This is a genomic window from Wolbachia endosymbiont (group A) of Epagoge grotiana (assembly GCF_947251775.1).
GTDB lineage: Bacteria > Pseudomonadota > Alphaproteobacteria > Rickettsiales > Anaplasmataceae > Wolbachia > Wolbachia pipientis.
On the sequence record NZ_OX366387.1, the window covers coordinates 1211100 to 1268770 of the forward strand.

A 57671-nucleotide genomic window follows, 5' to 3' on the forward strand; every position below is an offset into this window, starting at 1 on the left:
GAAAAAATTGGGTCAGAAAATACCTTGATAACATCAGCGAAGATAAGGATGAAATTTACAGTAAAATATTAGCCTTTAATGAAAAATATGGCTATTTGTTTGACTTGGAAGGCAAATCAGAGATTACACTGAGTGGAACAATTGATGGCAAGTCAGTATTAGTACGACTAGATAGGCTATGCATAACACAAGATAAAGCAATCATAATTGACTACAAATCACACCGTAACGTTTCTGTTTCCTTATTAAATGAAATAAAAAAACAGATGTTAATCTATAAAACCTTAGTACAAGAAATATATCCAAACAAGCAAGTAGAGTGCGTGGTTATTTGGGTGGAAGATTTAACCATTCAATCTGACTTTTAACGAAACTTGATTGCAAGAAATAGCTACTACGTCATACCACCGCGAACCGTCATACCGCCACTCCTTTCTCGTCATCCCGCTACGTGTTAGCGCTTACTATTACCCACAAATAAAAACATAGTATTGTATTTACTCAAATAATTTAATTTTATTAACCTGAAAGCTTATTAGATTAAAATTATTAAACTAAGAGTTATAATTTTAGCAACTAAAAGCTGTAAATTGCACCATATAAACAGTTATTTCAAGCAAAAGTTATGCCATTAAGAGCTATGCAACAAACATTTATATTTGTGGGTAATAGTAAGGTTTTGAAGCTTACTATTACCCATAAGTATATAAATAGTAAAAAAGCTGATATTTTACTAATTCAACTTTCTATTATAAATGGATCTATGGTCTAAAAATGGAATATATGATGAAAAGAACTATAAATACTTCAACTGGCGAATGGGCAGAAAGTGAATTTGGAATTGTTAATTTTGGTGATATAAGATTAAGTAAAAGGCTTCTAAAAATAGTTAATAGTTTTGCTGAATCGCCTGAGCGTTCAATAAATCAAGCTTGTGAAGATTGGCATCAAAGTAAAGCAGCTTATAGATTTTTCCAAAACGATGCCATTTCTGAGAGAAAGATATTAGAAAGTCATATAATTAAAACTGTTGAAAGAGCTAAAGAATACTCAACTATCTTAGCTATCCAAGACACGAGTTATATCTCATATAAAAATCATAAAAAGACCGAAGGATTAGGGATTATAGCAGCAAGATTAACATCTAAAACAACTAATTTTAAAACACATGGATTAGTGATGCATACAACGTTTGCAGTTACAACAGAAGGACTGCCTATAGGATTATTGGATCAAAAAATTAGTACTAGACCCTCCTTAGCTGAAGACCTAAAAGAGTTGAAAAGAAGAAGCCATAATACTGCTGTTCCCATAGAAGAGAAAGAAAGCATACGGTGGATAGAATCACTTAAATATTCTACTAATCATCCTGGATTAAAGGATATCAAGGTAGTTACCGTCTGTGACAGAGAAGCAGATATGTATGATTTATTTGAAGTTGCTTCCACTAATCAATCTCTTTTTGTAGTAAGAGGAAATCAAAACAGAACAATAAATAAGAAGTCGACTTATTCTGAAAAAGGTGGTGAAAGGTTGTGGGATCTGATGAATCGCATGTCTTGTCAAGGAGAAATACAAGTGAATATTCCTGCTCGCAATGATAAACCTCAAAGAACAACAGTTTTAGAAGTAAAGTTTAGCAACTTTGTGATGAATGCATCAAAAAATAACGCTAGACGTAAAACCCAAAAACTTCCTAATTTAAGTTTAAATGCTGTCTATGCTATAGAAAAATACCCCCCATTTGGCGAAGAGCCTGTGAACTGGATTTTGTTGACAAATATAAATATTAATAATTTTGAAGAAGCAGTAGAAAAAATACAATGGTATTGCTTAAGATGGAGAATAGAGGTTTTTCATAAAATTTTGAAATCTGGTCTTAAAGTTGAAGAATGTAGGCTCCAAGCAGCAGATAGATTAATCCGCTTTCTTACAATAATGAGTATAATTGCATGGAGAATATTTTTTATCACACTAGTAGCTAGAACAAATCCAAATCTTTCTTGCACTTTCATACTGACTGACGACGAATGGAAGGTTTTATATACCAAAATGCTTAAGACAAAAAACTATCCTGAGACACCACCACCTATAAGAGAAATTGTGAGGTGGGTGGCCAAGTTAGGAGGGTTTTTAGCTCGCAAAAATGACTTAGAACCAGGCCCTATAGCTTTGTGGAAGGGATGGAAACGTCTCTTTGATTTAGCAGAAGGATGGAAACTTGCTCATGAATTTTATACTTGTGGGTAATAGTAAGGTGTTAGCGGGATCTCAGCATAGCTATCTTAAAGCTAAGTAATATAAGTCAACCCAGCTAGGATTCTTTTGATTGATCAAATTAATTTTCCACTGCCTTGGCCATTCTTTCAGGCGCCTTTCTCTTGCAATAGCTAAACTTATATCTTCAAACTCTTCAAAATATACAAGTTTATTTACATTATATCTTGATGTAAAACCTGAAACAATTTTGTTTTTGTGTTCCCAAATCCTCTTGATCAAATTTGCAGTTACACCAATATATAATGTGCTATTAGCTTTATTTGTAAGTATATAGATATATGATAACTTCATCTTAATCGTTTATAGCTAAAGTAACTGAGGTTTATCAACATTATACTACACCATCATGCCACAATAAATCTTACCGTCATACCACCGCGGATAGATCCCGCTAACACGTAGCGGGATGACGAGTTACTATACCGCGGCGGTATCTCAGCCGCTAACAAGCAGCGGGATGACAGCAATCTACGTCATACCGCGATTCATTCACGGTATCTCTTAGCCGCTAACACGTAGCGGAATGACGATTGTCGGTAAATCTAAGTTACTGTAGCTATAAAGGCTTTCACAACAACCTATTTTCCTTGAAACTAAAATAGCTACTGAATGTAATAATAATGTGGTCTATTAATTCTATTCCTATACTTTGGCAAGCTTCTGCTAGTTGTCTAGTGAGAGATATATCGCTATTTGAAGGTTGTGTATCTCCGCTTGGATGATTGTGAGATATTACAATGGATGTTGAACCAATCAAAAGTGCGCGCTTGATGATCTCTCTGACATAAAGAGGAGTTTGATCTACTGTACCAATATTTTGCAGGTCTTCCGCTATTAGACGATACTTTTTATTCATATAGATGACACGAAAATTTTCCTTATTGAGGCTTCCTATACTTATTCTTAAATAATCAAGCAATTTTTCCCAGTTATCGATTACCATACGCGTCAAGTTAAGAGATTGTGAGCAAATTTAGAGAGGTTAAAGTGGATACTCTAGCCCTTCTACGTTTGTCTTTTAATGAAAATCGCGACCAAGTTATAGTGAGTTTTTTAAGAAATGCTTTTAAACTATTAATTTTGGTTAATACTAAAAATAACTCTCTAACCCGCCTTTTTAGCTCAATAAATGCCTTTGTTAAGCTAAGTTCTGTATTCTTTTTCACTTCTGTGCAACCAACTATGCCGTGAAATATAAGAATTGCGCACAATTTAGCATATAGTTCACATAATACTCTGCATGGCTTTCCTTTTAGCTTATCAAGCCTGATATGGCTTTTATACAATTTAAATAATAACTCAATTTGCCACCTTACTCTGTAAATCGTTAATACTTGCTCAGCACTAATTTTATTTTCTGGAACATTAGTTATAAATATTGACCAGTTCAACAATTTTTGATTTCTTTTAGAGGATGTATATCCCTGCGATCTTGCTAATCTATTAGCTTTCCTTCTTCTGGCCATAGACTGTTCTTCAGTTAGTTTCTGACATATAATTCTTACTCTAATTTTTGCTTCTTTTCCTAACAATACCTCGTTTTCTAAAAATAACTTATCCTCTAAACATTCTAATAACTCCATTTTTTGATTTGTTTCTACATCATATATGTTGGTATCGGATTTATAACGACTTATGAAATAAGCTCCTATTTCATTGATTTGTTTAAAAGAACTTGGCACAAAATAACCGAGATCAGATATTAGCAAATCATTGCTTAATATATTACTTAAATGTTTCCTATATCCCTGGTCTGATCTTACCCCCTCCGTTAAATTAAGTTGGTCTATTATCTGATTCATGTAGTCGAAAACTAATTGTAACTTTATTCCAGACTTAGTATTGCTTTCATAGCCACTGTAGCTAGTACCATAACCTTTATACATCTCTTCCATACTGTTAGGTAGAGTAATATAGCTACTGTCCAATAATTTAACACTATTAAATTGCTGTAAGATTTTGCAATCAACTTGCAAGATATTTTTAAAGAGAATCACAGATTCATTATACATCCTTTTCATAAATTCCACTGCTTCTTCAGTAAATCTAAAATCCAAACCTTGTTTTGTTATATCTATCGAGTCCTCGTTTAGTAATTGACACATTGTTTCTACGCTACAATTATCAACTCCTATATTACCCAAGACCATGGCTTTTACGAATGATGAACCTTTTAGCTTTCTCTTTCTTTTTATAAACCTTGTTGTAATTGAGATTTTCTCTGCTTTTTCATTAAAAATTTCTTTGAGCTTTTTTGATAAGCAAGTTATTTTATTCATTGGTTCTCTCACTAAAAGTATATCTGGGAGAACTTATACCTTATTATTCTATCTCTTTCATACCTTTATTTCCTTAACTTGACGCGTATGCTACCGCCATCATGCTTATCATATATTCAAGCCCATTTTCACCGATAAAATGATGACTCAGAAGCTCCGAAAGCTTTCCCCATACTTCTCTACTTCCAGTATCTCCTTCAAATACTCGGTAGTCTATTGACCAACTTTCACGGCTTTTTCCCCATGCTACAACTTCTACTTCTAAACGATCTTTTTGGACATCAACACCTGCTGTGAGAACTACTTCGCCTTTTGGTACTGTGCCAATCTGAAAAAATTCTCTCCTGTTAAATAATTGCTTCCAATCAGGTACTTCTCCTTTATCTACCCAAGTTTCTCCAAGCGTAGTATTTATCCAAACTTTCAGTAATTGTTCACTTTCCTTTGCATGCAGAAAATCCTCTACTGCTTGTTGCCAACTATACCACCCAACTGGGCTATAAAGACTTGAAAGATGAAATCCTTTTTTCTCCCCTTCTTTTGCCCCTGTAGCTCTCCATTCTCCACGGTCTAGCATCTCTGTCTTTTGATGATTTTCTATCTTTTCACCACATTCTATACACATATAGTGTGCTGTATTTGGATTTTTATCTTCCCATTTTATTTGTGACCACTTTAAAATTTGGTAATAATTACAATGCGGACATGGTACAAAAAAATATCTCTTGTCTGTAGCTTCAAATTCCTTCTCAATTCTGCTTATTCCATGAATCGTTGGCGTTGATACTAAAAAAATCTTTCGCCGTGCAAATGTATTAGTACGGGCTATGCTGAGTAAAACTGGATCTCCTTCACCTCCCGAATCTCCTGGATAGGCATCTATTTCATCAAGAAAGAGGTATTTTACTGGCATAGATCTTAGTCCTACACTGCTATTTGCTCCGGTTATTACTACTATTCCACCTGGAAATTCCTTACTTTGTACAGTATTCCCTGAATCTCTTGATCTTGGGTCTTTTACTTTACTTTTTAAACATGGTGTACTTTCAATCAGTGGCGCAAATCTTCCTTTTGACCAACGTTTTCCCATTTCAACTGTTGGCTGTACTACTAGCATTGGACCTGGTGTTTGATCTATGATATAGCCAATCCAATTATTTCCTGCTTCTGTTCCTCCAATCTGCGCTCCTTTCATGAATACTATTTTTTCAGCCGGTGAAGAAGGAGAAAGTGAATCCATTATTTCTTTTAAATAAGGAGTTCTTTCTGTTCTCCATTTCCCTGGCTCTGATGCTGCAGTTGGTGCTAGAACTCGATACTCATTTGCCCACTCTGATACTTTAAGCTCTGGATCTGGTCTTAAACCTTCAGAAAAAGCTCTAGCGTATATCATTGTCTGCATCTACTCATAATTGACTCTATCTCAACATCATTAACAGTAGAACTACACTCTTCCAGTTCCATAAACATCTTTTTCTGAAATTCCTTTTCTATGTATCTTTTGCTCATCTCACTTATCATTATTGCTATAATAAGCGCAAGTATTCCTGTTGTTGTTGCAAAAATGATTGTACTGCTTATTGTTGTTGCTGTTAAACCTATATATGCTGCCATTGCTACTGCGCTAACTGTAATACAGATGCAGATAATATTATTATGTTTTTTCATCCTTTTATCTGCTATTTCTCTCTGTGCTATATATTTATTATGAAGGGTTGGAAAATTAACAACGGTATCTCTGCAGAGTAACGCTCCATTTTTTTCAGTAAATAAAACTTTAAGTAACTCTAAATTATTTGACTTGATTGCTAAGTGCAAAACAGGTGTATAGTTTGCTCCTTTTTTCAGTAGTAATTTTACTACATGTAAATGTCCTTTTTCTGCAGCAAGGTAAATAGGTGATAAACCTTTATTATTTACAATATCAATATCAATTTCTTCCTTTAAGATTGCATCTACAATCTCAATTTCTCCTCTTTGTGCAGCTAAATGGAGTAGACTATTCTTTTCAGAACCATACTTATTGCTCATCAAAGTCTTCTTTATCTCAGGTTTAGCGTAATCAAATGGTGTTTTACCGCTATCGTCTTTTACCAGAGGGTCTATATCTTCTCGCGTTAGTAAAACTTCTATTGTTTTTAGTCTTTCAGCATAATGTAGTGGTGTTTTATTTTCGTAGTCTTGCAAATTTACTTGAGCATTAGGCTCCTTTATTAAGGATTTGAGGATATCAAGACATAAGTCTCTTTCATCGTAATTAGTATTACTTACAGCTATATGAACAGGTGATAATTTCATCGAGTTTTGTCCTACACGTGCGCTATTTACATCTGCTCCTAGCTTTAGCAGTAACTTTACTATCTCCAACTTTTTGTTATTAACTGCATAGTGCATCGGTGTCTGATTTCGTGCATCAAAAACCTCGATTTCAGCTTTTCCTTCTCTTATCAAAATCTTTACAACTTCTGCATGTCCTATTCCTGCTGCTAGATGTAATGGCGTATGATGCAAAGCATTTCGTACATTAACGTCAATACCTTTTCCTATCAAATATCTAACTGCATTAACTTCACCTATCATTGCAGCTAAATGAAGTAAGCTATCTTGTTCTGACCCGTACTTGTTATTAATTAGCGCTTGTAATATTTCTGCTTTTTTCCCTTCTTTGGCGTAATCAAGAGATGTTTTACCATCATTATCTTCTACAAAAGGATTAATGTTCTTTTTCGTGAGTAACAGATCTACCATACTTAATTCATCAAACTCTATAGCGCAATGTAGTGGGGTTTTTCCGTTTGATCCTCTAATGTTTATATCTACCCCTGGTTGATTAATGAGGCACTTTATTAACTCCAAACTTAGGTTATCAGCCATTTTATATTCAAAATCTTTTTACATTTGAAATTTAGTGTTAGATAATTCTTCAAGTGAGTTTGTAATTTCCTCAGTCAATGTTCCATGAATCTTTTCAGTGTCACTCAGTGATGCAAGCAGCGCTGAAACTCTATTTGGAATATTAAGCAAATTATTACGGACAACTCTTGCTACATTAAATGCTTCGCGCTTTACTTCCTCTACTGCTACAAGTTCACCAATCTCAGCTTTTGCCTTTGCCTCAAGCAGTTTACCTCGTTCCATTTCATTTTTTATTCTAGTTTTTAGCAACATCGTGGAAAGATTACTTGTATTTTCTGGATTTTTCCTCCTCAGTGGCTGACTTGGATCTCTTATTGCCGCTACTGCTTCATTTGCTTGTTCTCGGTCGATCAAACCATCCTCCAACTTAACTATTCCTTTTTTTACTAAATAACAGACATATTGCTTTGAAAATCCTTGTTCTTTTGCCCATTCTGTTTGCGTTATCTTTTCCACTTTTTTCTTACTGTTTTTCTTCTTGAATTTGTGAAAAGGTTTTACCAGTACCGGCTAAAATTGCCTCCCTACCTGTGTATACTTGCCAACGTTTTATCGTTACATCTACAAATTTTGAATCTAGCTCTATTGTTCTGCAAATTCTTCCTGTTCTCTCACATGCAATCAGTGTGCTGCCAGAACCGCTAAATGGATCAAGTACTATGTCTCCTGATCTGCTGCTGTTTACTATTGCTCTCTCCATTAGCTCTACTGGCTTCATCGTTGGATGTAATGAGTTATGTGTTGGCTTATCATAAAACCACAGATCACTTTGATTTCTACCTCCATGCCACTCACGTTTATTGCCGCTTTTCCATCCATAGAGCATTGCTTCGTATTGTCTTTGATAATCAGACCTGCCTAGCGTAAAATGATTCTTTGCCCAAATGATAAATGTTGACCATTTTCCTCCTGCCTCCTCAAATACTTTTTGCAACGTTGAAAACTCTGATGATGATATGCAGATGTAAATTGCACCTTTCGTATATGCTAAAATGTGGGAACAGATATCGTAGAGAAAAAGTTCGTACTTTTCACCTTGATTATCGTTTAATATTTTTTTATCTTGGCTACCACCATAATCAACGTTATATGGAGGATCACAAACAGTAATGTCTGCCATTTTATCATCTAACAGCGCTTTATATGATTCAACTACAGAGCTATCACCACAATAGATTCGATGATCACCTAAAATCCAAAGATCACCTGGTTTTGTTATTTCTACCCTTTTTTCATCACCAACCAAGTCAGAAAAATCTTCTTTTTCACTATCTAAATCATCAAGGAAATGTTGAACTTTTTCTAATTCAAATCCTGTCATTTTAAGGTCAAACTGCAAATCTTCTAATTCTTGAATTTCCACCTTCAAAAGATCATCGTCCCACTTCGCCCAGTTAGCTGATTGATTTGCCAGTAACCGAAAATTTAGTTTGTGGTTCATTTAAATTATCACTTAAGACCACTGGAATACTCTCCATACCAAGTTTTCTTGCTGCTTTAAGTCTTAAATGACCATCAACCACAGTTCCATCGCTTTTTGCAACTATTGGTATACGAAAGCCAAATTCCCTGATTGAAGCACACATTCTATTTACTACATCATCATTTTTACGAGGATTACGCTTATATTCGACGAGGTTTTCAACAGGATAGTAGTGGATTGCTAAATTCATATAATTTAAATCCTTAATAATTAAAAAGTTAATATTCAAAATATCTCTGACGCTAAAGAAGGCCTGGGGTTGAACCCACCAAATCCGCCATTCTGGCTGAAAGGACCCACTTTTTATGGATTTTTCGTCTTATTAATATCTTTACTAATATAGAACATTAATGCCAAAGCATCGGCCTCATTATCATCTCTAGGTGAAAAACTTTTTTCACGTATCGCTTCAATAACTTCACTCTTACTTGCATTGCCTTTGCCTGCTATAAAGCGTTTTATAGTTTTAACATTAACACCTTGGTAGGGAATATTGTTCTCTTCACACCAAGCAGACAGCACTGCAAGAAACCCACCGTAGCAATGGGCTGCATCAGTTCCTAAATGTCTTCTCACCTCCTCAAAGTACACTGCAGAAATGTCTTTCAAAGAATTGAGCCAATTGCAAAAGTTTAAGAAACACATTCCACCTCCACTGAAACGGCTACCATGAAAGCTTTTGCTTCCACTTTCAATTACTCCATCTGTAAGAATTGCCCAGCCGGTTTGCTTGCCGAGATCTAGCGTTAAGATTGACGTACAAAAACTCCTTTGTGTAATTAAAGTTCAATGCCCTGTATAATATATATGTACGATGACTCGCAAATTCGTCCGCAATTTTGAAAAAAAATTAAAAAAAATTTCATATCCTGCCATTTGAGTTTTTACTTATCTTAATAACTATTTTACATAACTTATATTACGCCAATATTTATATTATTATATATTATATTTTACCTGTATTTAAATATATATATAATATATATAAGACTTCAGTAATCCGTAAATCCTCTTCACTGGCCGATTTTAGCCACTTAACTTTAGAAACGGCTTTTAGGAATAGAACATAAAAAAGACAATATTATCAATAACTTAACGATTACTGCTTTCTGAAATACTAATTAGTAATTCAGAAATTAGGTACGAAATTGGTAGTTTTTTACCTATGAAAAAGTAGCTTCAGTAGTGTATCAAAACGTTTAAATCTTATTTTAATTTTTAAAGATTTTATTCTTTTAGATAAAAAAATTATTACTACTTTTTTATAATAAATTAGTCATATAAGGTCTTGGTAAAAATCTCTATTCATGAAACTTTTGGAGTTTTTATGAAGAATTCTTATCAAGGAATCGATTCTACAATTGTTAAACATGTAAGATTTCAAGCTTCACGTCTTAAATCTAAAAGCTGTTTTATTAACGAAAGTCTCGAAGATATAGAGCAGGAGCTTTTTTGTCAGGTTTGGCAATATCTTAACCAGCACGATGAGAAAAGAAGTAGTTTTAGTACTTTCGTTGCTAGATTAGCTAATTATTGTGCTCGCAATATGTTACGCAATCAGTTGTGTCTAAAACGTAATATAATTTTTGATGATATAAACGACAATATTCCAGATCATAGGAACTCGGAAATCGAAGCGATAATTCGCACTGATATAAATAATATAATTTCAACTTTATCTGAAAAAGATAGTAATTTATGTCAATTACTTAAGGTATTTACTATTACTGAAGTTTCTGTAATAACCAAAATACCAAAGACAACTATCTATCGCACACTAGAACGAATACGCGATAAATTCTCAGTTTTAGAGAAGTTATAAGCTCTTGATTATATTTGCTCAAATTTTTTTTTTGCAAATTGCGGACGAATTGCCTAGGTCATCGTACATATATATTTAGGTACTGGGAGAAAAATGAAAATAATGAACAGCAATGAACGGCTAAAAGTTCAAACAGGTATAAAAATGGTCATCTTTGGTCCTTATGGTATAGGTAAAACTAGTCTCTTAAAGACCATAAATGAACCAACACTTTGTCTTGATTTTGAGGCAGGTTTACTTGCTGTTCAAGATTGGCAAGGGGATTCTGTAAGTATTCGTACTTGGAATGAGGCAAGAGATATTGCATGTCTCATAGGTGGTCCTAATCCTGCGTTAAAATCTGACTCAGCATATAGCCAAAGACACTATGAGCATGTATCCAGTAAATACAGAGAGCTTGCTTCGGAGTTTCTCAAGTATCGCTGTATTTTTATCGATAGTATTACAGTAGCCTCGCGTTTATGTCTATTATGGGCAAAAATGCAACCTGAAGCCTTTTCTGAAAGATCAGGAAAACAAGATATGAGAGCTGCTTACGGGTTACTTGCTCAAGAAATGATGGCTTGGCTCAATCAGTTTCAACATATTCCAAATAAAGACATCATTACAGTTGGAACTCTTGGGCAATACCTTGATGATTTCAATCGCTCGACTTGGCTACCTCAGTGTGAAGGTGCTAAAACCGCAAGTGAAATTCCTGGGATAGTTGACGAAGTAATCAGTATGGTTGGAATCAAGAAAGATGATGGTACAGAAATTCGTTCATTTGTCTGTCAGACGATTAATTCTTGGGGATATCCTGCTAAAGATCGAAGTGGTTGCCTTAATATGGTTGAAGAACCGCATCTAGGAAAACTTCTTACAAAAATTAAAACTAAAGCTTTTGCAATTCAACCTGTCACGCCCAACATATAGGAGGTTATTATATGCTACAAAACTTTTTAACTATTGGTCAAAAAATTCCTTTTTTCAGTGTGAAAGAATACTTGGACGATCGATCGCCAATACCAGAGGATATAATCTCACCAAGAATTTTAACAAAAAGAGGCTTATTGATACTGGGTGGCCCACCTAAAATCGGCAAAAGCGACTTTTTGATTTCATGGCTCGTCCATATGGCTGCAGGTGTTTCTTTTCTTGGTATGGATTCAAATAGACCTTTGAAAATTTTCTACATGCAAACTGAAATTGAATATGAATATATGAAAGAACGGTTGCAACAACTTGATAATGAACTTTTGAATGTAGCTGCTAACAACTTAATCATTACGCCAAAAGTGCACTATCATTTAATCATGATGAAATAAGTGAAATTAAGGAAATTGTGAATGAACGCTTTAAACCTGATGTTTTGGCCATAGATCCATTGCGTAACATCTTTAGCAGCGAGTATGGCAATGAAAATGATAATAGTGCTATGCTGTTCTTTCTGCAAAAGACTCTTGAGAAGTTACGCAGTGCTGTCAATCCAGATGCTTGTATTGTACTTACTCATCATACAAAAAAATTATCAAAAAAGATGCTCGAAGAAGATCCATTTCAAGGCCTAAGTGGTGCTGGATCTTTACGTGGATTTTACAGTACTGGTATGGTGATGTTTGCTCATGATGAAGAAAGCAGTGTACGCCAGATAGTATTTGAGCTTCGTAATGGTGAACGCGTGCCAAACAAACTTGTCGATAAGATAAATGGTCATTGGCAGCTAATGGAATAGCTAATTTTTCACTTTAAAATCAACTTATAGGAGAGCGTATGCTACAAGATTTTTTAACTGATTTTAATAACGCAAAACTGCAAAGCAGTTTAATACCGAAAGGTACAATAGTCAAGGTAAAAATGGCAATAAAGCCTGGAGGTTATGAAAATTGGTTCACTAAAAACTACACTACTGGCAGTATCTATTTAAATGCAGAATTTACCGTCACTGAAGGCCCATATGCAAAACGCAAGATTTTTCAGATTATAGGTATCAAAAATGGCAAAGCAGAAGGTGAAGAAGACATCTGGGGAGAATCTGGACGTTCTATGCTGCGTAGTATTTTGGAATCATCCAGAAATATTCATGCAAATGACACTTCAGAGAAAGCAGTTACTGCTAGAAGAATCAACTCTATAGCTGATTTCAACGATTTAGAGTTTACAGCAAAAGTAGGCGTTGAAACTAATAATACGTACGGAGATAGGAATAGGATTACTACAGTTATTACTCCAGAATTACAAAAAAGTTTTCAAGATGATTGGTTGCCATTTTGAAGTACGACGAAGGAAAGTTGTGGGCTGCTGTTATTACTAGAGCTATTCAGGATGCAGCAGGAAAAAACCCTAAACTTAAAAAAGAGGCTTGTCAATGGATTCGCTCACGATCTTTTGAAACTGTTTGTGAGCTGGCTAATCTTGACTGTAAACGTCTAAAAAATATGTTGAACAAATTTGGAATAAACAAGGAGAATTTTATGGATTTTTCATCTAAAAATGCTTTGAAAATAAAATCATTATTAATTAATAACATCAAAGATTGTTTATCTTATTTGTTGCCTGATGGCAAATCTTACCAAGATAAATTCTATATTGGCAGTAGAAATGGAAGTAAGATAATAGTTGAAATGGAAGGAGAAAATGCAGGAAATTGGTACAACCTGATCGAAGAAAAGAAAGGAAATATAATATACCTTTGGACTTTAGTTAAAGGTAATATAGATTCTGCTGAGACATGGTTGAACGGTAAAGATGAAAGAAGTTCCGTACTGCAAGAAAAACAAAACTCGGAAAAAGCATTTTCTGTAAACCATTACTTAAACGACAAATCACCAATGCCACAAGATATAATAGGCCCAAGAATTTTGACACCAGGTGGTCTTTTGGTCATAGGTGGTACTCCAAAGATTGGCAAAAGTCATTTTCTTCTTTCTCTATTGGTACATCTGGCAGCAGGAAGATCATTTCTTGGCATGAAACCTACAAGACCGCTAAAAATATTCTATCTACAAAATGAAATGGAATATGACTATATTAGAGAACGTATACAACAACTCAACAAACTTCCTCATTTAGCAACAGAAAACTTAATTGTGACGAACAAGATGAATTTGACCTTAAATGAAGAAGGTATAGAAAAAATAAAAAATATGGTAGAGGAAAAGTTTGATTTAGTTGTGATTGATTCTCCTTATAATTACGTTAACTATGGTCTGCAGCATGCAATAGAAAAACTACGTTCCAAGATTAATCCTATGGCTGGAATAATCATCACAAATCACACCAAAAAAGTATCTACCTCTATATTGGAAAAGAATCCATTTCAAGCTCTCGTTGGTGCTAACGCTTTAAGAAGTTTTTATACATCTGGAATAGTAATATTTCAACCCAATAAACGTACAAATATCTTGCAAGTAGTATATGAACTTAGAAACGGTAGATCTATACCAACAAAATTCATCAACAAGATTAATGGATGTTGGAAAACTGCTAATGTTATAGCTAGAGCATAAAAATTCTTCAGGTAGGTATGGATATTTATTGTTCACAAAGAAATGGACATTATAAATTATTAGGGAAGAAAGAACAATTAAGAACTCAACTCCTATCAAATATAAGGTCATGTCTTTCTTATTTACTGCCAAGAGGAATTTTTCGTGGTGATAAGTTCTATGTAGGTGATCTACAAGGCAATAAAGGACAAAGTATGATAGTGGAGTTAACTGGCAGTAAAGCCGGATTATGGCATGATTTTTCTACCGAAGAAGGAGGAGATATTTTTGATCTTTGGGCTGCTGTTACTGGAAAAAATCAATTTACTGATACGATAGAAGATATTGCTAAGTGGATTGGTTATTCGGAAAAAAATAACACTCTGGGGCAACCAACGGCATCATGGAACTATTACGATGAAAGTGATCAAGTGATTGTTACAGTTTATCGTTATAACACTGATTCAGGAAAAAGATATCTTCCTTTTGATGTAAAAAGGTCTAGTTTTACTCTACCAGAGACCAGGCCTTTATATAATATTCCAGGTATCGTGAAATCTGATAAGGTGATTTTAGTTGAAGGTGAAAAGTTTGCAGATGCTCTGATAGAGCAAGGTATGACTGCCACAACTGCAATGTTAGGAGCAAATGCACCAATAGAAAAAACAGACTGGTCACCACTTAAGGGCAAGCATGTTATTATTTGGCCAGACAATGATGAACCAGGTAAACAATATGCTGAGAAAGTTGTGAAAAAGCTTACTTTTCTTGGTGTTTTATCACTTACTCTTCTTGAAATACCGGAGAATAAACCAAAGGGATGGGATGCAGCAGATAGCGTACAAACAAATATAGATATTTCTGAATTCATTGAAAGTAACTCGAGAAAAGTAATTGTTAAGCAATTGCTTAATATTCAAGAATGGAGCGTAGAACGTTTTATAGGTCCAGTACCAGAGCAAAAGTTTCTTGTTGAAGGGTTATTTCCTTTAGGAGTGACATCTATTCTAGCTGCAATGGGAGATACTGGTAAAGGTATGCTTCTGCTTGATTTAGCACTGAAAGTTGCGAGTAGAAAAGATCAGCCATGTGGTTTTGGTCCTTTAGTTACTGAACATGGATCTGTTGTAATTTTCTCAGCAGAAGATGATATGAGTGAAATACATCGTCGTTTAGAGCGTCTTGATTCGCAATGCGAAAGATTAAAATATAAAGATAGGCTCTTTATTGTACCATTACCCAATGTTAGTGGATCACTTACGATAATAAAGAGTATTTCGAGTAAAATTATAGAGATTTCTCCTGAATTTGAATCTATAACAAAACAACTTCATAAGATAAAAGACTTAAAATTAATCGTATTTGATCCACTTGCTTCATTTGTGCACGCTGACTTAAATACTGACCCAGCCGTAGGCGATTATTTGATGTCTTTATTATCTGATTTAGCAGGTAGCACTGGAGCATCAATAATTACTGCCCACCATATGAGAAAGCCAAAAAGTGAAAAACCTATATCGACTGTTGAGCAAGCACGAGATGCCATTAGAGGTACATCTGCTCTTGTTAATGGTGTTAGGTGTTCATACGCTTTTTGGTCTGTGGAAGATGCAGCTAAACCGACAATTTTTAAATCAATAGGAGAATCTGTAAGACAGAACGCATTATTTTATGGAGCAATTGTTAAAGCAAACGGTTTGGCTGATCGCACTTTACGCACTTATTTAAGAAATGAAGAAACAGGATTGTTAGAAGACATAACTGAAAGATTAAAAATAAAAAATATGAACGAAAAAGATTCAAAGCAGCATCTTATAACTGCAATTACACGAGCAGCAATTTCTGGACATCCATTTACCCATACAGGAAGTACAGGAGTGTATAAACAGCGGCATAGACTACCTGAGGAGTTTCACAGTATAGGGAGAGATAGAATGGAGCGTATAGTTCAAGAGCTGTTACAAGCACGGAAGCTGGTTAAGGGAATGGCTACTGGTTCAAAAGAAGATAAATGGCTTGACATTCCTAGCGGACCATTTGCTCGTGGTGTTGGAAAATTTAGCTGTGGAGCTGAGCTATTCTCCTAAAAATTTTTTCTGATATAAAAAAAATATTTTGATTTTTGCGGACGAATTTTGAAGTCATCGTACATATATATAATATAGGGAGAAAAATGTCAATACTCACACAATCAGGAAGAGCAGCAATAGCAGCCAGCATAAAAGAGCAACCTCTACATCTTGCCTGGAGCAGTGGTGATGCAAATTGGGAAAGTAGCCATCAGGTCGAAAAAGTTTTTGTTGAGGGTGAAATAGCCCTAGATCACCATCCCATTAAAGACGTAAAAGTTTTTATCGGACAAACAACTTATCAGCCAAGTGTTGACTATACAGTTGATAGTAGTACTGGTCTAATAAAACGTACGGAAAATAGCTCTATTCCAGTAAGTGATAAAGTTACTGTACAGCATACTGAAAGCACACCACCTGAACCTATAAATTCTATAAAGCTCTTGAATGAACTTGGCAGACGTACTGCAGATGAAGTGCTATTCTGCACAGGTGATGAAAATGGCGAACTTATAACTCCTTCTGGAAGGTTTAGGCCCTTAAATGTACCAACTAATAACTTGTACCTTAAATTTACTTTCGATTTCACGGACGCAGCAAATCAAGTTATACGGGAATTAGGGGTTATGGTTGGTACTAAAATAAAAGAAGGATTACCTGAAGGACAGAGATATTTCGAGCCAAAAGACGTGGAAAATCCTGGAATTTTATTAGTTTTAGAACATACCGTACCACTTATCAGAACATCTGCAACTCGGGAAACTTTTTCATTTGTTGTAACTTTTTGAAACAAAATGACCTTAAATAGTTATTATAACCGCTTTAATCCTGACAAAGAGTACGAAAAAAGTTTGTTCCTTGCAGGAAGAGGTCTACAGTCTGCAGAATTAAATGAGACTCAGGAGTATGCTCTTTCTAAGCTTAAAGGCATAGGTGATGCAATATTTCGTGATGGTGATGTTATAACGGGAAGCAATTGTATTATAGATAGAGAAACTGGTAAAGTTACACTTGAAGGAGGAAAAATCTATCTGCGTGGTGCAGTTAGAAAAGTCGAAAAAGAAGAGTTTGTTGTTCCTCTTAATACTATAGTTCGTATCGGTGTTTATTACGTAGAATCTACGATTACAGAACTTGAGGATGAAAATCTTCGTGATCCTGCAGTTGGTACAAGAAACTATCAGGAAGTAGGAGCTGCAAGGCTTAAAGTTTCCACCATTTGGGGTTATCAAGCAGAAGGTCTTTCTCCACGTTTTTCTGAAGGAGAGTTTTATCCAATCTATAACATTGAAAATGGAGTATTAATAGAACATTCACCACCTCCACAAGCAAACATAGTAACTACTGCTCTTGCTCGTTATGACAAAGAAGCAAATGGTTCCTACGTCGTAAATGGTCTTGAAGTAATGTTCCTGCAAAAGGAAGAGGGGGAAGGAGGAAAAAAAATATTTGTAATTAATGAGGGCAAAGCTCATGTTGATGGCTATGAGATTGAACTTCCTCACAGTATTCGTGTTTCTTTTGATGAAGATCCGGATATAAAATCAGTTGAATCAGAACCACATACTTTTCAGCCAAATAGCCAAAGAGTAATGGAACTTAAAGTTAATGATTTTCCAATAAGTGAAATTAAAAAAGTAGATATCACTGTTCAAAAAACCATTACCATTACTCATGGTTCATATTCTGGAGCTATTGATCCGATACCTGACTCTGCAGTACTTGAGATTATTCAAGTTAAACAAGGCAATGTTATTTATGAAAATAGTATAGACTATAAGTTAAATGCAGGAAATGTTGATTGGTCATTACCAGGTAAAGAACCAGCTCCTGGAAGTAGTTACCTAATAACCTATCGCTGTCGCACTCATGTAAGCCCTGAAGATATAAGTGAACAGGGATGCAAAGTAAAAAGAGCAGTTGATAACAGCTTGGTTCTGATTGATTACACCTGGAAAATGCCCCGCTATGATTTAATTACTATCGATAGCAAAGGAGTGGTAAGAAGAATAAAAGGAATTTCTCACCCTTGGCGACCATCAATGCCTAGAGCGCCTAGTGGACAACTTTTGCTCTGCTACATTCATCAGACGTGGAAAAAAGGCGAAGGGGTAAAAATAGTGAATAATGCTATTCATGCTGTACCGATGAATGAGCTTGAAGCAATGAAAAAAGGAATAAATGATCTTTATGCACTTGTTGCACAGGAGCGTTTACGCAATGATGCAAATTCAAGAGAACCTACCACCAAAAAAGGAGTATTTGTTGATTCGTTCTTTGATGATGATATGCGTGATCAAGGAATTTTGCAGTCTGCAGCAATAGTAAATAAGGAACTAATTTTACCAATAGATGTAACGATTGCTGATATTGATGGAGGAGAAAAAACTTATTTGTTGCCATATGAACTTGAACCGGTACTGGAGCAGCTTTTACAGACCAAAGGAGAAAAGATCAATCCATATCAAGCTTTTGACCCAGTCCCGGCAAAAGTTACCATGAACAAAAATATAGATCACTGGACGGAGGTTACTACGAATTGGAAAAGTCCAGTAACCAGAGTGTTTAATGTTAAAGAAACAACAGAGCTGCTGTCAAGTACCTCATACGAAACTGAATTTATGCGAGAAGCAACTCAAAATTTTGAGATTGAAGGTTTTGCAACTGGTGAAAAGCTTAAGGAAGTAAAATTTGATGGCCTAAGCATTCAACCCATACCATAGAGGAAAAAAGTGGAAAATCAAGGACGAATAAGTGGAAAGATAAAAATCCCAGCAAACATTCCAGCAGGTACTAAATTAGTACAGTTTTATGGGGATAAAGGAAGCTATGGAGAGGCAACTTATACTGGTAAAAAAACTATTACCATAGAAGAAAGAAGAAGAGTGATCGCAGCAAGACGAGTTGATCCTTTAGCCCAAACATTTACGCTAAATGAGAGCAGACACATAGGAGGCGTGGAGCTATGGTTTGTAAATAAAGGCAAAAAACGTGTTGTTGTGCAGATTAGAGAAACAGCAGTGGGAATGCCCTCGCAGACTGTCATTGCTGAAAGCTATATTGAGCCAAAAGATATAAAGATAGATGGCACAGCAACACGTATAACTTGGTCTCCTGTCTGGTGTGAATCTAGCAGAGAATATGCAATAGTTTTGCTAACCGATGATGCAGATACAGCAGTAAAAATAGCAGAGCTTGGCAAATATGATGTAGTAAATAGCCGCTGGGTAACGAGTCAGCCATATCAAGTAGGAGTATTACTATCATCAAGTAATGCAAGTACCTGGACTCCGCATCAAAATTTAGATTTAACGTTTCGACTACTAGCTGCAAAATTTAGTGAAAATTCTCATGTTATTGATCTTGGTAAAGTCACTGCAAACAACGTATCAGATTTAATAGTTTTAACAAATGTTGAAAAAGTAGCATTTGATACCAATGTAGAATTTATCTTAACAGATGAAGAAGGGAAAGAAAACTTTTTGTCTGATAATTTGCCGCTCGCGCTGCGTGAAAGACTATCTGGAGAGTTAACAGTAAAGGCAAATTTAAAAGGTGCAAAAGAAAAAAGTCCTGTTCTCTATCCTGGGTTACAGCTAGTTCTAGGTAATCTTTCAGAGTCCGGAGATTATGTTACAAGGAGCATTACAGCAGGAGCTAACACTAAGATAACAATTACCTATGATGCGCTAATACCTGGCACTGCAGATGTTAAAGCATATGTGGAACAAAGCGTCAAAGGATGGCAATTAGTAAATTTAACATCAGGAAAACCTATTGGGGAAAATTGGGTGGAGAGAACTCATGTACTAACAAACTTTAATAGCAATGAAACAAGGGTAAAATTGGTTTTAAGTGGAACGGTTATTTATCGGCCAAAGGTAAAAAACTTGCGGGTTGTTATAACGTAAGAAAATGCCAAATGATGAAACGAGGCGCGGATATCCTTTGCCACACCCAGAGAATATTGCAGTGGAAGATGTTGTTCGTATCCGTACCACAATTAAGAAAATAGATGAAGATATTACCGAAAGAGAAGATGAGCATAATCAACTTAAGAGTAATTTTGAGCGGTTTAATTTTGAGACTTTTTTAAATTTTTGGAAATGAAAGAAGCAATATACCAAAGGATAAAGGATTTAGCAGCAAACAGCACACCTGATCAACTGGCATATCTTGCAAAATCGCTGGAATTGATAGCAGATAAAAAAGCTATTTCTGATATTGCGCAAATGACTAAAGTAAAAGAAATAATTGATGCACTACAAAAGAGGCTTAAGGATTTAGCAGAAAACAGTACACCAGATCAATTAGCATATCTTGCTAAAGCATTGGAATCAATAATCGACAAAAGTGCAGTTTCTGAAATTGTACAGATGACAGATGGTAAGTTAAAAGAACTTCTAAACGCTGCAAGATCACATTTGAATGACATAAATACCAATAAGGAAAATTCAATATCGGCAATAACTGTAGCAAAGACAAAGTCTGTAAATGAGATCAATACGCTAAAAACTAATACCTTGGATACTTTAAAAGCATCATCAGATTCACATATATCGCTACTTGATACGAGAAAGAATGCCAACATTGCAGCAATAAATAGTGTTGGCAATGATCATAAAGATGGTCTAAAAGGTTTAGTGAATAACTTCCGTACTGTTAATGATGTGCCAAGTGGTTCATCGATTATGAGGGAGATAAGGAGCAGAGAACCAACCAAGCTTAACTCCATAAATGATGTACCAAGTGGCTCATCAATCATGAAAGAAGTAAGAAATCGTCATATGATTGAACCTGGAGCATTACCTTTTTTATTTGGTGTACTAAGTAGAAAAAATAATTACTTTGGCCACGGAACTTTTACAACTGAGCTTGGTCAGTGGAGTAGTGATGTAACAAAAACAGACTATATGCTACAACTACTAGCAGGTACTCACACATATGATACAAGCTATGTTAGTTTTTATCGGCCAAGACAACTCAGTTTTTTAGAGGGAAGCAAAGGTACATTTATCTATGGAGAATCATACCCAAGATTTATGTATGATGGATTTTCTGAGCAATTCAATATGCTGAAATACCCTTATGCTGCATTGGGAGTAATATTCGTAAAAAACACAAGCAATGTAGATATAAGTAAAACTCTAAACTTTGTTGGATCTGCAATGTGGTACAAAGATGAAGTTAATTATGGAGGAGCAGGATTATTTATAGGTACACCTGATAAAACTAACACAAGGAAGTCAGATATTTCGAGAATTACTTGGACACGTATTTACCAGCATGAAATTAGCAGTCCTGAATTTATTGCATCAGGTAACATAATCATTCCAGCAGGAAAAACTGTTACAGTGTTACTTTATACGTCATCCAATCTTCACTCAGAAGGTGAAAGAGTTGGTGAGACACCTGAGTTCTTTGCAAGTGAGCACACGTATAGCACAATCTATGGTCAATTTATCCAGTGGGGAATATATAATTTTCGCAGCAATTTTTTAACCAAAGGGCTTGAGATAGATGTAGAAAGGACATTAAGAGCGTGGCAATGTCCTGGGTTAGATGCAACATATAAGCTTTGGCAGTAAAAGAGGAAGAAAATACGCTTACAAATAAGTTGAAATAACAATACTTGAAAACAAGCTAGAGAGGATTTTTATTGATAATCGTTTAACAGAAGGGGGAGAAATTGCCAAGAGGAGTAAAGAAGATATTGAGTTGGAGTTATTGCAAAATGAGAAATTTTCTATACTTTCTAGTTTTTGTCTTTATTTTAATAAATATACTAAATCTTAAAAAGTAGTAATCAGAAGATTTGGAACAAGAAGAAAATTAGGGAAATCAAAGAGTTACAGAGTTTTTTAACAATTTTAAAGAGCAAGTTTTAGCAAACTTATAACGCAACTATATGACAGAACAATTTTTACATGGTGTAAATGTTATTGAGGTAACCTCAGGGGCAAGATCAGTACGTACAGCTAAATCATCAGTGATAGGTGTAATTGGTACTGCACCTGAAGCAGATGAGCAAAAATTTCCGCTAAATAAACCAGTGTTAGTTGCAGGAAGCTTAAAGGAAGCAGCAAAGCTCGGAAAGAGTGGCAGTTTACCTTCTGCAGTAAATGGAATATTTTCCCAAATTGGTGCAACAGTAGTGGTTATTCGAGTTAAAGAAAGTGATAACAGTGATCCAAAGCTCAAAGAAAGTGAAACTATTCAAAATATAATTGGTGGAGTTGATAAAGAAACCGGAGAATATCAGGGAATTGAGGCATTTCTCAGCAGTGAAAGCATAGTTCATGTTGCGCCAAGAATATTAATTGCACCTCAGTTTACTCACCAACTCCCAGAAGATGCAGTGGTTGCAGCATTAATTCCTATAGCAGAAAAGCTGAGAAGCATAATAGTAGCAGATGGACCAAATACCAATGATGAAGAAGCAATCAAGTGGAGAAAAAGTGTAGGCAGCTCAAGAGTTTATGTTGTTGATCCGTGGGTTAAGGTACTTATTGAAGGAAAAGAAGAAATTTTGCCAGCAAGCCCATTTGTAGCTGGTTTAATAGCGAAAGTAGATAGCGAACAAGGATTCTGGCACTCACCTTCAAATAAAGAAATAAACGGTATTGTTGGAACAAGCAGGCCTATTGATTTTACGCTCGGTAATACAAATTGTAGAGCAAACAATTTAAATGAAAATGAAGTAACAACGATAATTCATCAAAATGGCTATAGGCTTTGGGGAAATAGAACATGTTCAAACGATTCGAAATGGGCTTTTCTGTCAGTGAGAAGGACTGCAGATTTAATCAACGATAGTCTGCTGCGAGCTCATCTATGGGCAGTTGATCGCAATATTACCAAAACTTACATAGATGATGTAATTGAGGGGGTGAATTCTTATTTGGCCAATTTAAAAGCGCAAGGAGCTATTATCAGTGGAAAATGTTATGCAACACCAGAGCTCAATACACCAACAAATATTGCAAGTGGAAAAGTATATTTTGACTTTGAGTTTACACCACCATATCCGGCAGAACAGATTACTTTCAGGTCACATCTTGTGAGTGGTACAATATTATAAAAAGGGGAGAAAGAGGAAAAAATGTTACCAAAGATTTTAAAGAATTTTAATGTATTTGTTGATGGTCGTGGTTATGCAGGAAAAATAGATGAAATTACCCTACCAAAACTTACCATAAAAACAGAAGAGTATCGTGCTGGTGGTATGGATATTCCAGTAAATATTGATATGGGCATGGAAAAGATTGAAGCAGATTTCACTTTTTCTGAATACGATACAGAGCTCTTTCGGCTATTTGGGTTGATAAATGGAAATTCGGTATCTTTGACGCTCAGAGGTGGAATGCAAGGAAGTGGAAGTAATGATATTGAAGGAGTAATTATCAACCTTAGGGGTATATTCAAAGAATTTGATTTTGGTAGCTGGAAACCTGCTGAAAAAGCCACTCTAAAATGCACTGTAGCTGCTCATTATTATAAACTTACGATAGGTGGCAATGAACTGATAGAGATCGATGCTGAAAATATGATTAGAAAGATAAATGGTGTTGATCAGATGGCCTTGCTGCAAACGGTTTTAGGCATATAAAAACTTATTTGAAATTTTATTTTTAAGGAGGCAATAATGCACACTATAACACTTAATAACCCCATTACAGTTGATGGAATTTCTGTTTCAGAGTTATCGATGCGTGAACCTAAAGTAAGAGATTTACTTGCTATAGAACGCATAGAAGGCGAAGCTTTGAAAGAAGTAGCTTTAATTGCTAATCTAGCGTCTGTGCCAAAAGAAGTAGTTGAAGATTTATGTATTAAAGATTATGTAGAAATACAGAAGGTACTAAAAGATTTTTTGTCGCCGCTGGAACAGAGGAGTTAAGATTCAATATTTTAAAACTTAGCTCAACAACAGGAAGTGGAATTGAGCAAATTATTAATATGAGTATAAAAGAGTTTCTAAAGTGGTTAGAAGTAAGTGAAGGAGTGACAAAAAAATGTCAATGCTTTCAATAAAGATCGGTGCAACGTTAGATGGCAGTTTTAATAGTGCAATGACAGGTAGTGCAGCAAAGCTTTCTAAGTTGGGTGATAGTATAAAGCAGCTTGATTCGTCAATGAAATCTGTTTCTAAATTTAAGCAATTAAATCATGATGCCCTTGAAGCCATGAAGAATTGGAAGAAAGCAGAGAAAAAAGCAAAAAAATCAGCCGCAGCAATTGCTAAAGAGAAGAAGGAAAAAAAAGAACCAAGCAAAGCACTGAGAAATGAATTCGAAAAATTGAAAGCATCGGCATCAAAGGCAAAAGAGGCTTATATCAAAAAGAGAGATGCACTTCACACATTAAATGAAGAAATAAGGAAAAGTGGAAAGGATATTAAATCTTTAGTGAGGGATCAAACTAAACTTGGTTCATCTGTTGAAGTACTCAAAGGGAAATACAGTAAATTAGGATCTGTAATACAAAAACAGCAAAATGCTTTGGCAAAAAAAGCGCATTATAGGTCACAAGTAATGGAGACTATAGGACTAGGTCTTTCACTTGCAGCACCAATTAAAGTTGCGATTGACTTTGAAAGTGCTATGGCTGATGTTAAAAAGGTAGTAAATTTCAAGGATGGAACAAATGAAGCCGAAGAATTTGCTCAAAAATTGAAGAAATTATCCCGTGAAATACCATTATCAGCTGCAGAGTTAGCACAAATAGCTGCAAGTGGTGGTCAGCTTGGTATCGACAAAGATAAGCTACTTGAATTTACCACAACAGTAGCTAAAATGGCCACAGCATTTGACATGTCTGCTGAACAAGCTGGTGATTCTATTGCCAAACTCGCTAACATTTATGGAATCGCAGTAGAGAAGATGGAAGAAGTTGGTGATGTTATAAATTACCTATCAGATAATACTGCAGCTAAGGCGAACGATATGATTGAAGCACTCGCTAGAGGGGGTGGTAATGCAAAACAATTTGGTTTAGATATTAATCAGACAAGTAGTTTAGTAAATGCCTTCGTTAGTTTAGGTAAACAACCTGAAAAAGCAGCAACTGCAATAAACGCTCTACTTAGTAAACTTCAGACTGCTGAAGGACAGGGAAAAGAGTTCAGAGCAGCATTGGAATCCATAGGTATCACTGCAGAGGAAATGTCACAAAAGGTTGCTGAAAACGGGCAAAACGCTCTACTTCATTTTTTTGAAATTTTAGAAAAAGTAGATAGACAGGAACGTTCTCAAATTCTTCTCAACCTCTTCGGTCAAGAATATCAAGATGATATTGCATTGATAGTTGGGAGTTTGGAAGAATATAAAAAAGCAATAGGTTTTGTGACCGATAAAGAAAAGTATAATAAATCTATGCAAAAGGAATTTAATAACCGTGCAAGTACTACAGCAAATAACTTGCAGCTACTCAAAAATACAATAGCAGAGCTAGGAATGAACTTAGGGTCAGTTATGCTACCTCCTTTAAATTGGATAAGTAAGATTTTGAGGTCAATATCTACAGGTATAGCTTGGTTCGCAGAGAAGTGTCCAATTTTAACTACAGGAGTTATGAGCATAATTTCAGCTCTTATTATTGGCAAGATTGCAGTGGTAGGTTTTGGTTATGCATTTGCATTGGCTGGAGGTGGAATACTAACTTTTAAGGCTATTTTGCAGGGAACACTTTTGCCAGTATTAACTTCGTTATCAGCGCGAGTAATTCCAGCAGTAATCATGGGACTGAAAGCTTTAACGCTAACCAATCCTATAGGAGCTGCTATTGCTGGACTATCAGTTGGTACAGCGCTTGTAATTGCTAATTGGCAAAAGGTAAAGGACTTTTTTTCAAGTCTCTGGAAATCAATTACAAAATCTATAGAAAATTGGACTGGTATAGGAAAATTTTTTAATGATAGTCCAATAAAAGCATTAGAGAAACCAGTAGAAGCAAAAATAGGCAGTGCAACTAGTGAAAATAATGTTTTTAGTAAAGGAAATCCTTTATTGAATAATAATGCTTTTAGTAGAATTTCGAATAGTAGAACGAATATTGAAAGTGTGATTACAGAAAAAAGTTCTGTAGCAGATAATTCAGAGAAAGTTTTAAAAGACTGTGAAAAGTGTGAACAAAAAATTTTCAATCAAACTTTTACATTTAATATAAGTATAAAAGCAGAACCTAACCAAGATGTACGTAGTCTTGCTGATGCAGTAATAAAAAGAATAAGGGAAAAATCTCGTGATGTTTTATTTGATTCAATAGAACCAATTTACTAATGCTATCACTTGGTCAACATAAGCTTTCTCCAACAAGTGTAAGGTATAGTAAAGAAAATCGTTGGAGTACAATTGAGTGCATTGGTAAAATACCTTCATTACAAAATATTGGTCAAGGTGCAGAAAATATAGACTTAGAAGGAGTAATTTATTTCCATAATCTGAATGATTTAAATCAATTAAAAAGTATGAAAGAAACTGAGAAAAATCATGAACCAAGTATCTTAGTAGACAATTTAGGGAATGTTTTGGGAAGATTTGTTATTGTGCGGTTAGAAGAAAAGCAAACGTCGTATTTTCCCTGTGGATTACCAAAAAAGGTTGAATTTAGCTTAAGTTTAAGGAGTTATGTATGACAGTACATTATATAACCCGAGAAAATGAAATGTTAGATTACATATGTTTTAAGCACTATGGATATAGCTCTGGAGCAGTAGAAATAGTATTGGAGGCTAATCCTGGTCTTGCAGAGTATGGAAGTTTTTTGCCTACAGGATTAAAGATCAGGTTACCTAGAATACAAGAGCAATTAAAAAAATCGAAGTTAAAAGTGTGGGAATAAATGAAACCTGAATTTAGCATTGAAGGAATAAAAGATCATGTAATATCGGTGCATCTTACTGATGAATCTGGTACTATAGATGATGTTGCAGAGGTATGCGTTGATTATGGCAATGAAAATGTGGAAGTTCCAAATGAATTGAACATAGCACTAGGTTATAAGGAATTTGGAATCTTTCCAATGGGTATATATACAGTCAACGAAGTGACTATACAGGGTCCACCTAAGACTCTACTAATCAAAGCTCATGCAACAAATTTAAGAATATCTTTAAAAGCAAAGGTATCAAAAGAATGGCATCAAATTACCATAGAAAACTTAGTGAAAGAAATAGCCCAAAAACATGGATATGGACATAAAGTTGCTGAGGAATTTAAGAATGTATTGATACCCCATATTAATCAGGCAGATGAAAGTGATATAAGTCTGTTAACAAAGATCGCAACAGAGCGTGAAGCAATGGCAAAATTAGCTGGTGGGTATATATTATTTATTTCAAAAAACATGGCAAAATCAGCCACAGGAAAAGCTTTAGGAACAACGACTATTAGACCTCAAGACACAATTAATTGGAAAGTGCATTTTACCGTACGCGATAAATACAATTCAGTAGTAGCAAAATGGCACAGCTATGAAAAGGGCGAAACTATTAAAGAAACAGTTGGTAGTAGCGAGCCAAGTTATATTATGCTGGAACTTTACTCTAATGCAGAGTCAGCGCTGAGTGCAGCAAATGCCAAGTTGAAACAATTGAAGCGTAACAATGAAACTTTAGATATAACTATGCCTGGTAATCCAGAGTTATTTGCAGAAGCTAAACTTAATCTTATAGGTTTTAATCAAGCGGTAGATGGTGAATGGATAGTTAACAGAGCGGAGCATACTTTAAATAGCTCGGGTTACCTTACTATGTTGTCAGCATCTTTGAGTAAGTAATGTTAAGAAAAAAATGAGTAATGATCTATTTAATATGAAGAAACTGTGTGCGAAATATGAAAAAAATAAAGTCTAATGAAAAATATAAGTTACATTTCGCATGGTTCGCACTATTAATAGTATGTCTTGTTATTACATATTGCTATCAAAAATCTAAAGCTACAGATAATTACAAAACAATCTTACGCATTGCTTCTGAAAATTGTAATCTAGATGTAGTAAAGTTTTCAGTAAAGAACCTATTGAGCATTAACACACAAATTCCTAGATTAACGGCGCTACATTGTGCAGCAGAAGGAAAATGTCTAGAATTAGTAAAATTTCTAGTGAATGAAGGAGTTGATATAAATGATACAGGTAGATATAAAGGATGGACAGTATTACATTCTGCCGCATACGGAGGCAATTTAGAGATAGTTAAGTTCTTATTAGAAAGAGGTGCTAATCCTAATACTAGAGATACAGATGGAAAAAACCCTCGGGATGTAGCTGTAATAGAATCAAGGCACAACAAAGATAAACCTTACAGAGAAATTATTAAGCTACTTGCAAATGCAGAGGAACAGCATAAATCAAAATAGTAGTTACTAAAGTAGCTATCCATAATAAATTCATACTTTAAATCATTATGCAAAATCAAAAAATCCCAATTACATTAATTATCACGTTATTAATCCAAACCGTAGCATTGATATGGTGGTTATCCAAGTTAGACTCAAGGGTACAATTTCACGATAAACTTATTGAATATGGTTTAATGGAAAAAGTGTTAGTACTTGAGGAAAGGGTGAAAAATCTTTCTGAGGAATTAGATGAATTCAAAGATAACTTAAAGTCTGGTGTATAATGCTTAGACTGCGATTGGCGATTTTTCCAATTTTTGACGTATTGTTCAACTAGTGGAGAATCTCCTGTTATGATCAGTAGGTTTTCAGCATTTCTTTGCTGAGCGGCATCTGAAAAGTTAAATGATCCGGTTATGATTTTTTGCTCATCAATAATAATTACCTTGCTATGAGCAATAGCGGGTTTAAAGTCAATCCATATCGGGATTTTGTGCTCAAATAATTCGTTAATTACACTATGTTTTGAACTAGTTTGTGATTCATCTAGAATAACCTTAATATCAACTCCACGCTTTTTAGCTTGAACCAAGGATTCAGCAATAGGCTTTGAGGTAAATTGGTATGCCTGAACCAACAAGGATTTTTTAGCATGACCCACGGAATCAATTATTAGGTTGGTGCAATTTTCTCCAGGCGTGAAGCAGACTGTGGCTTTTGGGCAGGAAACACATCCCGATAAAAGCGAACAAGTTAATAAAATCAATAAATACCTAACCATGGCAAAATACATCCTTTCAATTGACGGCGGAGGCATAAGAGGCATCATACCAGCCATTATTCTAGCAGAAATAGAAAAAAGAACAAGAAGAACTATAGCTGAAATCTTTGATCTAATGGCTGGTACTTCAACCGGTGGGATTGTTGTGGCAGGATTATGTAAAAAAGATAAACCTCAATATTCTGCTAATGATTTAGTCGAGTTCTATCGGGAATATGGACCATATATTTTTAAGTCTTCATTTTTGAGAAGATCAATATTATCTTGGTTTAACTGTACACAATACCCACATAAAAATATTGAGTATGTACTTCATAAATATTTTGGCGATGATGTCTTTAAAAACACTTTAAGTAATGTGTTGATTACGAGTTACGATATTCACAATAACTGCCCATTTTTCTTCAAAAGCTGGAAAGAGGATAGGAATTTTATTAAATTAAGGGATGTATTAAGAGCAGCAACTGCAGCACCTACTTACTTTGCACCTAAATATCTTAAAATTAACCAAAAGGAAATGGTATTAGTGGATGGAGGGGTTTTTGCCAATAATCCAGCGGCTTGTGCATATGCAAGTAGTAAAAGGTTATTTCCAAATGATGATATTGTACTGTTATCGATAGGTACTGGAAGAACAGATAGAAGCATAGCCAATTCAAAGAGATTTGGAAAAATAGGCTGGGTAAAACCACTACTACATGTGATGTTTGCCTCAAGTTTAGATGCAGTAAATTACCAACTTGATCAAGTTATAGCTGATAAATATATACGCATACAATTGCAATTGAAAATAGCATCACCTGACATGGATAATATTACATCAAAAAATATCAAATCTCTTCAGCAAGAGGCAAAGGCAATGATAGAGAATAATCAAAAAGTAGTCGATAAATTTTGTAACATTGTGTCTTAATTTACATCAAGTAAAATATAAAGCTTTCATTGAGCCAGAAAAGTAAAATAAGCAAATTTGCCTTGTTGAGAAATCTTATTATCTTTGTGTACTACTTTCTTTTTCACTACTAAAAAATCCACGTAAATGGTTAAAAACCTTTTCAATAAAAAGCTCGCTTTCCTCTCCTGTAAAAGCTTCTTTTATTTCATGCAAACTACTTGTTACCTTATTGCTATTTTTTATGACTGAGTAGCTTTCAATAGCTTGGCAAGCAGACAAAATAGTTATTGCCCCTATTATAGTTGAAACAATTATGGCAATTAAAGGTGCTATTGTTGTAAGTACTGCTGCAATTAATGAGATGCCAACACAAAACGCAATAGCTGAAATGCAAAATGCTACTGTATGTTTCTTTTCATGACTAACCATACACACCTTCTTAATAAATCTGTTAAAAGGATAACTTATTTTTTTAGTACCGTCAATATTTTTAGAAAAATTGGCATACTCAAGATAATCATTTGTGATACCAATGAATTACATTAAGCAAATTCTAATTTAGTTAATTCACTTCAATCTATTTGAACATTATATATTAAACACAGAAGCACAAGAATTTCATTCAGTAATTTAGATATATTAAATATACAATTATTTTTATTGATATTTTAATGTATTATTTATGAGTAAGTAAACTACTGAAATCTTTAATCCAGGTTAAGTTTTGAAAGCATGATTTTCAATCTCCTCAATAGAAATGTCCAGCATAAGTAGATTATTTGCAACCTTTATCTATATTAAGTATATAACTACTTTTACTTATATCTTTAACACAATTCAATTTTCACACTCATCAGTAGTTAGGCCACTTGCTCGCACAATAATATCAATAGCAACACCTGCCTTTGCTAGATTTTTCGCAACTTTGATCTTTTCTATTTTTTTAACTTTTTTCTTGCCATTTTTCATACTTTCAGATAGAGATTTGACTAGTGATTCTTGTTCTCCGTACTCATCCATTAAACTCAATAGCTTTTTGCTTTCTCTTGTTTTAGGTAGCAGAACTTTAATATTCACTGATAATGCATCTGATATTTCATATAATTTATCAAATGTTATAGCAGTATACCCTCTTTCATAGTCGTGTATTTCCTTGAGTGTTAAACCAACTTTATCCGCCAAATCTTTTTGAGTGTATCTCCTTATCAATCTCCATTCTCTTATTCTTTGCCCTACTCTGTAGTATATAGAATCAGTGCAGACTTCTTTCTCTGTATTATCATACTCGTAAATAGATAAGCCGGTTGCTTGGGAAATTATGTCAACTGAAACTCCTTCTTTAACTAGATTTTTTGCTACTTCTAATCTTGCCTCCTCTTGATTGATTTTCTCGCTAATATGAACAAACCTGATTAATGAAGGTACTATTTTGCCTAACTTTTGATTCTCATATATTTTTGTTAGATAGAGTATTTCTTCGTCTTCATCTTCATACTCTCTTACTGTTATTGGTTTAGGTAATAGATCTACAACATTAACTGACAGTACTCTTGCTATTACATATAGTACTTCAATCGTAATAGGAATATACCCATTTTCATAATTGGTTACTTCTTTATATGCTAATCCGATTTTACTTGCTAACTCTGCTTGAGTACACCTTTGCATTAATCTACAATCTTCTATTTTTTGCCCTATTTTATAACTTATAGAACTAATATCTCTTACAGAAACAAACATATATACCTTACTTAGAAATAAATTTTCATGCAATTTGATCAGTGGATAAACCAACTATTTGCAAAATAATATCAATAGAAATTCCCCCTTTTACTAAATCCTTTGCAACTTTAATCCTTTCTATCTCTCTCACTTTCTCCTCACAAATACGTATTCCCTCAAACAGAGATTTTATTAGTGCATTACGTAGTTCTTGGCTCTCAATTTCTTTGTATTCTTTAATCAAATCAGGTAGCTCATTTTTCACTTTACTCCCTTCCTCTATTAGTAGATCCATAATATTAATCGATAATGCTTCTGCCATTTCATATAATTTATCAAGTGGAACAGCAGTCCTTCCTTGCTCATAGTTACTTATTTCATCACGTGTTGTAGTCATTTTCTCTGCTAAATCCTTTTGAGTGCACTCTCTTACCAGTCTCCATTCCTTTATCTTTTTGCCTATTTGGTAGTAGATAGAACCAACTTTTTCTTCAACACATTCATCAGCAGACAGACCAATTGTTTTTGCAACAATATCAACAGAAACTCCTGCTTTAACCAGACTCTTTGCAATTTTTATTTTTTCCGATTTTCTACTACTTTTCTCACTAATTTGGACAAATTTGGTTAGCAAACAAAACATCTTACGTAACTCCTGATCGTTAATCTTTTTATATTCTCTTACTAGATTTAATATTTCTTCTTCATCTTCAAGACAGCTTTTTGATACAGGAATAAGATCCGTAATACTGATTGATAGTGCCTCAGTTATAGCATACAACCTTTCAATTGGAACTCTACGATTCCCTTTCTCATATTGCAATATCACCCAGTATTTTACACCAATTTTCTCTGCTAAATCTTTCTGAGTGTACCCTCGCTCTAACCTCCAGCTTTTTAATTTTTGCCCTACTTTATAATCTAGACTTTTTTCCACAAAAAGAACCTTGCATATAATATTTTCTATTATAGCTCAAAGGCTCCAGATATAATAGCCAGACTCTGGAACCTTTAAATTAAAGTGCCCTACAAGTTTCTTTACTATTTTCACGTACTTTGTCTGCCCATGAAAACAATTTTTCACTTGGGCTATCAACCTCCTTCATAAGCTGCTTGCTATTCCATATGCCACACCTCATAAAACTTCCCTTTTCTACTGCTTCTTGAAGTTTCACTCCTCCAAAAAGGCAGTTTTTTCCTATTTCTTCGCCTCTTTTTTGTAATTCAGCCCACATTTCCTTGTTTTCTACTCTGACTTGTACTTGATCATATTTTTTTACATCGTGGTACAATATAATATTTAGCTTACCAATGCTTGTAGGAAATTCTAACATGATAGAGCTTTCATCTGACATATCGATATAGTTTCTTATACCTCCCTTCTCACTTTTAACCTCAACTGCATCATTGCCAATTTTTAAAATATTAATTCCTAACTCTCTCAGTATTTTGGCTACCTCTACCTTGCTATCCCCAGAAAATTCTATATACGATGTTGTATTATCTATCTCAACATCTATTAATTCTCCTTCTTGCATAGCATTTTCGCCAGCTTTCTCTAGTTCTTCTAGTCTCTCATCTATCTGTGGCTGAACTTCTGGCTGTAGCTCATTATAGATTTCACCTATTAGTTTATTCTGCAATAAAGTATCATGAAAATCTGCACCACTTAGCATTAATTTACGCATTATCTTTTTTCGATCAGTCTTATCAAATTTATGAAAATGTGTACCCAATACTACATACTCTGCAATGCTCCATTCCCCATCGTTATATGCATTTATTCTTGCTCCAGAGGCTAGTACTTGGTCTATAGTTTTGTGCAATTCATTTACGTTTTTTGCCTCTACCACTTCACTTTTAAACCAGCTCAACTTTTCGCTTTCGCTTATACTTGGCTTTATTTTTTGCAAAGCTGAAGCAAATGGATTTAACCCTTCTGGATAATCTGCTTGATTACTCAAAGGTTTTGTGCCATAAATATAGTCAAATCCTTTCCCATAGTTGATTTGGTTTTCGCGAACTTCTCTACAAGGGAAAGGTACTACTTCCTTATCTCCAAGCTTTTTAGCATTATTAATTTTGCTTACAAAGGTGGATTGCTCCTTAGTACGACCAATTCCTACAATAGCATTTAACATCTCACCTTTTGATAATCTATCAAGATCAACGTTTAACTCGTAAACACCCCCCTCTTTATCACTAAAAGGTACAATTATTTTATTATTCATATTAGCCTCCGCTATTAAATATACTTTCTAAGTGTATAGTTATTATACACTGTATTACTTATTATAAATTATAGTGAGTAGATTTGCAAATACTTTCTGCTATAACAATCCGTTTTCTCTAAAGCTAAAATAGCCACCACTTGTGATGATAATGTGATCAAATAACCTAACGCTTACAGTACTACATGCTGCTGCTAAGCTCTTCGTTACTTCTTGATCTTCTTCTGATGGTTCTAAGCGTCCCCCAGGATGGTTGTGTGACATTATTACTAATGTTGCATTCTTTATTAATGCTTTTCTTATAATTTCCTTTATGTATACTGGTGCTTTTTCCATTTCACCAATATAGGATTCTTCTCCAATTAGTTGACGCCTTTTATTCAAGTACAGTATTTTTACACATTCCCTCTCTGCATGACCTATACTTACGTTTAAGTACTCTACTAGCTCTTGTAAGTCCATTATTGGCTCACTCTTAAGCTTTTCTTTCAGTACCCTTTCTAGTGTTTCCTTAACACACATAATCATTGCTACTGCAGAATCAGTTACTCCTTCTATAACTTTCAGGTCATCCATTTCTCGGCCTAAAATCCTTCCTACTCCCGTATAAGTGTTCACCAGATTTTTAGCAATTTCTTGAGCTTGTGGTCTTTCATGTACTGCACTTAAAAACGTTTCCATTATTTCACGATCAAGTAGTGCTTTGCCTTTGCTTTCTAATATTCTGAATTCGATTTCTTCTTTACTTTTATTCATATAATTTACCCTTCACTAACAACAAACTTTTTTTAAATATTTACTGCTGTTTTTTTATCAGCATTGGCATAGAGCCATAGCTTTCGAGTGAAGTCAAATCAATTTTTCAATCTTTTTTACTTATTTTTTCATTAAGAAGTAAAAATATTAATATATAATGATTTTTTATTTTAAATTTGTTGAATTTCGTTCAAAGAGATGCCTACCGCTTGCAAAATAATATCAACAGAAATTCCTTCTTTTACTAAATCTTTTGCAATTTTGATTCTTTCTTCTTCTCTAATTTTCTCCTCACAAATTTGTATGCTTTCAAACAGAGATTTTATTAGCGCATAGCGTAATTCTTGACTCTCAATTTTTTTGTATTCTTTTATTAAATCAGGTAGCTCACTTTCTACTATCTCATCTTCCTCTATGAGCAGATCTGTAATGCTAATTGATAATGTTTCTGCTATTGCATATAATTTTTCCAGTGGAATGGCCACACGTCCTTGCTCATAGTTGCTTATTTCATCACGTGTTGTATCCATTTTCTCAGCCAAATCCTTTTGAGTATACTCCCGTACTGCCCTCCACTCCTTTATCTTTTTTCCTATTTGGTAGTAGATAGAACCAACTTTTTCTTCAACACATTCATCAGCAGACAGACCAATTGTTTTTGAAACAGTATCAACAGAAACTCCTGCTTTAATAAGACCTTTTGCAATTTTTATTCTCTCCGTTTTTTTACTATTTTTCTCACTAACTTGAACAAATTTGGTTAGTAAACAAAACATTCTACGTAATTCCTGATCATTAATCTTTTTATATTTTCTTACTAGATTTAATATTTCCTCTCCCTCATCTTCAAAACAGATTTTTTCATTTGATACAGGAATTAGGTCTATAATACCAATCGACAATATCTCTGCTATAGCATACAACTTTTCAATCGAAATTTTACGTGTTCCTTTTTCATATTGTAGTACTACTTGATACGTTACACTGACTTTCTTCGCTAAATCTTTTTGAGTATATCCTCGCTTTAACCTCCAGTTCCTTACTTTTTGTGCTATCTGATACCTTATTGAGATGTTTGCCATAAATATTATACATGTTAATACTACCAAACAAAGATATACAAAAACTTCTATGTTTGCATTTTAGTTGAATATTTCTTCAGAATTGTGTATAATTATTAATGCTTTTTAGGTACTCTTGCTATGGCTCTCTCGAAGTTTCTCGATCCCAAGAATGATGTCGCATTTCGCCGTATCTTTGGCACTGAAAAGAATAAAGACATCCTCATTCACTTTCTCAATGATATTCTGGGTTTTACTGGCAAAAATGAAATAAAGGATATAGAGTTTTTAAGTACTATTCAAGACCCTGATATTGCCTCTAAAAAGCAAAGCATTGTTGATGTATTATGTAGAGATTCCACGGGGGTGCAATGGATTATTGAAATGCAGGTCGCTAAAACCAAAGGCTTCGAGAAACGTGCCCAATACTATGCTGCTAAAGCCTATTCAAGACAAGCCGATAAAGGTGATCAATACCAGGACCTTAAGGAAATTATCTTTATTGCTATAGCAGATTGTATTTTATTTCCTGATAAGTCTGAGTACAAATCAAAGCATACTATTCGTGATGAAGATACTAATGAACATGATCTAAAAGATTTTTACTTTATATTTATTGAGTTACCTAAATTTACAAAAACCAAGGAAGATCAGCTTTCAAGTATAGTCGAGAAATGGATCTACTTCTTTAGATATGCAGACGAAACTAGTGAAGAAGAGCTAGAGAGAATAATAGGAAGTGATCTAATAATTAAAAGAGCTTATGAAGAACTAAATAGATTCAACTGGTCAGAAAAAGAATTTATTGCCTATGAACAAGAGATCAAACGTATTCGTGATGAACAGGCTGTCCTTGCTCAAAAACTCGATGATGCTAAACATGAAGGTAGACAAGAAGGTAGACAAGAAGGTAGACAAGAAGGTAGACAAGAAGGCATCCAAATCGGCCATCAAAAAGGTAAAGTTGAAGGTAAAATTGAAGGTAAAATTGAAGTTGCAAAAAACTCACTCAAGGCCGGTGTCTCTATTGATGTTATTGCTGAAATCACTGGCCTTTCTTTCGATGAGATCAAACAGTTACAGGCAGAAAAGACCACATAGTCCCCTCAATTTATCGCTCTGCTTATTCCTTGAACCACTGATGTTCCATTTAAGAATGTATCCGGCTTTTTAGATAACTGTACTTTCCTTGAAACTTCCTGACTCAAGTCTTTATAAGGCTTTTCTACTTTCTGCTGTAGTATCATAGTTTCTTCCTTAGCTAAAACTTCTTCTAAGTTACTCTTTAAATTATCTAGAAACTTATCAGTTTGTTTAAACTCTGGACACGCTTCTTTTGCAAATGAATATAGGGTTTTTGCTATTTCAGAAAATTTTCCATTTATTATTTTTTCAATTATAGCTGATTGCACTACCACAGGATCAAAGTTTAGATTTGTCACTGATATTCCTGACTTAATAGCAGTTTTATTCAACACTTTCTCAAATCTATTTGTAATATTGAGTGCATAGCCCTGTGCTTCTAGTGGAGATATAGAATGATCTACCGTAGAAACATACTTTTGACCTGTAACTTTTCTAATAAACACGTCAAGTAACATTATCGTACCATTTACATCCACTCTTGCATCTACTTGTGAGATAGAACTTGGAGTGCTCTCAGGTTTAGAACTTAACAATCCACTTATTGAGCTTCTTACCCAACCAAATAAATCATTTATCCATCCAGTCGGCCTAATACCGCTACTTGTACTACGACGATGACGAGTTTGCTCTCTGTGTCCACTATGCCTATGTCTATGCGTTACAGGTTGATCAGATAACATAATAACTTCTGGACTGCTTTTTGTATGATTGAAGACACCATTATAGACTTGATCCTTATGTTCTTTTTTCATAACATTCACATCTCTTGCAGTACTTATTTCTTCCTGATGCTCTTTTAGAATTATTTCCTTATCAGCAAACTTTATTGATAATGTTGCCATTTTAGGTTTTTCATAAAACTTACTTAATACTATCGTACATAGATCATTTTTAGCTACATTAACATCAAAAGCATTCGTTACTATTAGATCATTACCATGATCACTAACAAAGCTATAGTTTCCTGCTCTTTTAGGTGTTATTAGTTCAGTGTTTTCTTCTATATCTTGACTTGTTACAATAATAACTTCTTTATCCTTTTCAAATTTTAAAGGTAATGGTTTCAAACTCCACTCATTATTATCAAGGTTGATTTTCATAGGAGCATTATCCACAATCACATGAGTTTTGTTATACCAATTAACCCCATCTTTTAATCTCACAGTACAATACTCATGTTTTCTCATCTTACTTACAGATGAATCTTCTGTTGGCTTCACTTCAACTATTGTTGCTTTTAATAACAAATCATTTGCAGATTTTAGAACTTTTAATTGAAAATGATCTTGATTTGAGAGTTTACCTCTTACCTGCCTTACTAAATTTCTCAGGTCAATCGTATCCACTGAACTTTCTACATCAAGGTCATAAATAACCACTTCAGGTAGAGGAATTTCAAACCTTTTGCTTTCAGAATCAATCACATATACATTTTCACCACCATTGCCTACTAAGTGACTCTTTTGTAGTGGATTATTATGTATTACCTCGTAATTTCCACTTCCTATTGCAACAGTTTCATTGCTTAATAGTGATTGTATAAAGAATGACATTCTATTTAGTCGATTTGCTACAACTAAGTAATCCTTTATAATTTCATTAACAGATTTATTAGTGTTCTCAAGCATGTACAGGTTACCCTTATTTCCTACTTTTATTTCAGTATTATTACCTAGTCTATAAGAAGGATTAGATGCACCAGAGATTGTTATATTAAATTCCTTGTCTGACATTGGTGAAAAATTGAACGTGATTATATGTGAAGTCTTATTTAGTACATTTATATTTCTCACGTCGACATTTTTTATCTGAGCAGGCTCATACTCAAATGCAAAAGTATTATTTAAGTTCAATGCTTCAGCAGTATAAATGAAATCAACTTTAGCGCTACCAAGTGCATATGGTACTGTATAATGGAAATTACCTTCCAATGCACGATTAAATATTATAGTATTAGGTCTTACTGTCATTTGCATCTTATAAGTACAATTATTATTATCTATTACTATAACATCCAAATTATTTTCAGCACCGCCTTTTCCATCTAAAAGCTGTGTATCACATGTACTAAATATACGGTCTACCTTACCTTTCCTACCAAGAACCCTGTTCATTCCAAACGCTTTTAATATATGATGATTGTCATATATTATATCTCCTCTATCTAAAACGACATCTACATTTTTAGCTTTCAAAGCAAATCCTGTAAGATCTAAAGTATTAATCCCATCTTCTCCATACAAGTATCCCCTTATAGAATTTCCCTGTAAAATGAATATATCGTCTTTACTACCACCTTGATATTGTTTATATCCACTATTTACTACAAAGATATTTGCACTATCTATAAATCCTTTTGCATAATCTTCACCTTCTCCTAAGTTAATTAGAGTATAACTTCCTGTTTTATTAGTAGATAAGTCAGTTATGCCAATTGCATTTTTACACAAATAAGATCCATAACTTGGAACACGTTCATGATTTCCTTTAGGTAAACAAAACAATTCTCCACCACTTGGATTATCTGGCTTTGCTCTGCTCCATTTTATATCAGTTCTTTTTCTATCAAGCTGTACTGTACTGTCTAAATCTACCTCAAACTTAGTTGTACATTTCTCAGAATAACGTGTAACTGTGCTTGCTCTAAGGCATCCACCCCCAAATCCTCCACTAGCACATATACTTGTTTTATATGGTACTCTACGACAAGAATCTACAACTGACTTACCAGTAGGAAATACATAGCTTTGAATATCGCTATGTTGCTTTAAATACTCAAGTCCTTGCCTTACTAATTCATTACTTACTTCTTTTTCTTGCAATAACTCTTGTATATGATTTTCAGGTTGCATACCTATAAACGCACGTAAACCTTCAATAAACTTCTCTTTTCCAGTTAAATGAATAAGCTCATCAATTTTATCAACTCTCTTTACTGCCATGTAAACATCAGTACCAACAAATACTACAGCGCCAATTGCAGCTCCAATAGGACCAGTAACACTTGATACTCCTTCTAGTACTTCAAAAGCTTCAGCAACTTCTATACCAATCTCTGCAGCGTCAACTCCCAAGTAAATACTATCTCCTACTACGCCAACCAGTGCTTCTTCCGTACCATTTTTAAATGCTTTCACTTGATTTACTAGATCATAGACAACAAAAGCAGAAGTACCACGAGCAAGGAAAGGAGATGCTGCTCTTAAAGATGTACCAAGTAATAACTTTCCTTCTGAAGCTAATTTTAATCCTTTAAGAGAAGCAGCTTCAGCAACTTTAGCAAATCCTTGACCACCGGCAATAAAGCCAACATTAACTGCTACACCTTGATAATCTCCATTTAGAAAGTCAGCTAGAACATTTTTAGCCATCATTCCATGCATAGTTATACCAGAAACTCTTCCTACTCTATTTAGATGACTTATGACTTTTTGATTACTAATGAGCTTACTCACAAGACTTTGAGAATTACCTGCAACTCTAACTTTATCTGCTAATTCGATTAGCTGAGAACGTTTTTCCTCTGGTAGGTCTTTAATATAATTAACAAACTTTTCACTGTCTATTTTAATCTTACTGAAGTCTCTTTTCTCATTCTTCTCCTCATTAAATTCATCTATATCTTCCCAAGTGAATAAACATTCATTTTTAGCTTCTCTTTTTTTTCTATTATAGCTTGTACTTGGCAAGCACTCTTCTGTTGATAAAGAATCGTGATAATAATCATTATCTATCTCATTCTCATCTTGTCGTTCCATCAGTGCTTCTATCTTAAACCACTCTGGATGTTGATCGGGGGAGATACGACCATCTCGCACTTGTGCCAAAGCTTTATATATTTCTTCTTGATTGTCTTGGCAAATTTTATAAAATGCATCTTTCTTTAAAACTGAGTGTAGATAATCAATAAAATCAAAATGCTCAAATCCAAGATTACTCAAGTCTCCAAAAATTTCTACTTGTTGATCAGAGTTCAAACGACTTATATATTTGTTTAGACTGTTTAAGCTAAACGTTTCTTCTGCAGCAGCCAGATCTACTAAGTTGGTTCCATCATCATTGACTGCATTACAAATAATCTTTACGATCTGATCGTTAGATGGTATATTTTTAAGCAAAATATCAATTATCTCATCATTTTCATTGCTAACTGCTAAAAATAAAGGAGAGCTATGTTGAGTATTAGTGGGAATAATAATCTCAATTAACCTATTACTATTTTTAGCTTTTACATATTTTAATAAAATTTCAACAGCCTCTTTATGACCATTTTCAATTGCTAAACATAATAGTAAACCTTCTTCACCCGAAGTGTTAATAATTTTGATTAAACTACCTAAGTCTTCTTTTGCACTTTTTAATAAAAAATCAATAATATTTACTAAACTTTCCCTTACAGCTACAAATAACGGTCCTTCACTATCTTGTGCCAGTAATAAGTTAACAATTGTCTTTCCATTATTAGAACTCGATTTTGCCAACTCAGGGTCACTTGCTAATTTACTATCAAAAAACCTTCTAATATTCTGGTAATCTCCAGTAAAAATTGTATTGACTAAAAAATCCCATATAGGCTGTGTAGAGTAGGTAGACTTCAATTTATCAGAAATTAGTTCTACAGCAAAATATTCAGCAAAGGAAAGATGAATAAAGTCAGGTTTATCTCCGATAACTTTATTAACAATTCCTGTTTTTTCTTTACCAGAATCTATTTTTTTCACTAATTCTTTTACTTGCTTTCTTTCTTCCTCGGTAAGTAGTAATTCAAGCCGATCTTTAGAAAATAAACGCTGTATAGCAAATAGCTTATGATTTTTCATGAATTGTTCTTTTAGTTCTTTAACTTCTTCAGTTATACCTGGATTTTCTTTTCTTTTGCCTAGTTTATCCAGATGATACCTGTTATGTTTTTTTTCAATAAAATCTTCGTATAAAGTTAATAAATCAAACTTTTCTTGAGATAGGTGATTAGGCAATTCATTCTTTTTAGAGTCACAAAAATCTTTGAACTCTCTTTCATGATTCTCTGCCAACATTTCTATTAGTAAAGGAACGCCAGTGAATTCTTTCTTTTTATCTGAAATGGACTGTGAAAATAGTTCAAGCAGTTTATCAGAATATTTTTGAAACTTTTGTTCATCTATGCTGTTAAGGCATAACTTCCTCTGCCAAAATTTCCTTAAAAAGTTTTTTTGATCTTCTAGAGAAAATGGCTTTAAAGTATATGACAGTGTGCTAAAAGCATCTTCTAACTCATATTGCATATACCCACGAGTACTCACCAATATTCGGTTCATTTGAGTTTCTTTTAGTGCTTTTAGTAGATTAATAGCTTTTTCCTTATAGTTAGGGCTAATTTCATCAAAACCGTCCAAGAGCAAAATAACTCCACCTTGCTCTCTCAGACAGTACAGAAATAGGCTTTCACTTAGCATATTACCTTTTAGATTTAAAGCATTTACTAAAAATTCAATCGCATTATCCTTTTTTAAATCAACCTCATTCAGCTTTTTTACTAAATCAAACAAATTAACCTTTATTATCCATCTAGATGAAGTATAATTTTTTATTTCTTTAGCTAAATTGGTCATCACGGTAGACTTACCCATTCCTGGCTCTGCAGAAATAATAACTACTTTGTTACCACCATCACTACTAATAAGTTTAATAAACTCACTTTCTCCTACTCTGATATTTTTCTTATTCTGATCATCTAAATACCTACGTAAATTTGATAAAGAAGCACCATAAGATTGTTGCCATATAAACTCATCACCCTCTTTTTTGAGCAAATGAATATTGTGACTTGAGTAATCATGACTTAGCTGTTTAAAGTTCTTTTCTGCATTTTCATTATCTAATACGATAAATCTAACAGGCTTACTCTTATCTGAATCATTATCTACAAATCTACGTACTTTTTGTTCTTTTTTTTCCTTATGATCTTCCTTATTTACTAACTTGTATAGCTCATCTTGTTCTATATTACTAATAGCAAATAAATCAGGGATTTTTCTTGCTTTCAAACATTCGTCTTTTACTTTTACCTGACGATTAAACACTCGATCAATATAGTAGTACTTAACATCACCTAAATCATCAGGTGCTTTACCTATCTCTACTTTTTCATTGTTAATAAGCCTAGATAATATTTCCTCATCTATTAAATGCTTGGAGTTATCGTTTATTAATATACCTAAGCTTATCTCTTTTCCTTGAAATGTAACCTTTCTTTCTTCTAGTAGTTTTTCTTGCGATTTATTAGTAAGATCAATGAGGCTGTTCTTTTCATCTTTTTGTTTTTCATATTTATTATTTCTAGAAAAATTATCTTTAAATTTTTCAGCTAGAGCGTTATTTTCTTGAGTAATGAGAATAACCTTTTTATTACCATTAGACTTTATTATTTCGGATAACTTATTATATAATTCCTCTGTATCTCGTTCCGTAGTCTTACACTCAATTACTAATAAGCTACTTGTTGTTTTTGAACTAAAAATTTGTATCACACGACCTTGTATACGCAAAAGAGAACTTAAACGCATAAAAATGTGGCTATCATCCTTTTGATACTGAGGCATATCTTTTAAAGTTTGATATACTTTAATTGAACCTAATATAGTGTTATGTGAGCTAATTAAGTTAAAAATTTGCTTATCATTTGAGGTTAAAAAGCTTCGTAATTCTGTTGGATCTTCACTAAAGGCAATGCCAAAAGCTTTAACCTTAGTGCGATATTCTAGAGTAGGACCAATCAATACCAACTTAGAAATTTTTTGCTTTGCTTCATTAAAAAATTCTTGACCATCTTCATGAGTAAGAAAGCGTCCTTTCTTTTCTTTCATCCAATCCAGCATGTCTTTTTGAAACTTACTTGCTACGAATTCACTATCAATTAAATTAATATCTTTATCTTCACCCATCTTAGCTTCAATGATCTTGTCTAATTCAACTTCATTAGGCTGGTTAACTGCAAACACTAACTTTTCAAAAAAACTTTCTATTTCTTTTTTTTCATCAATATAATCATCTGGCAAAAAAGTTTTTAAGTGCAGCTGTTCTTCTTCACATGTTTTAAAATTCGCTATATGAAATTTATATTTATCCTTATCAAACTCCATAACTTTACTTTCAAGTTCTGCTTTTAGCTCGTTCTTGAAACTTTCTAAATTACCCGGTAACTTATTATTATCATCAAAAAATGTAGAACTAAAATAATATGTATCTTTCTCTTTATCGCCTTTCTTTATTAATACATGTCCTGCTAATTTATTAATATTATCTTTAATAATACCCTTCCCTTTTTCTCTTTTTATATTAACAACACTCTGCTCAGCCACACTCATTGCATTTGCAATTGCTTTAGCAAACACTTCTGAGTTAGTAAGCTGAGGATTAATATCTAGCTCAAACACCTTTCCAAAAGTTTGTGATATTTGTAATTCCCTTGCTTTCATCTTTTGCCAAAATTCATTCACATTCATTTGCTCTTTTGACATTTCTTGATATGCTTTTAAAAAAGCACTTCTAAAGTTTTCTAATTCTTGTGAGCTTCCATCTAAAAAATTACTATGAAATTTAGCATAGCTTTTCTTTATCTTTTTTCCCTTGTTGTCTTTTTCTTCCCTTTGTTCAACGTTTTTTACATCAATTACTTTTTCTCCTAGTACACCATGGTAAGATCGAAATAGGTTATCTTTCAAATCCAAAGGGTCGTTTTCTAATACACATTTAGCAAGTCTCTTTGCTAACCTATTAAGTTCTGAAGTCTTTCTTAATCTTGAAACTAGATCTTTCTCGTTGGGAAATTTATCTACTTTAAGTTTTAAGCGCTCAGACTTTTCACTATTAACCCTTAAAATATTATCTTCACCTTCTACTGGCTCAAAACTATTTCTTAAACTTTCCTCTAGATCAATATTTGTGCAAATAACAAAGTCTTTTAATTTATAACCTTTAAATTCTGGATTTTGTTTGATTTTACGATAAGAAATAAAATATTTTTGTAGACTAAATTCACCATCTTGTTCTGTGAGTAAATCATTAACAGTAATTTTTTTATTATGATCCTGTTTGTGCTTAGCTTGCAAAAAGCGATATACTTCTTCACCACCTTCGGTATATTGAAAGACTACATCATCAAACTTTTCGGCTGCATCCATTTCTGTTGCTAAATCAAAAGAATACCCTTGATCTAATCCACGCTTTAAAAAGAGCATCAATAGTTTTAGTTGGTAAACAGTACCATGAAGAGATGATTTTAACCCTGAAGCATGATATCCTTCAGAAGTCTTTAGCTTCTTTACTTGACCAGCTCCTAATTCATTCTCTTCATTTTGCGTCCTTTTTCTTCCTCTAGACTCTTCTGCTGCTTGAAGAGAAGTTCTTGGCCTTTTATGACTACTGTCTTCTGATTTATCTTCTTTAGAATCAGTTCTAGTTCTTTTTTGTTGAGTTGATGGTCGTTCAACAGAAACTTGTAGGTTTGGCCGAATGTGCGATTTCAATACTTCCACAATATCTTGCCTTTCAAGATGTTGAGCAACTTCTAGCTGAGTTCTACCCCTACTATTTTTGATATCAATCTTTGCTCCGTTCTTTACAAGCCATTCAATAACTTTTAATTCCTTTTTGCGAACAGCAATATGCAAGGGTGTATCATTATCTTTCCCTTGAAAATCGATATCTGGTTTCGGTTCTTTTTCAAAAACCCTTTTGATCTTTGCTAGCTTTTCTTCCTCTAAGTCACCACTCTTTATAGTATTAATTAGTTCTTCTTCAGGTGTTATCTCATCATCATAATCAGAAAGTTCAGAAGATTTTTGTTTATTATATTGAACTTCTTGAGTACTCAGTATTGGTTCGAAATGTGCATTACCCCTATTTATTAGGTGTATAGTATATCGGTCATCATAGTTTATATTATCTGATGAAAGAGAGCCTGAAGAACTAATAAGTTGATGTGTATTATCCAAGCCATCAAAAGTTGTCATATCTACTAATAGACTAGATGCCCCTTCAGAATGATCTTTTTGTAATTGTGAAGCGAGTTCTTCATTAGAATTAGAATTGCTTATTATTAATCTGATGTTGTCACTAAACTCTCTTGAATTATTCAATACTTGTTGTTTCAAGTATAAAAGATATGACGACTTTTCAACAATATGAAGCTTTACCTGATATTTTTCGCAGAGTATTCTCCCTTCAACTTCAGGGTCACCCCACCTTTCACTATTAAGGATGTTACTCGTATAAAAACCTAGAGTTTCACTACGTACTCTACCACTATTGTCATGACTCTGAGCAATAGCATCTATGAACCATTTTGGTGGATTATTTTGTGCAAAATCTCTGCAATAGTTTCGCAGTTGTTCAACAGTTACCTGTATTCCTAATTGTTGTTCTAATCCTTTTCTGAATGAATCAAAGAAACAGTTCCCATCTACAACTGCTTGTCCTATCCTAAAATTCTCTGGTAACTTTAGATTATCGTCAGAGCGCTTGAAGCGGATTTGCGAATCTATCTGCTTTGTATTTTGTGCTCCTTCCAATGTTTCTAAGCTAGATTCCCCCTTTTTTAGATAATCTATTGCCTTCATCATAAAGCCCTTTGCCTATATTTGAATAAAAACGTAATGTTATACTAAATGTAGATACATACTAATAAATAAAATTGGCAATGCAAGTAAAATTTATGTATATTTTAGTATTTTATTTAAGTTTTTGTGTTGAGCTTTATTCCCTCTTAAAACTTTATTTGTGCTATAAATTACCTCTATTTTTCTTTATTACTATTAAACAAATTAATGCTGATCCAACAATATATTTCACTAATAACTTAAATAATACAACCATTTCCAGCGCCCAAAACCAGCTAGCGTGAGAACTGTTCGTTTTGGGATGCATTGGTCTACCACACGATACATACGAACTTTTTTATATTCTGACTTTGCTATACGCTAAAACTAGCCACATTAGCCCACCTCATCCATATCTACATACGAACTGTTTTGCCCAATTTTGCTGTAACAATTTCATGCTTTTATTTTTACAACGCCGCTTTTATTCAAATTGCTCTCGTAAAGGCATGTACTTTTTTGTGATCTTAAAAAGGTAAATAAGTGAATTTTCATTGATGCTAAATAGTGCAGTATTTCATACTAAGTTAGAATGGGATTTTTGTATAGGTTGGCAGCAATTTTTAATATCTTTGCCTTATTTAAATAATTTTTATATTGAAAAAAGCCTAGATTAAATTATAATTTGGTAGGTAATTAAAATAAAGTGGGGAAAGTTTATGGCTATCAACTACTATGAAGTCTTGGGAGTAAGTAAAAGCGCTGATCAAGATGAGATAAAAAAAGCATATAAAAAATTAGCATTAAAATACCATCCTGATAAATGTTTGTCCCCTGAGGAAAGACAAATATCCATTGAGTTGTCAAAAAAAATTAAAAATAAAGAACCTTTATCACAATTAGAGAAAGAGCAAGAAATTCAGATTAGAAAAAAAACGGAAAAGTTCGTTAATATCGACAAGGCATATAAAGTATTATCTGATCAAGAAGAAAGAATGCGTTATAATAATAGTCAGTACTCAAGCAGAGATGCAAGTTCAAAAAGTCAGCAACATTCAAATCGAGATGATAATCAACATTCAAGTAACGATACAGGTTCAGAAAATCAGGAATATTATGACAACTTTTGGAATGTATTTGAAGAATATTGTGATGCTTGGAGCAGTTCAATAAGGACTGGTAGTCTATTTACTACTATTCAGTTAGGTAGACTGCAAGAGTGTAGTTCTTTAATAAATAAGGGCGCAGATGTTAATTTGAAGCATGATGGTTCTAATAAATATATTCTTGAATTTTACTTAGGTTTAACTCCAGTGGATCTTGCTATTCAAGAAAATCAAGATTTAATCTTAAATCTCTTGATTGAAAATGGAGCAGAGATTCCAGGTGATGCTTTAATTAGTGCTATTAAACATGATGCTCAAAAGGTTTTTAACTTCCTTTTAGGAAGAAATGATGTAGACATTAACTACCAAGATGAAGATGGAAATACAGCTTTGCATCATATCTTTAAGGGATATATTAATGAAAGTTTCGATTACTCAGATAGTAAATGGAAACTCAAATACGATGACTTTGCTGAATCACTTTTAGGTAAAGGCGCACAATTTGATATAAAAAATAAGAATGGTCTAACTTCGTTTGATCTTTTCATTGATAGCATAGAAAAAAATAAGGATTCTGTTGACTTTTATAGCAATACCATAAATAAAGAAAGCATTCCTACTTATCATATAAACGTAAAGCAAAGAGATAGGTTAAGTTCAATATTGGAGTTATTTGTCAATCGCGGAACTGATCAGCTAAAATTCAAGAATGATAAACATGTATTAGAGGAATTTGATCTTTACCAACACCCATTAAAGATTAGGATTGGTACGAATATAAGTACTTTGCAATCAGAACAAGAAAATTTAGATGAACAAGGTAGTAATAACTTTACTCGAGAAAAGACTAAAGACCTTGATAACAAACATGTAGAGCTTTTAGATAAAATTAGCACAGAAAATATTGATAAATGTACAAAGAAGTATGCTGTAAGTGATGCAATGAAGCAGCCTCTAGATAAAGCAGAAAGAAAAAGTAAGTCTAGCACCAACAGAAAATATTGTACTGGTATTTACACGTCAATTGGTTTATTTTTAGGTTTAAGCACAGCCTATCTTGCAGGATCCATTGCTTTAACTCCTATTCTTGCTATTACAGTATGTCTTGCAGCTGCAGCAATTGGTGCATTAGTAGGTTATGCTATAGGGAAGTTTTGTAACAAAGTTATAGAAGAAAAACAAAATGATCCTGATATGAGTACATGGAGTGCTGTTAAAAGTTCGCTCTCTGATATATTTACTACTAAGCATAATACTGAACTATATTTATAATAATTAATTTGCGGTGAGTTTCTTAGATAGCTAAGAGCTATAATAAATGGTTTGAGCAGTTTTTGACACCGATTTTGAAACCTGGACAAACTGTTATCCTTGATAATGCTACTTTTCATAAGTCTAACAAGATTACTGAACTTGCTAAAGGAGTTGGTGCAGAAATTTTATATCTACCGCCTTATTCTCCTGATTTTAACAAAATTGAGCATTATTGGTTTGCTATAAAAAACAGAGCTAGGAAAAACATCCCTCTATTCACATCTTTTCGTCATGCTGTTGATTCTGCTTTTCTATGAGCTTTCTGGACTATTATGAAAAGAGCTATACTTTCTGGAGTTGTGTGCTGGGTTTAGAGTATTGCCTTTTTTGATGTTTATTCGATACATTTTCTACTGCCATTGCATTTGATATGCTAAAATCTTCATTATTTATATTGATATTTTGTATAATTAAGTGTCGATTTCTGTAACTTTTTCAGCATTAGTTTATTCTTTGATTCCTCTATATCAACTGCAGTAGCAGCAATTTGGCTATCTTTCCTATTTCTCAGCAATACCTTTCAATAGTTTTGGTGTGTTTTCAGTTTCTCTCCTTTTGTTCTTTTTATAAATGGTGTAATTACATCCCTAATCCATAAAATTTCTCCATTTGCTCATTCCACAGCATCGGTATTTCTCTTAAATCAACTAACTTCAAACCCCTTGGCTGCCTCCCATTTACTACATCTTCTTTAATTTTTGGAGCTAAATAATTTAATCTTAAAATTTGTTGTATGCGTCTTGTACCTATATTAATTTTGGCACTCAGCTCCTTCACACTGCCATATTTTCCCTCTTCCAATTGCCGTTTCCACAGATGAGCTCTTACCACTGCTTTCAGTAACGCATTGTTTGTTTTTGCTTCTGGCTCTACTACTGTGCATTTATTTCCTTTCTTTTTTATTGGTATAAATTCCACCTTATCCTCTGAACTCACCTCTATTCCATCCTCTCTCACCAATACTGTTTTTATTAACTTTTTCACTACTTCTTTCTGCTTTCCAAAACTTAGATTTCTCCACTCTTCTTCTCCACATTTTTCATATAAATCTTCTGCTCTTTTCATCACTTCTTTTTCCACTTCTCCTGCTACTACTGTTCGATTTACTGATTCACAATTTTTCCCTCCTAGATGATTGTTACATACATAATATCGGTACCTTTTATTTTCCTTTTTTGAGTATGTCAGTGTCATATTTACGTCACAGTTCTTGCACTTGATTATCCCCTTTAGTAGTGCCTCTTCATATTTTTTGCCTTGATAAGGCTGATTCTTTATCAACTCTTGCGCTTTTTGCCATTTTTCTTCTTCTATTATCGCTTCATGCTTTCCTTCATACTCTTTCTCATAATGTCTGATTTTTCCCAGATATATTGGATTTGTTATTATTCTTCTCACCGTCGCTTTTTTAAAGATATCTGATTTTGTCCGGTATCCTTGACTATTTAACTCCCTTGCCAATTCTGCCATTGATTTTAGCTCCAAATATCTTTCAAATATGTGCCCTACTATTTTCGCTTCTTTTTCATTTATTATTAATTCTTTATCTTTTACATCATATCCAAGCGGCAAAGTTCCCCCCATCCACAATCCCTGCTCCTTTGATGTTGCTATTTTATTTTTTACCCTTTCTACGATCATTTCTCTTTCTAGTTGTGCTGCTCCTGACAATACCGTTTGTACAAATTTTCCCATTGGCGTATTATTGTCAAATATCTGCGTTACTGCTACAAAATTTACTCTATGTCTTCTAAAAAATGATGTTACTTCGATGCTGTCTTTTGTTTCTCTTGATAGTCTGTCTAGTGTGTACACTACTACACAATCTACCTCTCCTTTTTTTACATCTTCAAACAATTCCTTTATCGCTGGTCTTTCTAAATTTTTCCCTGAAAATCCTCCATCATCGTACCTTTTGGCCAATATTACCCAGCCTTCTCTGCTCTTTATGTATTTTTCACATGCTACTCGCTGCGCATCAAGACTGTTAAACTTCTGCTCTAGACCGTCTTCATTTGATTTTCTTGTATATATCGCACACCTTACTTCTTTTAGCATTTTATTCTCTTCAATTTTCATTTTTATCACGCATACCGAATAATAAAGGTCCGTTGTAGCTCATTCCCATTATTTTCCCGGCTACTGCTGATAATGATGTGAAAAATTCTTCTCTGTAGATTAAACCCTTATCTGTTACCATTACCGCATGCGTCTCTTCACCTCTCTCTAATATTAATTCTGTCCCCTCTACTGGTAATTTATCGCTACTTATTCTTTTTCCCTTCTCTAGCCGATCTGCCAGATACTCTAGTCTTTTTGTCCCCTTTCTTGACATTTCTCCATACGATTCCTCCTGTATTCTATAAGCTAGTCTCGGTATCAGATATTTCTTTGAGTACCTTGGCGCTTCTTCCCCATATACCTTCTTCCATATTCTTCTCAACTCTACCAACGCTTTTTTCTCTAAATTCATTACCTTCTTTTCTATTTCTTTCTCCATGCTTTTAGCCTCTCATAGAAGATTTCCCACTTTGCTGTTCAAATAACTTTTCAATTCTGTCTGTTTCTTTCTTTAATACCTCGGTTATCTCTTTACTATTTTTCGCATAATCCATTGCTGTCATTCCAAATTTATCTGCTTGCTCTATTTCTGCTCCTGCTTCCACTAACTCTTTTACTATCTCCACTTTCCCCACCATACATGCAAGGTGCAATGGAGTGCATTTATTGCCATACTCTTCAGCATTTACATTTGCTCCTGACTTTATCAACTCTCTCACGGTTTCTAGGCGTTTTTCCGTTACCGCTAGGTGCAGTGCTGTATATCCTTCTACATCTTTAGCATTCACATTCGCTCCTTTTTCGACTAATAACTCCACTGTTTTTACCTCTACTGCATAATGTAGAGCTGTTCTTCCTTTTTCGTCTCTTGCATAAATATTTTTAAATGAGTTCTCTAATAGAGATTTCTCTTTCTTACCAAGCTTTATCATAATCTACCCCTACCTTTCTTTAAACCTAAGCCTTCCTTTTCACCACCTCATCTATCATCTCATTTACTTGGCTCATTATCTTGCTTGCTAAATTTTGACATTCCTCCTTTATTAGTGATTTGTCTCTTTTCCTTATTTCTCCTATCTCTATTATTTTTAGCTCCGGCATGTAGCTTCCATTCAACATGTCTGCTATTTCTCCCACTAGCCCCTCTATTCCATAGCACGTCAGTTCTCTACTTTTTGTTATTCCTCCTTTTTCTCTCAAAAATTTACTCGCCTTTTCACTCTCTTTGCTATCACATAGACGATACTTTTCACTTTCCCAGATGTAATACATTGGCGTTGCGCCGTACTTATTCAGTTGATTAACTTCAGCTCCAGCCTTTACTAGCTCTTTTATTATTTCAACTCCTGCTCCTCCTATTTTGCACGCAGAGTGCAGTGGCGTACATCCGTTGATATATTTAGTGGCATTTATTTCTCCTCCTCCCCTTATCAGCACTTTTACATTTTCTAAACTTCTCGCAAATACTGCGCAGTGCAGTGGTGTATAACCCTTTTTATCTCTTGCATTGATGTCCGCTCCTTTTGTTATTAATAACTTCACTGTTTTGCAATCGGAGATTTCTACTGCATGGTGCAATACTGTTTCCCCTTTTTCATCTTTTTCATTAATATTCTTAAACGAGTTCTCTAATAATTCATAAAATGACTTATTAAAAGCTTCTCTCTTTTCCTTGCTAAACCTCATTACATACCTCACTATAAAAACATACGCCAATTTCGCTCTCTTTAGTGCAAGATCAATTTTTTTTGTTTACTTGCTACTATTTAAGTTATGTGCGTTTTGGCATGAAAAAGCAAGTCTTTTTCTGTTTATTTCATACACTTTAACCTATTATTAATATAATATATGAGGATATAAATATAAGTACTTAACTTATTATAGATATTACTTGGCTATTTTTCCAACTTCTGTTCAAATGTCGATGTTCGTGCCATGTTAGTACACCCATACGCGTCAAGTTAAGAGATTGTGAGCAAATTTAGAGAGGTTAAAGTGGATACTCTAGCCCTTCTACGTTTGTCTTTTAATGAAAATCGCGACCAAGTTATAGTGAGTTTTTTAAGAAATGCTTTTAAACTATTAATTTTGGTTAATACTAAAAATAACTCTCTAACCCGCCTTTTTAGCTCAATAAATGCCTTTGTTAAGCTAAGTTCTGTATTCTTTTTCACTTCTGTGCAACCAACTATGCCGTGAAATATAAGAATTGCGCACAATTTAGCATATAGTTCACATAATACTCTGCATGGCTTTCCTTTTAGCTTATCAAGCCTGATATGGCTTTTATACAATTTAAATAATAACTCAATTTGCCACCTTACTCTGTAAATCGTTAATACTTGCTCAGCACTAATTTTATTTTCTGGAACATTAGTTATAAATATTGACCAGTTCAACAATTTTTGATTTCTTTTAGAGGATGTATATCCCTGCGATCTTGCTAATCTATTAGCTTTCCTTCTTCTGGCCATAGACTGTTCTTCAGTTAGTTTCTGACATATAATTCTTACTCTAATTTTTGCTTCTTTTCCTAACAATACCTCGTTTTCTAAAAATAACTTATCCTCTAAACATTCTAATAACTCCATTTTTTGATTTGTTTCTACATCATATATGTTGGTATCGGATTTATAACGACTTATGAAATAAGCTCCTATTTCATTGATTTGTTTAAAAGAACTTGGCACAAAATAACCGAGATCAGATATTAGCAAATCATTGCTTAATATATTACTTAAATGTTTCCTATATCCCTGGTCTGATCTTACCCCCTCCGTTAAATTAAGTTGGTCTATTATCTGATTCATGTAGTCGAAAACTAATTGTAACTTTATTCCAGACTTAGTATTGCTTTCATAGCCACTGTAGCTAGTACCATAACCTTTATACATCTCTTCCATACTGTTAGGTAGAGTAATATAGCTACTGTCCAATAATTTAACACTATTAAATTGCTGTAAGATTTTGCAATCAACTTGCAAGATATTTTTAAAGAGAATCACAGATTCATTATACATCCTTTTCATAAATTCCACTGCTTCTTCAGTAAATCTAAAATCCAAACCTTGTTTTGTTATATCTATCGAGTCCTCGTTTAGTAATTGACACATTGTTTCTACGCTACAATTATCAACTCCTATATTACCCAAGACCATGGCTTTTACGAATGATGAACCTTTTAGCTTTCTCTTTCTTTTTATAAACCTTGTTGTAATTGAGATTTTCTCTGCTTTTTCATTAAAAATTTCTTTGAGCTTTTTTGATAAGCAAGTTATTTTATTCATTGGTTCTCTCACTAAAAGTATATCTGGGAGAACTTATACCTTATTATTCTATCTCTTTCATACCTTTATTTCCTTAACTTGACGCGTATGCTTATCATAACAGTGAAGCTATTGTATTTGCTTTCGCCAATCTGCAGATTAAAAGGTAAGGATTACTTAATGTATCGGCGTCTTATGTTTAATTTTTTGCAGTATATAGATACTGTATGTCTTTACAAAACTTCATCTACATCTAGATTTTTATCTAAATAAGCTGAACGCGCTTATAAAGCGTTACAAGACATCAAAAAATGCCAATACTCGACAGAGATAGTAAAAGACTAGCTAACTCGGGGGTTCTTTGTCTTTTTTTCTGCTTAGTAAATTTCTTAAACATTTGCAGCGTAGGTTAGTTGCAATTAAAAGCAGCTAAATTGCAGTGTTTAAGACTTAAAAAACGCCAATACTGAAAATAGACAATGACTAGGGTTTCTTTTGCCTTTTTTTTCATTTGGTAAATTCCTTAATGTTTATGGCTAAACGATAATCGTCATCCCGCTGCTTGTTAGCGGGATCTATTGCTGAGATACCGCGAATGAATCGCGGTATGACGGTTCGCGGCGGTATGACGTAGGACTGCTGTCATCCCAGTGCGTGACACTGGAATGGCTTTGTTGCATAGCAACTGAAAAAATCTGGTGGCTACTGACAAAATTCATTATAAAATAGCCATTTAACCTTGAAAGAAAAAATATGCCACAAAAAATGAGGGTCAGTAACCATAGCGAATATAACAAATTTCTAGAAAAAAGAGGAAATATTTTTCATTATATCAACGAAGCCATAGAAAAGTGGTACGAGAATGGTCCAAAAATACCAGTTGGCAACAATATTTATAGCGATAAAGTTGTAATTTTGGTGCACATAATAACTTGTTTATTTAGAATAGGCCTGAGGCAAACAGTTGGGTTTATAGCAGGATACCTTGAGCAAATTGGGAAAAATTTGCAAGTTATCAGCTATTCACAATCATCAAGAAGGTTTAAGAAACTCAATATTAAGATCAATGATTGCAGAAAATAATATGGAAGATATCGAAATTGCTATAGACAGTACAGGAATTAGTATATACAACAACACTCCTGGTCATAGCAAAGAAAATAGCGAAGATAGAAAGTATCGCAGCTATGAACAGACAAGAAAATTGCATGTAATGTTGAATACAAACAGCAAAAAAGCCATAGCTGTAAAATACAGTAACGGCTGATCACTATGGAGCTTGTGATTTGCTAAAAGAAGTCGATTTTCAGTATGTCATAAAAGTACTATATGCAGATAGGGCATATGACAGAGAAAAGCTCTATAAGCTGTGTAATCAATATGGTATAAAAACGAAAATTCCTCCGAAAAACAACGCAGCAGAGCATCCAAAGTTAGACTATATGGCTGAGAGAAATGCTGCAATTAGACTAATAAAATCATGCAGCGAAGATGGAATGAAGAGGTGGAAAAGGCAAACAAACTACGGAAAAAGATCTTATATAGAAAGTTTTTTCTCGCGACTGAAACAAACATTCGGGTTTAGTTTTAGGAATAAATCTGAGACAAATAGAGAGAAGGAACTACTTGTTAAATGCTATTTGCTCAATAAGTTCACTGATATTGGTATGGCTAAATTTGAGATAGCTTCATAAATTTATTGTGCGTTACCTACTATCCGAAGAGCGATGCAACAAAGCCCACTGGAATCCCAAAAAAGGATGATGTCATCCTAGTGCTCCTTTTTTTGTCATCCGAGTAGCTGACACTTGGATGACATCGTCATAAAGGAACCAGTGTCAGCTACTCGAATGACAGGAGAAGGGGCTACTTGCATGACGGTGTCGGTAAACTTAGAGCTATAATAACTATTTGCCTTTTTTCTGCTTAGGTTATGCAAGAAGTCTACTGTCTGAGAAAAGGTAGATAAAAGATGAAAACAGATAGAAGTATTTTAGTAGCTCAAAAAGAACGTTAAGTCATGCTTTTTATTTATATTGACAGCGTATATGACATCGTTTACGATTAAAGTTAATAACAATAATTTATATTTATCATGTTTGCAGTAATTGAGACTGGTGGAAAGCAATATTTAGTAAAAGAAGGTAGTATAATAAAGGTAGAGAAGTTAGAAGCTGAAGAAAAAAAAGAGGTGGAAATCAATAAGGTGATTTGTATTTCAAATAATGGCTTATCTTATTCATCTAATGCTACTGTTAAAGCTGAAGTGTTGGAGCAGTGCAGGGGGGAAAAAATTATAATCTTTAAGAAGAAAAGAAGAAAAAATTACCGTAGGAAAACTGGTCATAGGCAGTATATAACTGTTCTTCGTATAAATGAAATTAGTCTTCAAAAGTAAGAGGTAAGATATGGCAACTAAAAAATCAGGTGGTAGTTCCTGTAATGGTAGAGATTCAGCAGGTCGTAGGTTAGGAATAAAGAAGAATGGGAAGGTTATTCCTGGTAACATAATTGTGCGCCAAAGAGGCACAAAATTCCATCCTGGGAAGAATGTTGGTATAGGTAAAGATCATACGATTTTTGCTAAAATAGAAGGCTGGGTCAGCTTTAGAAGGTCAGCAAATAAAAAGACTTTTATTGATATCGTGCCTACAGATAATATGAAAGCTTCAGCTTGAATAAATCATGGGTCTGTAGCTCAGGTGGTTAGAGCGCACGCCTGATAAGCGTGAGGTCGGAGGTTCAACTCTTCCCAGACCCACCATTTAGTAGTTACTAACTGTGTTTTCTATAGCGGTTTTGATATTGTATAAGCAAAAACATGAGTTTATATAAAAATTTAGTAACCAGTGAATCAGTGGCGGCTGGTCATCCAGATAAAGTAGCAGATCAAATTTCAGATGCAATACTTGATGAGTACCTTTTTACTGATCCTTTTGCGCGAGCTGCAATAGAGACTTTAGTCACCAAAGATAACGTTATTATAGCTGGGGAAGTGTTTGGGCCTAACATCAAAAATAGCAGGATTGAAAGTATTGTACGGAATACAATAAAAGATATTGGTTACAAGCACGATGGGTTCCACTGGAGAAAAGTG

Annotated in this window: 44 protein-coding genes, 1 tRNA gene and 7 pseudogenes (2 of these 52 cut by a window edge); 31 read left to right on the top strand and 21 right to left on the bottom strand. The window is 34.0% G+C overall.

The window, feature by feature from the left end:
- Positions 1 to 368 carry the end of a UvrD-helicase domain-containing protein gene (locus OPR50_RS05645; RefSeq protein ID WP_265023915.1) on the top strand. 2875 nt of this gene lie to the left of the window's left edge, so only the last 368 of its 3243 coding nucleotides appear in the window; its start codon lies off the left edge, out of view; the stop codon is at positions 366 to 368.
- A 415-nt stretch (positions 369 to 783) separates the two neighbouring features.
- Positions 784 to 2250, top strand: coding sequence for an IS4 family transposase (locus OPR50_RS05650; RefSeq protein WP_264339584.1), 1467 nt, complete (start codon positions 784 to 786; stop codon positions 2248 to 2250).
- Between the two features lie 30 nt (positions 2251 to 2280).
- Here OPR50_RS05650 and OPR50_RS05655 read toward each other — a convergent pair whose 3' ends face one another.
- The 8 genes and pseudogenes from OPR50_RS05655 to OPR50_RS05690 form a co-directional block, all read right to left on the bottom strand.
- Positions 2281 to 2571, bottom strand: coding sequence for a GIY-YIG nuclease family protein (locus tag OPR50_RS05655; protein ID WP_007549156.1), 291 nt, complete (start codon positions 2569 to 2571; stop codon positions 2281 to 2283).
- Positions 2572 to 2848: 277 nt separating this feature from the next.
- Positions 2849 to 3223 (bottom strand): JAB domain-containing protein, encoded by a 375-nt coding sequence (locus OPR50_RS05660; RefSeq protein ID WP_264339328.1) that lies wholly within the window; start codon positions 3221 to 3223, stop codon positions 2849 to 2851.
- 10 nt (positions 3224 to 3233) lie between these two features.
- A complete protein-coding gene (locus OPR50_RS05665; protein ID WP_265023871.1) occupies positions 3234 to 4559 on the bottom strand; it encodes an IS4 family transposase in 1326 nt (441 codons plus the stop codon).
- Positions 4560 to 4650: 91 nt separating this feature from the next.
- A pseudogene (locus tag OPR50_RS05670) lies at positions 4651 to 5952 on the bottom strand (phage terminase large subunit family protein); the annotation flags it as partial.
- Positions 5949 to 7433, bottom strand: a complete 1485-nt coding sequence (locus OPR50_RS05675; protein WP_265023916.1) for an ankyrin repeat domain-containing protein — start codon at positions 7431 to 7433, stop codon at positions 5949 to 5951. The gene OPR50_RS05675 and the pseudogene OPR50_RS05670, both read right to left, overlap by 4 nt.
- 18 nt (positions 7434 to 7451) lie before the next feature.
- The gene (locus tag OPR50_RS05680; RefSeq protein WP_265023917.1) at positions 7452 to 7931 is read right to left on the bottom strand and encodes a hypothetical protein; all 480 of its coding nucleotides are present in this window, start codon (positions 7929 to 7931) and stop codon (positions 7452 to 7454) included.
- Positions 7932 to 7938: 7 nt separating this feature from the next.
- A pseudogene (locus OPR50_RS05685) lies at positions 7939 to 9148 on the bottom strand (DNA modification methylase).
- A 113-nt stretch (positions 9149 to 9261) separates the two neighbouring features.
- On the bottom strand, positions 9262 to 9711 hold the full coding sequence (locus OPR50_RS05690; protein WP_265024319.1) for a crossover junction endodeoxyribonuclease RuvC: 450 nt from the start codon (positions 9709 to 9711) through the stop codon (positions 9262 to 9264).
- A gap of 574 nt (positions 9712 to 10285) precedes the next feature.
- On the opposite strand from OPR50_RS05690, the gene OPR50_RS05695 reads away from it, so the two are divergent.
- The 20 genes and pseudogenes from OPR50_RS05695 (at position 10286) to OPR50_RS05795 (ending at position 28941) form a co-directional block, all read left to right on the top strand.
- A complete protein-coding gene (locus tag OPR50_RS05695) occupies positions 10286 to 10780 on the top strand; it encodes a sigma-70 family RNA polymerase sigma factor (RefSeq protein ID WP_265023918.1) in 495 nt (164 codons plus the stop codon).
- A 93-nt stretch (positions 10781 to 10873) separates the two neighbouring features.
- Positions 10874 to 11695, top strand: coding sequence for an ATP-binding protein (locus OPR50_RS05700; protein ID WP_265023919.1), 822 nt, complete (start codon positions 10874 to 10876; stop codon positions 11693 to 11695).
- Positions 11696 to 11706: 11 nt separating this feature from the next.
- A pseudogene (locus OPR50_RS08555) lies at positions 11707 to 12494 on the top strand (AAA family ATPase).
- 38 nt (positions 12495 to 12532) lie between these two features.
- Positions 12533 to 13033, top strand: coding sequence for a hypothetical protein (locus tag OPR50_RS05715; RefSeq protein WP_265023922.1), 501 nt, complete (start codon positions 12533 to 12535; stop codon positions 13031 to 13033).
- The gene (locus OPR50_RS05720; RefSeq protein WP_265023923.1) at positions 13018 to 14268 is read left to right on the top strand and encodes a helicase RepA family protein; all 1251 of its coding nucleotides are present in this window, start codon (positions 13018 to 13020) and stop codon (positions 14266 to 14268) included. The genes OPR50_RS05715 and OPR50_RS05720 overlap by 16 nt, the downstream gene beginning before the upstream one ends.
- A 17-nt stretch (positions 14269 to 14285) precedes the next feature.
- The gene (locus tag OPR50_RS05725) at positions 14286 to 16334 is read left to right on the top strand and encodes an AAA family ATPase (protein WP_265023924.1); all 2049 of its coding nucleotides are present in this window, start codon (positions 14286 to 14288) and stop codon (positions 16332 to 16334) included.
- Between the two features lie 86 nt (positions 16335 to 16420).
- Complete coding sequence (locus OPR50_RS05730) at positions 16421 to 17104, top strand: hypothetical protein (protein ID WP_264953772.1); 684 nt, start codon at positions 16421 to 16423, stop codon at positions 17102 to 17104.
- Between the two features lie 6 nt (positions 17105 to 17110).
- The gene (locus tag OPR50_RS05735) at positions 17111 to 19039 is read left to right on the top strand and encodes a DUF4815 domain-containing protein (protein WP_265023925.1); all 1929 of its coding nucleotides are present in this window, start codon (positions 17111 to 17113) and stop codon (positions 19037 to 19039) included.
- A 9-nt stretch (positions 19040 to 19048) separates the two neighbouring features.
- A complete protein-coding gene (locus OPR50_RS05740; protein WP_070356855.1) occupies positions 19049 to 20227 on the top strand; it encodes a hypothetical protein in 1179 nt (392 codons plus the stop codon).
- 4 nt (positions 20228 to 20231) lie between these two features.
- Positions 20232 to 20426, top strand: coding sequence for a hypothetical protein (locus tag OPR50_RS05745; protein ID WP_265023926.1), 195 nt, complete (start codon positions 20232 to 20234; stop codon positions 20424 to 20426).
- Positions 20423 to 21904 (top strand): hypothetical protein, encoded by a 1482-nt coding sequence (locus OPR50_RS05750; protein ID WP_265023927.1) that lies wholly within the window; start codon positions 20423 to 20425, stop codon positions 21902 to 21904. The genes OPR50_RS05745 and OPR50_RS05750 overlap by 4 nt, the downstream gene beginning before the upstream one ends.
- Before the next feature lie 320 nt (positions 21905 to 22224).
- On the top strand, positions 22225 to 23397 hold the full coding sequence (locus tag OPR50_RS05755) for a phage tail sheath subtilisin-like domain-containing protein (protein ID WP_265023928.1): 1173 nt from the start codon (positions 22225 to 22227) through the stop codon (positions 23395 to 23397).
- 21 nt (positions 23398 to 23418) lie between these two features.
- A complete protein-coding gene (locus tag OPR50_RS05760) occupies positions 23419 to 23925 on the top strand; it encodes a phage major tail tube protein (RefSeq protein WP_265023929.1) in 507 nt (168 codons plus the stop codon).
- A 36-nt stretch (positions 23926 to 23961) separates the two neighbouring features.
- Positions 23962 to 24216: a phage tail assembly protein gene (locus OPR50_RS05765; protein WP_264705694.1), complete on the top strand. Its 255-nt coding sequence runs from the start codon at positions 23962 to 23964 to the stop codon at positions 24214 to 24216.
- 115 nt (positions 24217 to 24331) lie between these two features.
- Entirely contained in the window at positions 24332 to 26596 is a 2265-nt protein-coding gene (locus OPR50_RS05770) for a phage tail tape measure protein (RefSeq protein WP_265023930.1), read from the top strand.
- Entirely contained in the window at positions 26596 to 26952 is a 357-nt protein-coding gene (locus tag OPR50_RS05775; protein WP_038536970.1) for a phage tail protein, read from the top strand. Before OPR50_RS05770 ends, OPR50_RS05775 begins: the two co-directional genes overlap by 1 nt.
- Positions 26949 to 27158 carry a tail protein X gene (locus OPR50_RS05780; RefSeq protein WP_038536967.1) on the top strand — a complete coding sequence of 70 codons (210 nt, stop codon included), beginning with the start codon at positions 26949 to 26951 and terminating at the stop codon, positions 27156 to 27158. Before OPR50_RS05775 ends, OPR50_RS05780 begins: the two co-directional genes overlap by 4 nt.
- On the top strand, positions 27159 to 28094 hold the full coding sequence (locus OPR50_RS05785; RefSeq protein ID WP_265023931.1) for a contractile injection system protein, VgrG/Pvc8 family: 936 nt from the start codon (positions 27159 to 27161) through the stop codon (positions 28092 to 28094). It abuts the gene before it with no gap.
- A 56-nt stretch (positions 28095 to 28150) separates the two neighbouring features.
- Positions 28151 to 28675 carry an ankyrin repeat domain-containing protein gene (locus OPR50_RS05790; protein ID WP_007301895.1) on the top strand — a complete coding sequence of 175 codons (525 nt, stop codon included), beginning with the start codon at positions 28151 to 28153 and terminating at the stop codon, positions 28673 to 28675.
- A 47-nt stretch (positions 28676 to 28722) separates the two neighbouring features.
- Positions 28723 to 28941, top strand: a complete 219-nt coding sequence (locus OPR50_RS05795; RefSeq protein ID WP_264331023.1) for a hypothetical protein — start codon at positions 28723 to 28725, stop codon at positions 28939 to 28941.
- Here the strand turns inward: OPR50_RS05795 and OPR50_RS05800 are convergent.
- Positions 28932 to 29438, bottom strand: a pseudogene (locus tag OPR50_RS05800) (phospholipase D family nuclease); the annotation flags it as partial. The gene OPR50_RS05795 and the pseudogene OPR50_RS05800 overlap by 10 nt on opposite strands.
- On the opposite strand from OPR50_RS05800, the gene OPR50_RS05805 reads away from it, so the two are divergent.
- On the top strand, positions 29437 to 30351 hold the full coding sequence (locus OPR50_RS05805; RefSeq protein WP_265023932.1) for a patatin-like phospholipase family protein: 915 nt from the start codon (positions 29437 to 29439) through the stop codon (positions 30349 to 30351). The pseudogene OPR50_RS05800 and the gene OPR50_RS05805 overlap by 2 nt on opposite strands.
- Positions 30352 to 30429: 78 nt before the next feature.
- Here the strand turns inward: OPR50_RS05805 and OPR50_RS05810 are convergent, their stop codons facing one another.
- The 6 genes from OPR50_RS05810 to wmk (OPR50_RS05835) all read right to left on the bottom strand — a co-directional run bounded on the left by OPR50_RS05810 (position 30430) and on the right by wmk (OPR50_RS05835) (position 36124).
- Positions 30430 to 30762 (bottom strand): WD_0736 family protein, encoded by a 333-nt coding sequence (locus OPR50_RS05810; protein WP_264330455.1) that lies wholly within the window; start codon positions 30760 to 30762, stop codon positions 30430 to 30432.
- Between the two features lie 408 nt (positions 30763 to 31170).
- Positions 31171 to 32073: a WO male-killing family protein Wmk gene (wmk, locus tag OPR50_RS05815; RefSeq protein ID WP_265023933.1), complete on the bottom strand. Its 903-nt coding sequence runs from the start codon at positions 32071 to 32073 to the stop codon at positions 31171 to 31173.
- Between the two features lie 25 nt (positions 32074 to 32098).
- Entirely contained in the window at positions 32099 to 32992 is an 894-nt protein-coding gene (wmk, locus tag OPR50_RS05820; protein ID WP_265023934.1) for a WO male-killing family protein Wmk, read from the bottom strand.
- A 79-nt stretch (positions 32993 to 33071) separates the two neighbouring features.
- Positions 33072 to 34286 carry a hypothetical protein gene (locus OPR50_RS05825; protein WP_265023935.1) on the bottom strand — a complete coding sequence of 405 codons (1215 nt, stop codon included), beginning with the start codon at positions 34284 to 34286 and terminating at the stop codon, positions 33072 to 33074.
- 99 nt (positions 34287 to 34385) lie between these two features.
- Positions 34386 to 35042 (bottom strand): JAB domain-containing protein, encoded by a 657-nt coding sequence (locus tag OPR50_RS05830; RefSeq protein WP_265023936.1) that lies wholly within the window; start codon positions 35040 to 35042, stop codon positions 34386 to 34388.
- Positions 35043 to 35212: 170 nt separating this feature from the next.
- The gene (wmk, locus tag OPR50_RS05835; RefSeq protein WP_265023937.1) at positions 35213 to 36124 is read right to left on the bottom strand and encodes a WO male-killing family protein Wmk; all 912 of its coding nucleotides are present in this window, start codon (positions 36122 to 36124) and stop codon (positions 35213 to 35215) included.
- Positions 36125 to 36244: 120 nt separating this feature from the next.
- On the opposite strand from wmk (OPR50_RS05835), the gene OPR50_RS05840 reads away from it, so the two are divergent.
- Positions 36245 to 37204 carry an Rpn family recombination-promoting nuclease/putative transposase gene (locus OPR50_RS05840; protein WP_265023938.1) on the top strand — a complete coding sequence of 320 codons (960 nt, stop codon included), beginning with the start codon at positions 36245 to 36247 and terminating at the stop codon, positions 37202 to 37204.
- A 5-nt stretch (positions 37205 to 37209) separates the two neighbouring features.
- Here the strand turns inward: OPR50_RS05840 and OPR50_RS05845 are convergent, their stop codons facing one another.
- The gene (locus tag OPR50_RS05845; protein WP_265023939.1) at positions 37210 to 46851 is read right to left on the bottom strand and encodes an ankyrin repeat domain-containing protein; all 9642 of its coding nucleotides are present in this window, start codon (positions 46849 to 46851) and stop codon (positions 37210 to 37212) included.
- Positions 46852 to 47546: 695 nt separating this feature from the next.
- Between OPR50_RS05845 and OPR50_RS08890 the strand changes: the two are divergent.
- Positions 47547 to 47652: pseudogene (locus tag OPR50_RS08890) on the top strand (DnaJ domain-containing protein); the annotation flags it as partial.
- A gap of 1591 nt (positions 47653 to 49243) precedes the next feature.
- Positions 49244 to 49504, top strand: a pseudogene (locus OPR50_RS05855) (transposase); the annotation flags it as partial.
- Positions 49505 to 49826: 322 nt separating this feature from the next.
- On the opposite strand, the gene OPR50_RS05860 reads toward OPR50_RS05855, so the two are convergent.
- The 5 genes from OPR50_RS05860 to OPR50_RS05880 form a co-directional block, all read right to left on the bottom strand.
- Positions 49827 to 51305, bottom strand: a complete 1479-nt coding sequence (locus OPR50_RS05860) for a recombinase family protein (RefSeq protein WP_253309051.1) — start codon at positions 51303 to 51305, stop codon at positions 49827 to 49829.
- Positions 51306 to 51315: 10 nt separating this feature from the next.
- Entirely contained in the window at positions 51316 to 51747 is a 432-nt protein-coding gene (locus OPR50_RS05865) for a DUF2924 domain-containing protein (protein WP_253309050.1), read from the bottom strand.
- A gap of 4 nt (positions 51748 to 51751) precedes the next feature.
- Positions 51752 to 52240 carry an ankyrin repeat domain-containing protein gene (locus tag OPR50_RS05870; RefSeq protein WP_253309049.1) on the bottom strand — a complete coding sequence of 163 codons (489 nt, stop codon included), beginning with the start codon at positions 52238 to 52240 and terminating at the stop codon, positions 51752 to 51754.
- 25 nt (positions 52241 to 52265) lie between these two features.
- On the bottom strand, positions 52266 to 52994 hold the full coding sequence (locus OPR50_RS05875; protein WP_265023940.1) for an ankyrin repeat domain-containing protein: 729 nt from the start codon (positions 52992 to 52994) through the stop codon (positions 52266 to 52268).
- A 275-nt stretch (positions 52995 to 53269) separates the two neighbouring features.
- Positions 53270 to 54595: an IS4 family transposase gene (locus tag OPR50_RS05880; RefSeq protein WP_265023871.1), complete on the bottom strand. Its 1326-nt coding sequence runs from the start codon at positions 54593 to 54595 to the stop codon at positions 53270 to 53272.
- 732 nt (positions 54596 to 55327) lie between these two features.
- Here OPR50_RS05880 and OPR50_RS08895 point away from each other — a divergent pair.
- The 5 genes and pseudogenes from OPR50_RS08895 to metK all read left to right on the top strand — a co-directional run.
- A pseudogene (locus OPR50_RS08895) lies at positions 55328 to 56268 on the top strand (IS5 family transposase).
- Positions 56269 to 56669: 401 nt separating this feature from the next.
- On the top strand, positions 56670 to 56972 hold the full coding sequence (rplU, locus tag OPR50_RS05900) for a 50S ribosomal protein L21 (RefSeq protein WP_006279565.1): 303 nt from the start codon (positions 56670 to 56672) through the stop codon (positions 56970 to 56972).
- 10 nt (positions 56973 to 56982) lie between these two features.
- Positions 56983 to 57252: a 50S ribosomal protein L27 gene (rpmA, locus tag OPR50_RS05905; protein ID WP_006279564.1), complete on the top strand. Its 270-nt coding sequence runs from the start codon at positions 56983 to 56985 to the stop codon at positions 57250 to 57252.
- Positions 57253 to 57261: 9 nt separating this feature from the next.
- A tRNA-Ile gene (locus OPR50_RS05910) sits at positions 57262 to 57338 on the top strand.
- Positions 57339 to 57395: 57 nt separating this feature from the next.
- A protein-coding gene (gene metK / locus OPR50_RS05915) for a methionine adenosyltransferase (protein WP_264339252.1) crosses the window boundary here: on the top strand, positions 57396 to 57671 show its 5' end (the start). It continues 939 nt past the right edge of the window; 276 of the gene's 1215 nt are visible here — the first part of the coding sequence; it begins with the start codon at positions 57396 to 57398; its stop codon lies beyond the right edge, outside the window.

Coding starts and splice junctions, on each gene's coding strand:
- OPR50_RS05650 (WP_264339584.1), top strand. CDS start 784: ATGATGAAAAGAACTATAAATACTTCAACTGGCGAATGGGCAGAAAGT.
- OPR50_RS05655 (WP_007549156.1), bottom strand. CDS start 2,571: ATGAAGTTATCATATATCTATATACTTACAAATAAAGCTAATAGCACA.
- OPR50_RS05660 (WP_264339328.1), bottom strand. CDS start 3,223: ATGGTAATCGATAACTGGGAAAAATTGCTTGATTATTTAAGAATAAGT.
- OPR50_RS05665 (WP_265023871.1), bottom strand. CDS start 4,559: ATGAATAAAATAACTTGCTTATCAAAAAAGCTCAAAGAAATTTTTAAT.
- OPR50_RS05675 (WP_265023916.1), bottom strand. CDS start 7,433: ATGGCTGATAACCTAAGTTTGGAGTTAATAAAGTGCCTCATTAATCAA.
- OPR50_RS05695 (WP_265023918.1), top strand. CDS start 10,286: ATGAAGAATTCTTATCAAGGAATCGATTCTACAATTGTTAAACATGTA.
- OPR50_RS05700 (WP_265023919.1), top strand. CDS start 10,874: ATGAAAATAATGAACAGCAATGAACGGCTAAAAGTTCAAACAGGTATA.
- OPR50_RS05715 (WP_265023922.1), top strand. CDS start 12,533: ATGCTACAAGATTTTTTAACTGATTTTAATAACGCAAAACTGCAAAGC.
- OPR50_RS05725 (WP_265023924.1), top strand. CDS start 14,286: ATGGATATTTATTGTTCACAAAGAAATGGACATTATAAATTATTAGGG.
- OPR50_RS05730 (WP_264953772.1), top strand. CDS start 16,421: ATGTCAATACTCACACAATCAGGAAGAGCAGCAATAGCAGCCAGCATA.
- OPR50_RS05735 (WP_265023925.1), top strand. CDS start 17,111: ATGACCTTAAATAGTTATTATAACCGCTTTAATCCTGACAAAGAGTAC.
- OPR50_RS05745 (WP_265023926.1), top strand. CDS start 20,232: ATGCCAAATGATGAAACGAGGCGCGGATATCCTTTGCCACACCCAGAG.
- OPR50_RS05750 (WP_265023927.1), top strand. CDS start 20,423: ATGAAAGAAGCAATATACCAAAGGATAAAGGATTTAGCAGCAAACAGC.
- OPR50_RS05755 (WP_265023928.1), top strand. CDS start 22,225: ATGACAGAACAATTTTTACATGGTGTAAATGTTATTGAGGTAACCTCA.
- OPR50_RS05760 (WP_265023929.1), top strand. CDS start 23,419: ATGTTACCAAAGATTTTAAAGAATTTTAATGTATTTGTTGATGGTCGT.
- OPR50_RS05765 (WP_264705694.1), top strand. CDS start 23,962: ATGCACACTATAACACTTAATAACCCCATTACAGTTGATGGAATTTCT.
- OPR50_RS05770 (WP_265023930.1), top strand. CDS start 24,332: ATGTCAATGCTTTCAATAAAGATCGGTGCAACGTTAGATGGCAGTTTT.
- OPR50_RS05775 (WP_038536970.1), top strand. CDS start 26,596: ATGCTATCACTTGGTCAACATAAGCTTTCTCCAACAAGTGTAAGGTAT.
- OPR50_RS05780 (WP_038536967.1), top strand. CDS start 26,949: ATGACAGTACATTATATAACCCGAGAAAATGAAATGTTAGATTACATA.
- OPR50_RS05785 (WP_265023931.1), top strand. CDS start 27,159: ATGAAACCTGAATTTAGCATTGAAGGAATAAAAGATCATGTAATATCG.
- OPR50_RS05790 (WP_007301895.1), top strand. CDS start 28,151: ATGAAAAAAATAAAGTCTAATGAAAAATATAAGTTACATTTCGCATGG.
- OPR50_RS05795 (WP_264331023.1), top strand. CDS start 28,723: ATGCAAAATCAAAAAATCCCAATTACATTAATTATCACGTTATTAATC.
- OPR50_RS05805 (WP_265023932.1), top strand. CDS start 29,437: ATGGCAAAATACATCCTTTCAATTGACGGCGGAGGCATAAGAGGCATC.
- OPR50_RS05810 (WP_264330455.1), bottom strand. CDS start 30,762: ATGGTTAGTCATGAAAAGAAACATACAGTAGCATTTTGCATTTCAGCT.
- wmk (WP_265023933.1), bottom strand. CDS start 32,073: ATGTTTGTTTCTGTAAGAGATATTAGTTCTATAAGTTATAAAATAGGG.
- OPR50_RS05825 (WP_265023935.1), bottom strand. CDS start 34,286: ATGAATAATAAAATAATTGTACCTTTTAGTGATAAAGAGGGGGGTGTT.
- OPR50_RS05830 (WP_265023936.1), bottom strand. CDS start 35,042: ATGAATAAAAGTAAAGAAGAAATCGAATTCAGAATATTAGAAAGCAAA.
- wmk (WP_265023937.1), bottom strand. CDS start 36,124: ATGGCAAACATCTCAATAAGGTATCAGATAGCACAAAAAGTAAGGAAC.
- OPR50_RS05840 (WP_265023938.1), top strand. CDS start 36,245: ATGGCTCTCTCGAAGTTTCTCGATCCCAAGAATGATGTCGCATTTCGC.
- OPR50_RS05845 (WP_265023939.1), bottom strand. CDS start 46,851: ATGATGAAGGCAATAGATTATCTAAAAAAGGGGGAATCTAGCTTAGAA.
- OPR50_RS05860 (WP_253309051.1), bottom strand. CDS start 51,305: ATGCTAAAAGAAGTAAGGTGTGCGATATATACAAGAAAATCAAATGAA.
- OPR50_RS05865 (WP_253309050.1), bottom strand. CDS start 51,747: ATGGAGAAAGAAATAGAAAAGAAGGTAATGAATTTAGAGAAAAAAGCG.
- OPR50_RS05870 (WP_253309049.1), bottom strand. CDS start 52,240: ATGATAAAGCTTGGTAAGAAAGAGAAATCTCTATTAGAGAACTCATTT.
- OPR50_RS05875 (WP_265023940.1), bottom strand. CDS start 52,994: ATGAGGTTTAGCAAGGAAAAGAGAGAAGCTTTTAATAAGTCATTTTAT.
- OPR50_RS05880 (WP_265023871.1), bottom strand. CDS start 54,595: ATGAATAAAATAACTTGCTTATCAAAAAAGCTCAAAGAAATTTTTAAT.
- rplU (WP_006279565.1), top strand. CDS start 56,670: ATGTTTGCAGTAATTGAGACTGGTGGAAAGCAATATTTAGTAAAAGAA.
- rpmA (WP_006279564.1), top strand. CDS start 56,983: ATGGCAACTAAAAAATCAGGTGGTAGTTCCTGTAATGGTAGAGATTCA.